Raw genomic sequence first — 55933 nt, forward strand, 5'->3', positions numbered from 1 at the left:
ACCTCGTGGGAGAGTAGGACACCGCCGGACTTCTTTCAGAAAATGGCCACCCATTGCGGGTGGCCATTTTCTGTTTAAGGCACGATGCTCGAGAGGGCGTCCAGGCCGGAAGCTCGTCGTCGACGCCCGGTCAGTATAGAAGGAGTCGAGATGAGCGACAGGAACGACCGCGACGACGAGGCCCCGCGCCGCCCGCGCGGTGACGGTGACCGTCGCTCCTCGGGCGACCGTGATTCCCGCGGGGGTTCCCGCTCGGGGGGCTCTGGCCGGAGTGCCGGCTCTGGGGACCGCTCCGAGCGCCGCCCCTACGGCGACCGCGGCCAGCGCGACGGCGGTGAGCGTCGTCCCTACGCCGACCGTCCCCAGCGCGACGGCGGTGAGCGTCGTCCCTACGCCGACCGTCCCCAGCGTGACGGTGAACGTCGTCAGTACGGTGACCGTCCGCAGCGTGACGGCGGTGAGCGTCGCTCGTACGGCGACCGTGGCCAGCGTGACGGACGCGAGCGTCGTTCGTTCGGTGACCGTCCGCAGCGTGACGGAGAGCGCCGCCCTTATGGCGAGCGCTCGCAGCGCGATGGAGCGCGCCGCCCCTATGGCGACCGCGGCCAGCGCGATGGCGGGGAGCGACGTCCCTACGGCGACCGCCCGCAGCGCGACGGGGAGCGTCGCCCTTACGGGGACCGTCCGCAGCGCGATGGTGGTGAGCGTCGTTCCTACGGTGACCGCGGCCAGCGTGATGGTGGGGAGCGTCGTTCCTACGGGGATCGTCCGCAGCGTGACGGTGGCGAGCGTCGTTCCTACGGTGACCGCGGTCAGCGTGATGGTGGGGAGCGTCGTTCCTATGGCGATCGTCCGCAGCGCCATGGTGGCGAGCGTCGTTCGTACGGCGACCGCGGACCGCGCCGTGGCGACGATGAACGCCGTGCCGCCCGCGCCGCCTACGGCGAGGGCGAGAGCGTCCGTCACGACGACCCGCAGATCCCCGAGGATGTGGCGGCGAACCAGCTCGACAAGGGCGCCCGCATCGAGCTCAAGACGCTCAGCAAGGACAACGCGGACTGGGTCGCCCGTCACCTGGTGATGGCCGGCCGCCTCCTCGACGACGACCCGGAGCTGGCGCACCGCCACGCCCTGTCGGCGGCCCGTCGTGCCGGGCGCATCGCCGTCGTGCGCGAGTCGGTCGCCATCACGGCCTACGCGACGGGCGACTTCGCTCTCGCTTTGCGCGAGCTGCGCACCTTCCGCCGTCTGAGCGGCAGCAACGACCAGATCGCCCTCATGGTCGACAGCGAGCGCGGCGTCGGACGCCCCGAGCGTGCTCTCGAGCTCGGACGCTCGATCGAGCGATCCGAGCTGCCCGTCGCCGTGCAGGTCGGTCTGGCGATCGCCATGTCGGGCGCCCGTCTCGACCTGGAGCAGCCGGAGCGCGCCCTGGACGAGCTCGAGATCCCTCAGCTGGTTCCCGACCGCGCCTTCACCTGGAGCCCCGCGCTGTTCGACGCCTACGCGACCGTTCTCGCCGAGCTCGGACGCGCCGACGAGGCCGAGGAGTGGTTCGCGCGGTCGCGTCACGCCACCGAGGCCCTCGAGGAGGCGTCGGCCGACGAGGACACCGTCGAGATCTTCGAAGAGGAGCTCGACGAGTCCGAGATCCCGGCTATCGAGGTCGATGCCGAGACTCACGCCGAGGTCGCCACTGACGAGACCGAGGCCGAGGACGAGGCCGCGACTGCCGACGCCGATGCCGCCGCGGTGACGCCCGCGGAGCCGGACGCCGGGGACGAGCCGGCCGCGGGGGAGAGCAAGTGAGCCGTCGCGCATCCACGCCCCTCGACGGCATCGAGCTGGTTCTCACCGATCTCGACGGCGTCGTCTACCAGGGACCGGGAGCGATCCCGCACGCGGTGGATGCGCTCAACGCGGCGCGCGCCGAGCGTCGCGTCGGCTACGTGACGAACAACGCCTCGCGCACCGCGGCGAGCGTCGCCGGGCACCTCGGCGACCTCGGCCTGGAGGTCGCCGAAGAGGACGTCGTCACGTCGCCGCAGGCCGCGATCGTGCTGCTGCAGCAGCACGCACCGGCCGGATCCACGATCCTCGTGGTCGGCGGCGAGGGACTCACCTCGGTCGTCGAGGCCGCCGGATTCACTGTGACGCGGTCGGCCGACGACGCGCCGGCGGCGGTCATCCAGGGCTTCGCGCCGGAGGTCGGCTGGCAGCAGCTCGCCGAGGCGGCGTTCGCGCTGCGCGCTCCCGAGGGGGAGGACGGCATCCCGTGGGTGGCGACGAACACCGACTGGACGATCCCCGTCGCGCGCGGCATCGCCCCGGGAAACGGCACGCTCGTCTCGGCCGTGCACACCGCTGTCGGACGCCTGCCGGTCGTGGCGGGCAAGCCCGAGAAGGCGATCTTCGATGCGGCGCTGCAGCGCTTCGCGGTGGCGGACGCGGCATCGGCGCTGTTCCTCGGCGACCGTCTCGACACCGACATCATCGGGGCGAACCGCGCCGGTCTGCGCTCGGCGATCGTGCTCACCGGCATCGACCGGGCGAAGCAGCTGCTGCCCGCCGACGCCGACTCGCGTCCGCACTTCATCCTGGGCGACCTGCGCGAGCTCGATCAGCCCTACCCCGAGCAGATCGTGAAGACCGGGCTCCGCGGGGTGCGCAAGCACCGCAGCGGCGATGCCGAGGTGGTCGTCGACGGCAGCCAGGTGCGGCTGTCGAAGCCGGGCAGCGCCGTCGACGTCGTGCGCGCCGGCACGGCCGCGGTGTGGGGCACGGGCACGCCGATCTACGCGCTCGACGTCGACCCGGCGCTGTACGCCTGAGTCGGCGCATCCCGCGGCTATATTCGGCATGATGAGCGACCCCGACCAGCACGAGAACGCCGCCGAGCCCGACGCGGGCGTCGTCGACTCGACGAACACGGCGGATGCCGACGGCACGCTCGCCGGCGAGGGCTCGGTCGACGACAGCGCCGACGACGCGGTCGATGACGGTCTCCTGTCGCGCTTGCGGGTCATCGAGGACCAGCCGCTCGGCGACCGCGCGGCGGCGCTGACCCAGATCCACGACGAGCTGCGGGCGCGGCTCGAGGCGAGCGACAGCCCGCGCGGCGCCTGATGGCCGACGGCGTCCGTCTCGACGCCGAGCTCGTGCGCCGCGGACTGGCGCGCTCGCGCGGCGTCGCCCAGACCGCGATCGCCGAGGGGCGCGTGCGGGTCGCAGGGCGTTCGGCGACGAAGCCCTCGGTGAAGGTGGATGCGGACATCCCGATCGAGGTCGACGGCGACGACGGCTACGTCAGCAGGGCGGCGCACAAGCTGATCGCCGCCCTCGACGGCTTCGCGGTCGACCCGCGCGGACGGCGGGCGCTCGACGTGGGCGCCTCGACCGGGGGCTTCACGCAGGTGCTGCTCGAGCGCGGCGCGGCGGCGGTGACGGCGCTCGACGTCGGGCACGGGCAGCTCGTCGACGAGCTAAGGGGCGACGCGCGCGTGACCGTGGTCGAGGGCGAGAACGCGCGCGACCTGACCGCCGAGCGTCTGGCCGAGCTGACCGGGGGAGCGCCCGCGCCCGACCTGATCGTCGGTGACCTCTCCTTCATCTCGCTCGCGCTCGTGCTGCCGGCGCTGACGGCGGTCGCGCATCCCGAGGCCGATCTGCTGCTGCTCGTGAAGCCGCAGTTCGAGGTCGGCCGCGGCCGCGTGCGCGGCGGCGAGGGGATCGTGCGGGAGCGCGGCGACCGGCATGCGGCCGTGCGTGCCGTGCTCGGCGCCGCGCGGGACCTCGGGCTGGGCGCTCGGGGAGTGCTCTCCTCCCCAATCGTGGGATCCACCGGGAATCAGGAGTACCTCGTGCACTGGACGGCGGGAGCCCCGGACGATCCGACAGAATGGGACGCGGCGATCGACCGGCTTCCCTGAGCCCGGCCGCGCCGACCGACGTCACCGCCGAAGCCGGAGGGAGCCCGGATGCCGGACCGCCACATCCTCGTCGTCGCCCACACGGGGCGCGAGGAGTCGCTCGACGCGGGCCTGCAGGTGTGCCGTCAGCTCATCGCCGCGGGCCTGACGCCCGTCGTCTCCGATGACGAGGAAGCCGATCTGCGCCGCGCCGACCCCGCCCTGGAGCAGCTCGCGCTGCTGGGGCGCGACGTCGCGATCCACGATCTCGAGCTCGTCATGGTGCTCGGCGGCGACGGCACGATCCTGCGCGCGGCCGAGATCGCGCGGGGCGGATCGGCGCCGCTGCTCGGCGTCAACCTCGGGCACGTCGGCTTCCTGGCCGAGGCCGAGCGCGAGGACCTGACCGAGACCGTGCGCCGCGCGCTCGCGCGGGACTACCGCGTCGAAGAGCGCATGACGGTGTCGGTGCGCGTCAAGAAGCACGACCAGGTGGTCTACGAGACCTGGGCCCTCAACGAGGTGTCGGTCGAGAAGGCGAGCCGCGAGCGCTCGCTCGAGGTCGCCGTCGAGGTCGACGGCCGCCCGCTCTCGACCTTCGGGTGCGACGGCGTCGTCATGTCGACGCCGACCGGCTCGACCGCCTACTCCTTCTCAGCCGGCGGGCCCGTCGTCTGGCCGAGCGTCGAGGCGCTGCTCATGGTGCCGCTGTCGGCGCACGCGCTCTTCGCCCGTCCGCTCGTGGTCGGTCCCGACTCCGCGCTCGCGGTGGAACTGCTCGAGCGCTCGGCCGGCGCGGGCGTGATCTGGGCCGACGGCCGCCGCACCTTCGATCTGCCGCCGGGCGCCCGCGTCGTCGTGCGGCGCTCCGATCAGCCGGTGCGACTCGCCCGCCTCTCCGACAGCGTGTTCACCGACCGGCTGGTGGGCAAGTTCGCCCTGCCGGTCACGGGATGGCGCGGCCCCGACTCCGAGGAGCCGAGCTCTGTCGACGGCCGTGGCCAGGACGGAGCGGCGCGGTGATCGAGGAGATCTCCATCCGCGATCTCGGTGTGATCCGCGAGGCGGTGCTGCCGCTCGGCCCCGGATTCACGGCGCTGACCGGCGAGACCGGCGCGGGCAAGACGATGGTCGTCACGGCACTGGGCCTGCTGCTCGGGTCGCGATCGGATGCCGGCAGCGTCCGCAGCGGAGCGGCGGCCGCGGTGGTCGAGGGGCGCTGGAGCGTCGACGATCCGAGCCCGGTCGCCGAGCGCGTGCGCGACGCCGGCGGCGACCTCGACGACAGCATCGACGGCCGCGGCGAGCTGCTGCTGAGCCGCTCGGTCTCGAGCGAGGGGCGCAGCCGCGCGACGGTCGGCGGACGCTCGGCGCCCGTGGGCGTGCTCGGCGAGCTGGGCGAGCGACTCGTCGTCGTGCACGGCCAGTCGGATCAGCTGCGGCTGACCTCGGCGACCGCGCAGCGCGAGGCGCTCGACCGCTACGCCGGCTCGGAGCTGGCGATCAAGCTGGGCGACTACCGCGACCGGTTCGAGCGCTGGCAGACGGCGCGCGCCGAGCTCGACGTGCTGACGACTGATCGCGACCGCCGTGCCCGCGAGGCGGAGGAGCTGCGCGCCGCGCTCGACGAGCTCGAGAAGCTGGCCCCGCAGCGCGGCGAGGATACCGAGCTGGGCGAGACCGCCGAGCGCCTCACGAACCGGGAGGATCTGCGTCTGGCGGCGGCGGAGGCGCAGGAGGCCGTGTCGTCGCAGCAGGTCGACGGCGGCATGGATGCGGTGGCCCTGGTCGAGACTGCGCGCCGCGCCCTCGAGCGCGGCGCCCACCACGACCCCGAGCTCGCCTCGATCGGCGAGGCGGCGGCCGAGCTGTCGTTCGGGCTGAGCGAGCTGTCGGCGCGACTGTCGACCTATCTCGCCTCGCTCGAGGGCGACTCGGCGCGGGAGCTGGAGGCGATCCAGGAGCGTCGCGCGGCGCTGGCTGCGGCGGCGCGACGGTTCGGGCCGACCGTCGACGACGTCGTCGACTTCGTCGAGAACGGCAGCACCCGGCTGCTCGAGCTCGACGGCGACGAGGACCGCATCGTCGAGCTGAGCCGCGACGTCGACGCCGGCCTCGCCGAGGTCGAGCAGCTGGCCGACGAGATCTCGCAGCTGCGTCGCGCCGCGGGCGAGCGGCTGGGCGCCGCGGTGAGTACGGAGCTCGCCGCGCTCGCGATGCCCGACGCGCAGCTGCACATCGAGGTCACCGCGCGCGAGCTGGGCACCTCGGGGCGCGACGCGGTCGCGATCCTGCTGCAGCCGCATCCCGGAACCGAGCCGCGGCCGGTGAGCAAGGGCGCCTCGGGCGGCGAGCTCTCGCGGGTCATGCTCGCGATCGAGGTCGTGCTGGCCGGCAGCGACCCGGTGCCGACCTTCGTCTTCGACGAGGTGGATGCGGGGGTCGGCGGCGCCTCGGCGATCGAGATCGGGCGGCGGCTCGCCCAGCTCTCTGCGTCGGCGCAGGTCATCGTCGTGACGCACCTGGCGCAGGTCGCGGCGTTCGCCACGAACCACCTGGCCGTGGTGAAGAGCACCGACGGCGCGATCACCGCGAGCGACGTGCGCGCGCTGAGCGGCGAGGAGCGGCTCTCGGAGATGGCGCGCCTGCTGAGCGGCCTCGCCGACTCCGACTCGGGGCTGGCCCACGCGCGCGAGCTGCTCGAGGTCGCGGGCCACGAGGGCTGAGCGCGGGCGCTGACCAGAACCGTCGACTGCGGCCGCTGATCGCGGCCGCGGATCGCGCTCGCTGACCGCGCTCGCGCGCGCGACCACGCGAACCCGAGCGCGTCGAGGCGGACGAGAACGCTCCCGGTGGGATACGCTGAGAACCCGTGGTGAACAACTCGGAGCGGCAGACGACCAAGCACATCTTCGTGACCGGAGGTGTCGTGTCCTCCCTCGGGAAGGGCCTCACCGCGGCCAGCCTGGGCAACCTGCTCACGGCGCGCGGTCTGCGCGTCGTCATGCAGAAGCTGGATCCCTATCTGAACGTGGATCCGGGCACCATGAACCCGTTCCAGCACGGCGAGGTCTTCGTGACCGACGACGGCGCCGAGACCGACCTCGACATCGGCCACTACGAGCGCTTCCTCGGCATCAACCTGTCGCAGGCGGCGAACGTCACCACGGGCCAGATCTACTCGAACGTCATCGCCAAGGAGCGCCGCGGCGAGTACCTCGGCGACACCGTGCAGGTCATCCCGCACATCACCGACGAGATCAAGCGCCGCATGCGCCTGCAGGCGGTCCCGCCGGAGGACGGCACCCCCGCCCCCGACGTGATCATCACCGAGATCGGCGGCACGGTCGGCGACATCGAGTCGCAGCCCTTCATCGAGGCCGCGCGCCAGATCCGCCACGAGCTGACCCGCCGCAACGTGTTCTTCGTGCACGTCTCGCTCGTGCCCTACATGGGCGCCTCGGGCGAGCAGAAGACCAAGCCGACTCAGCACTCGGTCGCGGCCCTGCGCTCGATCGGCATCCAGCCGGATGCGCTCGTGCTGCGCAGCGACCGCCCGGTCAGCGAGTCGAACAAGCGCAAGATCGCGCTCATGTGCGACGTCGAGGAGCAGGCCGTCGTCAACGCGATCGACGTGCCCTCGATCTACGACATCCCGACCATGCTGACGAATCAGGGCCTCGACGCCTACATCATCGAGCAGCTCGGTCTCGAGCAGGCGACCGAGGTCGACTGGAGCAACTGGTCGGGTGTGCTGAGCGCCGTGCACGACCCGAAGCACGAGGTCACGATCGCGCTCGTCGGCAAGTACATCGACCTTCCGGATGCGTACCTCTCGGTCACCGAGGCGCTGCGGGCCGGCGGCTTCGCGCACGAGGCGAAGGTCAGCATCCGCTGGGTCCCCTCCGACGAGTGCGAGACGCCGGAGGGCGCGGAGAAGCTGCTGGGCGACGTCGACGGCATCTGCGTTCCGGGCGGCTTCGGCGTGCGCGGCATCGAGGGCAAGCTCGGCGCGCTGCGCTTCGCCCGCGAGAACGGCATCCCGGTGCTCGGTCTCTGCCTCGGCCTGCAGTGCATGGTCATCGAGTACGCGCGCCACAAGGCCGAGCTGCCGGGCGCCTCGTCGAGCGAGTTCGACCCCGACACCGAGTTCCCGGTGATCGCGACGATGGCCGAGCAGGTCGACATCATCGCCGGCGGCGATCTGGGCGGCACGATGCGCCTGGGTCTCTACAACGCCGACCTGGCCGAGGGCTCGATCGTGTCGGAGCTCTACGGCGCGACGACCACCGCCGAGCGCCACCGCCACCGTTACGAGGTCAACAACGTCTACCGCGATCGCATCGCCGAGGCCGGCCTGGTCTTCTCGGGCATCTCGCCCGACCGCACGCTGGTCGAGTACGTCGAGCTGCCGCGCGACGTGCACCCGTTCTACGTCGGCACGCAGGCGCACCCCGAGCTGCGCTCGCGCCCCAACAGCCCGCACCCGCTGTTCCGCGGTCTGGTGGGCGCGGCGCTCGAGCGTCAGCGCGCCTCGCGCCTGTTCGAGGTGGCCGAGGACGACGCCGCGGCCGCCGAGTCGGTCGACGCGGTGGGCGCGGAGGCCTGATGTCGGGCGAGGTGGATGCGCTGCGCGCGCGCCTCGAGACGGGCGAGCTCGCCGACCTGAGCGACCCGGCCCGCATCCTCGAGGCCGAGACCGTGTTCTCCGGACACGTGTGGGGCGTGAAGCGCGAGCGCTTCGCCTTCGGCGGCGGCGAGCTCGTGCGCGAGTTCGTGGCGCACACCGGCGCGGTCGCCGTGCTCGCGCTCGACGACGACGACCGCGTGCTGCTGATCAACCAGTACCGGCACCCGATCCGCGAGCGCGAGTGGGAGCTGCCGGCGGGACTGCTCGACATCGAGGGCGAGGAGCCTCAGGCGGCCGCCGCACGCGAGCTGGCCGAGGAGGTCGACCTCGCGGCCGACGTCTGGGAGCCGCTCGCGCAGTTCCATACGACGCCCGGCGGCAGCGACGAGCTGCTGCGCATCTACCGGGCGACCGGTCTCACACAGCTCGACGCCTTCGATCGCGGCGAGGAGGAGGCGCAGATCGTGCGCCGCTGGGTCGCGCTCGATGAGGTCGTGGCGGCGGTGCTCGACGGGCGCCTGCGCAACTCGATCCTGCAGATCGCGGTGCTCACCGCCCATGCCCGCCGCGGCTGAGACCTCTTCCCCCAGCTCGGAGGGCGTCGTGACGGATGCCCCGGGCGGTGCGGACGCCCCGGGCGGCGCCGACGCTGTGCCCGAGACGGCCGCGCCGCCGCGTCGCCCGACCGCCCTCGAACGCCAGCTCGAGCGCTACCTGCGTCACCTGACGATCGAGCGGGGACGGTCGCCGCACACGGTCGCCGCGTACCGCCGCGACCTCGCACCCTTCCTGGCCGAGCTGGGGGAGGGGAGTGCGACCGAGCTGCTCACCGCATCCGCGATCTCGGCCCACAGCCTGCGGCTGCGCGAGCGGGTGCCGCAGCCGGCGGCGTCGTCGCTCGCGCGCATCCTGTCGTCGATCCGCGGCTTCGCCCGCTTCCTCGTCGACGAGGGGCTGCTCGACGACGATCCGGCGCGCGACGTGCCGGCGCCGAAGCTGCCGTCGAGGCTGCCGAAGGCGCTGAGCTACGACCAGGTCGAGCGGCTGCTCGCGGCGACCGAGGGCGAGGACCCGGTGCGGATGCGCGACCGCGCGCTGCTCGAGCTGCTCTACGCGACCGGGGCGCGCGTGAGCGAGGCGGTCGGCCTCGACCTCGACGACCTGCTCGGCGGTGATCCCGACGGCGGTGCGGCGGATGCGGTGCGCCTTTTCGGCAAGGGCGGCAAGCAGCGCCTGGTGCCGGTCGGGTCGATGGCGCGGGCGGCGATCGAGGCGTACCTCGTGCGCGCGCGTCCCGAGCTGGCGCGGCAGGGCGCCGCGACGCCGGCGCTGTTCCTCGGCGCGCGCGGGGCGCGGGTGTCGCGGCAGAGCGCGTGGCTGATCATCCGAGCGGCGGCGGAGCGTGCCGAGCTCGACGTCGATCTGTCGCCGCACTCGCTGCGGCACTCCTTCGCGACCCATCTGCTCGAGCGCGGCGCCGACGTGCGCGTCGTGCAGGAGCTGCTCGGCCACGCCAATGTGGCGACCACGCAGATCTACACGATGGTCACGGCCGACACCCTGCGCGAGGCCTATCTGGTCGCGCATCCGCGGGCCCGCTGAGGCGGGGAGACACCTGCTCTCACCTTCAACCAGAGGTCGAGGTGAGCCTGTCTGCGGGGGCGTTGCGGAGCCGGGAGCCGCGCATCCCCGCTCGTAGACTCGCGGTCATGGCAGCCAAGCGGAACGACGTCGCTGAGCTCCCCGGCCTGGACGTCTCCGGACCCGCGGAGTCGAAGCTCGGCCCCACCGGCCGACCCCTGCGCGAGTTCCCGGTGCCCGCGCCCCTCAACGGCCACGGCCCGGCGCGCATCATCGCCCTCTGCAATCAGAAGGGCGGCGTCGGCAAGACGACGACCACGATCAACCTCGGCGCGAGCCTCGCCGCCTACGGGCGCCGCGTGCTCGCGATCGACTTCGACCCTCAGGGTGCGCTGAGCGCCGGGCTCGGCATCAACACGCACGACCTGCCGACGATCTACGACCTGCTGCTCGGCTCGGAGAAGGACACCGCCTCGACGATCGTCGAGACCTCGACGCCGGGGCTCGACATCATCCCGGCGAACATCGACCTCTCGGCCGCCGAGGTGCACCTCGTCAACGAGGTCGCGCGCGAGATGATCCTCGCCCGCGTGCTGCGTCAGGTGAGCGACCGCTACGACGTCATCCTGATCGACTGCCAGCCCTCGCTCGGCCTGCTGACCGTCAACGCGCTCACCGCCGCGCACGGCGTGCTGATCCCGCTCGAGTGCGAGTTCTTCGCGCTGCGCGGCGTGGCCCTGCTGATCGAGACGATCGACAAGGTGCGCGACCGGCTCAACCCGGCGATCACGCTCGACGGAATCCTGCCCACGATGTTCGACCCGCGCACGCTGCACTCGCGCGAGGTGCTCGAGCGCGTCGTCGAGACCTTCGACGACCGCGTTCTGGAGTCGGTCATCGGCCGCACCGTGAAGTTCCCCGACGCCTCCGTCGCCGGCACGCCGATCACGACCTTCGCCCCCGAGCACGCCGCGGCCGAGGCCTACCGCCGGGTCGCCCGGGAGCTCGTCGCGCGTGGCGCCGTCGCCTGAGCCGGCGTCCGCACCGGCCGACCCCGCGGTCGAGGCCGAGGGCGCCGTCGCGGTCGTGGATGCGGAGCCCGCGGTGAGCGCGGAGGTCGCTGCCAACGGGCCTGTGCCGGCCGCAGAGCCCGGCTTCCGCCTCTCGCTCGACAACTTCGACGGTCCCTTCGACCTGCTGCTCTCGCTCATCACGCAGCACCAGCTCGACATCACCGAGGTGTCGCTGAGCGCGGTGACGAACGAGTTCATCGCCTACCTGCACGGCCTCGACACCGAGACCGAGCTCGATCAGGCGAGCGAGTTCATCGTGGTCGCGGCGACGCTGCTCGATCTCAAGGTCGCCGGGCTGCTGCCGCGCGGCGAGCTCGTCGACGCCGAGGACGTGGCGCTGCTCGAGGCGCGCGACCTGCTGTTCGCCCGCCTGCTGCAGTACCGCGCGTTCAAGGAGGTCGCGAGCTGGTTCGCCGGGCACCTGGATGCGGAGGCCGGCCGCCACGTGCGCTCGGTGCGCCTCGAGGAGAAGTACCGCCGGCAGACGCCCGAGCTGCGCTGGACCCTCAGCGTCGACGACTTCGCCGCACTGGCGACGCTCGCCTTCACGCCGCGCGAGGTGCCCACCGTCGGACTCGACCATCTGCACGCGCCGCTGATCAGCATCCGCGAGCAGGCCGCGCACGTCGTGACGCTGCTGCGTCGCCGCACGGGGGAGTCGCTGACCTTCCGCGAGCTGTGCGCCGGCGCCGACCAGAAGGGCGAGGTCGTCGCCCGCTTCCTCGCCGTGCTCGAGCTCTACCGCAACGCGGCGATCTCGTTCGAGCAGCTCGAGCCGCTCGGCGAGCTCACCGTGCGCTGGACTGCCGCGCACTGGACCGACGACAGCCTGGCAGACTTGGGAGCCGACTATGGATGACACGCAGCCGGCCCCCGCGCCCGTCGACGACGCTCCGGCGCAGACCGACCTCGAGGCCGAGACCGACCGCGAGACCGTCGATGCCGCCGACGCCGCGCCCGACGCCGCTGACGTCGCTGAGGCCGACGTCGCTGAGGCCGCGCCCGACGCCCCGCGTCGCCCGCCGGTCGCCGACCTCGACCGCGCGCTCGAGGCGATCCTCATGGTCGTCGACGAGCCGCAGTCGCTCGTCGCCCTGGCGAGTGCCGTGGATGCGCCGGTGAAGACCGTGCGCGAGGCGGTCGCGCGGCTCGTGGCCGACTACGACGGCGAGTCCGGCGGCGTGCGCCGCGGCTTCGAGCTGCGCGAGGTCGGTGGCGGCTGGCGCATCTACGTGCGCGCCGAGCACGACGCGATCGTGGGCGACTTCGTGCTCACCCAGAACCCGACGAAACTGTCGCAGGCGGCGCTCGAGACGCTCGCGGTGATCGCCTACCGCCAGCCCATCAGCCGCGGGGCCATCGCGTCGATCCGCGCCGTGAACGTCGACTCGGTCGTGCGCACCCTGCTCGGCCGGGGACTGATCGCCGAGGCGTTCACCGACACCGAGACCGGCGCCCTCCACTACAAGACCACCGACCTGCTGCTCGTGCAGCTCGGCATCAACTCGATCGAGGAGCTCCCGCTGATCTCGCCCCTGCTCGCCGACGGCGCCGACGGATTCGGAGACGCCCAATGAGCGGCCCGCAGTACGACGGCGGCGACCCGCACCGCCCCGAAGGCGAGCGCCTGCAGAAGGTGCTCGCCGCCGCCGGCGTCGCGTCGCGCCGCGTCAGCGAGCAGCTGATCGCCGACGGCCGCGTCGAGGTCAACGGCTCGATCGTCACCGAGCTCGGCACTCGCATCGACCCGCTGACCGACCACGTCAGCGTCGACGGCACCGCCATCCAGCTCGACCCGGGCAAGCGCTACGTCATGCTCAACAAGCCCACCGGCGTGGTCAGCACGATGCGCGACGAGAAGGGCCGCCCCGACCTGCGCGAGTTCACCGTCGACTACGACGAGCGCCTGTTCAACGTCGGCCGCCTCGACGGCGACACGAGCGGGCTGCTGCTGCTGACGAACGACGGCGACCTGGCCCACGTGCTCGCGCATCCCTCGTTCGGCGTCGAGAAGACCTACATCGCGACCGTGCGCGGCGAGGTGCTGCCGGCGACGCTGCGCACGCTCAAGAAGGGCATCGAGCTGGAGGACGGGCCGATCCGCGCCGACCGGGCCAAGCTCGTGGGCGAGCCGTCGCGCGGCGCGACCATGGTCGAGATCACGCTGCACTCGGGCCGCAACCGCATCGTGCGACGGATGCTCGACGCGGTCGGGCATCCCGTGACCGCCCTGGTGCGCCGCCAGTTCGGGCCCCTGCACCTCGGAACGCTCGGAGTGGGGCGCAGTCGCGACCTCACTACACTGGAGCTCGGCCGGCTGCTGACGATCTCGCGCGCCGGAGGCGCCGCCGGGACGGACCCGGATCAGGGGCGCGCACACCAGGAGAGCCCCCGCTCATGACCGATCGACGACTCGCCGAGAACGTGCGCGTCGTCGGCAGCGGACTCCTCGGCACCAGCATCGGGCTGGCGCTCTCGCAGCGCGGCGTCGACGTCGTGCTGGATGACGCCTCGCCCTCGGCGCGCCGTCTGGCGATCGACTACGGCGCGGGCCGCGCGCCGGCCCCGGGCGACGCACCCGGCCTGATCATCGTCGCGGTGCCGCCGGACGTCACGGCCCAGGTCGTGGCGGCCGAGCTCGCGGCCTACCCGGACGCCCTCGTGACCGACGTCGCGAGCGTCAAGCGCGCCCCGCTCGACGAGCTCGTCGCCGCCGGCGCCGACGTCAGCCGCTACATCGGCAGCCACCCGATGGCCGGCCGCGAGCGCGGGGGAGCGGTGTCGGCGCGCGCCGACCTCTTCGTCGGGCGCCCCTGGATCATCGCCGGGCACGACGGGATCAGCTACCGCCGCGCGGCCGCGCTCGAAGACCTCATCCTCGACCTCGGCGCGACGCCGATCGAGATGGATGTCGCCGCCCACGATGCCAGCGTCGCGCTCGTCTCGCACGCACCCCAGCTCGTCGCGTCGCTGCTCGCCACCCGACTGACCGGGGGCGCCGACGAGTCGCTCGCCCTCGCCGGGCAGGGCGTGCGCGACACGACCCGCATCGCCGCGAGCGATCCGGTGCTCTGGGGGCAGATCCTCTCCGCCAACGCCGACGCGATCGCCGAGGTTCTGCGTCCGCTGCGCGACGACCTGGATGCGGTGCTCGCCGCCCTGGCTGACATCGACGCGCCCGGCTCGCGCCGCGTGCTCGTCGAGACCGTCGCGAACGGGAACATCGGCGTCGGCCGCATCCCGGGCAAGCACGGCCACAGCGGCCGCTACACGAACCTGACCATCAAGGTCGACGACCGACCGGGCCAGATCGCCCGCCTGCTCACCGAGATCGGCGAGGAGGGCGTGAACATGGAGGACCTGCGCCTCGAGCATTCGCCCGAGGCCGAGGTCGGCTTCGCCGAGATCGCGGTGCTGCCCGAGGTCGCCGGCCGACTCGCCGACGCGCTCGTCGCGCGCGGCTGGACTCTCATGGAGGCCGAGAGATGACCACCCCCAGCCCCGTCGTCGTCGCCGTCGACGGCCCCGCCGGCAGCGGCAAGTCGAGCGTGAGCCGCGCCGCGGCGCGCGAGCTCGGCTACGACTTCCTCGACACCGGCGCCGCCTATCGCGCGCTCGCCTGGCGCGCGCTCGGGCTCGGCGTCGACCTCGACAGCGCGGATGCGGTGCGCACTGTGCTCGCCGACTTCGACTACCGCGTCGTGCCCACGCCGGGCGGCGCGCACGTCTCGGTCGGCGGCCACGACGTCACCGAGGCGATCCGCGAGCCGCGGGTCACGGCGGTCGTCAGCTTCGTCGCGCGCGTTCCCGAGGTGCGGTCGGCGCTCAACGACGTGTTCCGTCGGCTGATCCGCGAGACGCCCAGCCCGGGCATCGTCGTCGAGGGCCGCGACATCACGACCGTCGTCGCGCCCGACGCGCAGGTGCGCATCCTGCTCACCGCCGACGAGGAGGTGCGCATCGCCCGCCGCGCGGCCGAGCTCACTCCCGAGCAGGCGGCGACCGCCGGCCAGCTCGTCGAGCGCGACAAGGCCGACGCGAAGGTCGTCGACTTCCTCACCGCGGCCGACGGCGTGACGACCCTCGACTCCACTCATCTGAACTTCGCCGAGACGATCCAGGCCGTGGTCGATCTCGTGCACGACACGGTCGGCGACCCGACCGAGCAAGGGGGTGCGCTGTGAGCGCCCGCGACGACATCCCCGGCGGTCCCGCCGGCGCCGGCGACGAGCCGGAGTTCGACGACAGCCTGATCGGCGACGACGACCTGGCGACCCGCCTCGCCGACATCGACGACGAGGCCGCCGAGCAGCGTGCCGCCTCCCTGCGCGCCGGGCTCGCCGACTTCGACCTCGACGACGAGGACCTCGAGCTGCTCGAGGCCTCGGCCGAGGGCCCCGACGGCATCTACTACCTGCCCGCCCTGCCGGTGCTGGCGATCGTCGGCCGCCCGAACGTGGGCAAGTCGGCGCTCGTGAACCGCATCCTGGGTCGCCGCGAGGCCGTCGTCGAAGACGTGCCCGGCGTCACCCGCGACCGCGTCTCGTACAAGGCCGAGTGGCTCGGCCGGCGCTTCACCCTCGTCGACACCGGCGGCTGGGAGCCCGACGCGCAGGGCATCAACGCCTCGGTCGCCGCGCAGGCCGAGGTCGCGGTCGACCTGGCCGACGCCGTGCTGTTCGTCGTCGACGTCAACGTCGGCGCGACCGCCACCGACGAGCACGTCGTGCGGATGCTGCGTGCTGCTCACAAGCCGGTCATCCTGGTCGCCAATAAAGCCGACGACGCGATCCGCGACCCCGAGGCCGCCGTGCTCTGGGGTCTCGGGCTCGGCGAGCCGTGGCCGGTGTCGGCGCTGCACGGCCGCGGCGTCTACGACCTGCTCGACCACGTGATGACCGTGCTGCCCGAGGTCTCGGCCGTCGCGAAGGAGGAGATCGGCGGGCCCCGCCGCGTCGCCATCCTCGGCCGCCCGAACGTCGGCAAGAGCTCGCTGCTCAACAAGGCCGCGGGCGAGGAGCGCGTCGTCGTCAACGAGCTCGCCGGCACCACCCGTGACCCCGTCGACGAGCAGATCGAGCTCGGCGGAACGATCTGGCGCTTCGTCGACACCGCCGGCATCCGCAAGCGCGTGCATCTGCAACAGGGCGCCGACTTCTACGCCTCGCTGCGCACCTCGGCCGCGCTCGAGAAGGCCGAGGTCGCCATCGTCGTGCTCGACGTGACCGAGCCGATCTCGGTGCAGGATCTGCGCATCATCGACCTCGTGCTCGAGTCGGGTCGGGCGCTCGTGCTCGCCTACAACAAGTGGGACCTGCTCGACGACGACCGCCGCCGCTACCTCGAGCGCGAGATCGAGCAGGATCTGGCGCACGTCGCGTGGGCTCCGCGCGTCAACATCTCGGCCCGCACCGGGCGTCACCTCGAGAAGCTCGTGCCCGCGCTCAACGTCGCGCTCGAGTCGTGGGACACCCGCATCCCGACCGGCAAGTTCAACGCGCTGCTCGCCGAGCTCGCGGCCGAGCACCCGCACCCGGTGCGCAGCGGCAAGCAGCCGCGCATCCTGTTCGGCACGCAGGCCTCGACGCGTCCGCCGACGTTCGTGCTGTTCACGAGCGGGTTCCTCGACCCGGGCTACCGGCGCTTCATCACGCGTCGCCTGCGCGAGGTCTACGGCTTCGAGGGCACGCCGATCCAGGTCAACATGCGCGTGCGCGAGAAGCGCAAGCGCTCCTGAGCATCGCCGTCACGGAGCACGGAGCGTGATCACCGCGATGCTGCGGTTCGTGGATGCGGCGAGCCGCGCCCTGGCACCGGCCGAGCCGGTCTGGCGCCGGCTCGACCGCGTCGGCGGCGGACGGCTGGCGCCGTTGCGCATCCGCGCGGAGTTCGAGGGGGATGCGAAGCTGCGCCGCGGCTTCGCGGGCATCTTCTGGATCCTCACGGCCGAGGTCGTGATCGGAGCGGCGGCGCTCGTGGTCGCGATCGTGCTCGCGGCGGTCGGGGTGATGGAGCCGCCGGCGGTGTGGTTCCGCTCGATCGCGGTGCTCGCGATCACGGCGACCCTGCTCTACTTCGCCTGGCGCGCGTGGCTGGGCTGGTACTGGGCGTATTCGCGCCTGCGGCTGTTCAGCCGCATCTTCCCGATCGTGACGCTCGTGATCGCGGCGGTCCCGGGGCTGTATCCGCTGTGGATGGTGTTCGAGCAGATCCTGTTCAGCGTGCTGCTGGTGGGCGTCGGCGACATCCTGACGAGCGACCGATTCCGCGAGGCGTTCCCGAAGCCGGCGGCGGCGTCGCCCGCGCGGGGCTGAGCGCGGCCGCGATCTCGACGGGCTCGGCAAGGTCCGGCGTCCCGGAAGAGGGGCCGTGGCGTCCTCCGCACTCCACGGCCCCTCCGGGCTCCCGCTAGCGGGACGCTGCTGGGAACAGCGGCTCGGCCCCTGATCGGGAGACCTCGCCGCCGTGCAGCGCCCGCGCTGTGCGGGAAGTCGCCGTGGGGGTCCGTCCAGGCGGCACCTGCCCCGAGACGTGAGCGCTCACGCCTGCTATGGCGCCGGAGACGGCGACCCCCACGACGACGTGGGGAGGGACGCGGTGGAGCGTGCGTCCGCGGTTCATGAGACCTCGTCCTCGCGAGCGTAGGCCTCGTCGTCGCCGGCGTCGAGGGGACGGCTGCCGCGGGCGAGAACGGCGATGTCGTCGAGCGCGCGGCGCAGCGAGGTGCTCGAGGTCGACATCGTGTAGGGGAAGTAGACGACCTCGACGCCGACCGAGCCCATCTGCTGCTCGACGAGGCGTCCCTTGTCGGTGCCGCGCCAGTCGTCGCCCTTGAAGAAGACGTGGAAGCGCAGGTCGTGCCACATGTCGATCTTGCTGGGGGCGTCTTCGGCGACGGCCTCGTCGACGAAGCGGATGCTGCGCACGATCTCGAGGCGCTCGGCGAGCGGGATGACCGGGGTGATGCCCTTGGTGCGCAGCAGCTTCTCGTCGCTGACGACGCCGGCGATGAGGTGGTCGCAGTGCGCTTTCGCGTGCTTGAGGATGTTGAGGTGCCCGACGTGGAAGAGGTCGAACGCGCCCGCCGCGTAGCCGATGATCATCAGTAAGCTCCCGTTCCTCGGATGACGACCTTGACGGTGCGCCACATGATCAGCAGATCGCCGGTGATCGACCAGTTCTCGACGTAGTAGAGATCGAGCCGAACGCTCTCGTCCCAGTCGAGGTCGGATCGGCCGTTGACCTGCCACATGCCGGTGAGTCCGGGCTTGATGAACAGTCGGCGCTGCACGTGGCTCTCGTATCCCTCGACTTCGAGGGGGAGCGGCGGCCGCGGCCCGACCAGGCTCATGTGCCCGGCGAGGATGGTGAAGAGCTGAGGCAGCTCGTCGAGGGAGTACTTGCGCAGCACGCGCCCGACGCGGGTCACGCGCGGGTCGTGCTTCATCTTGAACAGCACGCCGTTGCCGTCGGAGTCGGACTGCAGGGCGGCGAGTCGGGCTTCCGCATCCACGACCATGGAGCGGAACTTGAGCATCGGGAAGGTCGTGCCGCCGCGGCCGACGCGCTCCTGCCGGAACAGCACCGGTCCGGGGCTGTCGAGGCGCACGGCCAGGGCGATGAGTCCGAGCAGCGGGGCGAGGGCGAGGATGCCGCCGCCGGCGAGCACGATGTCGAGTGCCCGCTTGAGCACGTGCCGGGCGCCGCGGAACTGCGGCAGCTCGACGTGCATGAGCGGGAGGCCCTCGACCGGGCTCATGTGGATGCGCGGACCGGCGACGTCTGTGAGGGCCGACGCGAGCACGAGCTCGGCGACGGTGCCCTCGAGATCCCAGCCGAGCTGGCGGATGTAGCGACGGTCCCCGGTGGGGATGCCGGCGACGATGACGGCATCCACACCGAGGCGTGCGGCGGCCTCGGCCACGTGGTCGAGGTCGGAGACGAGGGAGACGTGCTCGCCGCCGACCTCGAGCGCGCGGTTCTTCGCTCGGGGGATGGCGGCGCCGATGACGCGGTAGCCGGCGCCGCGGCGGCGGCCGATCTGGGTGATCACGTGCTCGGCCTCACGGCGCGGGCCGACGACGATCGCTGTGGAGAGGCAGCGGCCGGCGGTGCGCTGGATTCCGAGCCAGACGCGCCAGGCCCAGCGACCGATGAGCAGTGCGGCAGTGCCGCCGACGAAGACGCCGGCGGCGACGGGCAGCCCGTCGCCGCGGTCGAGCACGGCGAGCACGATCGCGTACGAGGCGAACGATCCGACGCTCGCGGTGATCACCCGGCGGTACTCGGCGATGCCGATGCCGATCGTGCGGGTGTCGCGGGTGTGCGCCAGGGAGAGCAACCCGAGCCAGCCGACGGCGACGAGGACGAGGAGGCTCCACTCCACGTACTGCGTCGCCGCCGGTCGGCCCGGCTCGGCGATGCGGCTCGCCCAAGAGCCGGCGATCACCGCCGAGGTCACGAGGAGCGTGTCCGTGAGCGAGATGCGTCGGCGCAGCCGACGGACCCAGTCAGGATCGCTCGCCAGCGGCGACGTCATCCGCGACGCGACGCTGGTCAGCAGGGGGGTGCCGGAGGCGATCCGGCTGACGGCCTGGTCGTGCGCGGTCACGAGCGCGCTCCCCAGGCAGGGGCACCCGGGCTGGTCACGCCGCGGCGCTGCGCGGGGTGACCGCCGGCCGGGGCGGCGTGACGCACGGAGGCGTCGCGGGTGCGGGTGGGCATCGGGATCCGATCCAGAAAGGTGGGGGCGACTTTCCAGAGCAGACGATTCGGGGCAGGCCCTGTCGTCGTGCTGGGCGGATCGGCGGATGCCGGAAGAGTGCTTCGGGTGGGGGTGTGCAGACCGTCGGGAATCTTCGAGCTCCTGCCGAGCCGTCATGGCGAGCAGGCCGTGCGATGGGGATCGCACGGGGTGTTCGAGAGATCGCGTCGGGGGGTTCTTGGGCGAGAACCGCGGAGCGTCCGATGCGGGTGGGGTATTCGGGTGTTCGGGGCTCGATCGACGAAGTCGGGGGAGATCGTTGATCGGTGGTAAGTAGATTGACCCCCTGTCGGGGGGTGTGTCAATAGTGCGGGACGCTCGACTCTTGTGCTCGTGCGGATTCCTCGGTTTGCCGTCGCGTGCTCGGCCCCGTCCCTCGCCCGGAAAACCGGGGGAGTCGCGCACGTGGACGGCGCGTTCATCGGAGATGATCGACGGGTGAATTCAGGGATGACCCGGAGCGCCGCCGACGGGCTCGACGCCGACGCGCCGTGCCCCTGCGGCGCCGGCGCCTACGGCACGTGCTGCGCGCCGGCCCACGCGGGCACCGCGCCGGCGCCGACGGCCGAGCGGCTCATGCGCTCGCGCTTCAGCGCCTTCGCTCTGGGCCTCGCCGACTACCTGCTGCGCAGCTGGCATCCGTCGACCCGGCCGGCGACCCTCGAACTCGACGCCGACACGGTATGGCGTCGCTTGCAGATCGTCGACACGGCGGCCGGCGCCGAGGCGGATGCCGCGGGCAAGGTCGAGTTCCGAGCCTCGTTCCGCGGCGCTGACGGCGCAGGGGTGATGCACGAGCGCTCGCGCTTCACCCGGGTCGACGGCCTCTGGGTCTACGTCGACGGCGACCAGCTCGGCTGATGCGCTCCGCCGCGTGCTCGGGCGAATGGATGCGCGGCTCTGCTCTGCGGTGTCGGATCCGCCGTGCGGAGTGGTCGTCGCGGGGTCGCGCGTCCGGTAGGCTTGCTCATCGTGCCGGAGCGATCCGCGCACGAATGCCACGGGCTGTGGCGCAGCTTGGTAGCGCACCTGACTGGGGGTCAGGGGGTCGCAGGTTCAAATCCTGTCAGCCCGACGGCGAGGCCCGGATTCTCTCGAGAGTCCGGGCCTTCTTCATGCCCGACTCTTCCCGCGCAGCGCCATCGCGGTCCATCGAGACTTCGAGCTGGCACGGTCTGACGTCAGATGGAATGCATGGCAGGCAGCGCAGGGATGCACGCCGCACTCTGCGCGTCCAGCGCGCATCAGAGCTAGCAGGACACGACCTGCCTGGTCGATCGTCGAGTAAGGGGTCTTCGAGCAGTTCACGGGCGCCTCGGGGTCGTTGGGATGAACGACCCGCTTCGCACTGATGCGCGACCGGTGTCAGAACGCGCGTCGTGATCGACCGCGCCCGCGGGCTCCGTGAGATGAGATCCGCTGACATCCTCATCTGTGTTCTCGTCGGGAGCAAGCGCGGCGGGCGGGGCGCATCCATGTCGGCGGGGGTGCTTAGCGTGAAGGCGTGGCGGAGCCGGTGGATCAGTGGTGGGAGCGACGGCGGTTCTCCCGCGGTGTCGACGTGCCCTATCCGGTCGGCACGTATCGCGCGGCGTGGGCGTCGTATCCGGTGCTCGTGCGGTGGTTCCATCCCGATCTGAACCGGGGGTTCACGCTGTCGCAGATCCCGCCGGCGGCGGAGGTGCTGCTGCAGTGGGAGTGCGACGCCGGGCACCGCTTCGTCGCGACGCCCGAGGAGCAACGCAGCCGGCCCGGGCGCGAGCGACGGCGGTCGTCGTGGTGTCCCGAATGCCGAGAGCTCGCTCTGCGGCGCCCTATGCCGGCGCGGGCTCGACTCGCCTCCGAACGGGATGCGGCGGGCGGCGCCAGCGCGGGACCCGCGGCGCGTGGTGGTCCTCTCGAGGCAAGCACGCCCGGTGGTGGCATCAGCGTCGGCAGCGACGGCGCCACCGGAATCACGCGCCCGAAGCGCGCGGCGAAGCCGGCGCGGCCGCTGTGCGCGAAGACGCCCGCGCTCGCCGCGGGGGAGGCCTTCGTCAGCGTGTGCGCTCCCCGGCGGGCGTCGGCCGTCGAAGGGGAGCTGCACCAGCGGCTCGGCGAGCTGCTCGCGATCGACCTGGGCGCCAACGCGGTCAAGCTCTCGCGCCCGTTCTTCGACCACCTCGAGGCCTGGCCCGACGTGCTGCTGACCGAGCTGCGCGTCGCGATCGAATACGACAGCACCGGGCGGCACGGGCTCGAGCACGTCGGCCGGCGCGAAGCCGTCGACCGGCGCAAGGACCGCGCGCTGCGGGCCGCCGGATGGGAGGTCGTGCGCATCCGCACCGGACGGCTGCCCGCGCTCGGCCCGCATGACCTCGCGACGACCGGACTGACGAAGAGCCTGTGGCCACGCCTGCTCGACGAGCTGCGCGAGATCCGCGGGGCGCTGTTCGTCGACGCTTACCTGCGATGACGGCGCGGGCGCGGCACCGGGCGCTCACCCGCGCGGCCTCACCCGCGCGGCGCTCACCCGCGCAGCGCGATCGCCTCGCTGCGCCACCGCGAGTACAGCTCCCACGGGTCGCTGACGCCCGCGGTCACGGCGACGAGATGCGCATCCAGCTCGGGGGAGCGCGCGAACCACTCGGTTCGTCCGAACCGCGTCGCCGCGAACTGCTCGTGGCGGGCGCGCTCGCGGTGCCGGTCGCCGCGCTCGATGCCGATCAGCTCGTCGTGCCAGAGCTGGCGCATCCGCTGACCGAGTCGGCTGCTCGTGCCGATCTTGATGCGGTCGGCGACACGCAGGTAGTAGACGACGTCGACGCGGGCGTCGACCGCCTCGTCGTCGGGGAACTCGCCGTGCCGCCACTCGCAGACCGCGCAGAGCCAGCCCGAGGGATAGCGCACGCCGAGGCGCGAACCGCAGGCGCGGCAGGGCGACGGCAGCACGTCGTCGACGCCCGCGGTCGCCACGTCGCCGACGATCGCGAGGTGCGGCGCGCAGAGCGGCACCGGGCCGGCGGCGGCGATCTCGTCGGCCGCCGCGTCGCATCCGGGAGCGCAGCAGGTGGGCATGAGCGTGAGGGTAGAGGCGTCCGCCGACACGGCGGTGTGCGGCCATGATGCGGAGCGGAGCGGCGCGGCACAGCGGTGACCGCCGGGCACGCGTGCGCCGCGCATCCACTCGTGGCGGGATGCGCGGGAAGCTCGGCAGGAACGGGACGACGCGGTGTCGGCGCCCCTGGCTAGCCTGACGACGTCGGGCGCGTCCACTGCGGCCGACCGCGAGACGAGACCCATCCAGGAGGCGCGATGACGCGGCGCGGCGTGATCCTCTTCCTCGCGCTCGGGGTCGCGTGGGGCATCCCGTATCTGCTCATCAAGGTCGCCGTCGGCGAGCTCGAGCCGGCCATGGTGGTGCTCGGGCGCACGACGATCGGCGCGCTGATCCTGCTGCCGATCGCCCTGTGGCGACGCCAGGTGCTCGTGGTGCTGAGGCGGTGGAAGCCGCTGATCGCGTACACGATCGTCGAGATCGTCATCCCGTGGACCTTCCTCAGCAGTGCCGAGACCCGCCTGCCGAGCTCCACCTCGGGCCTGCTGCTCGCGGCCGTGCCGATCGTCGGCGTGATCGTGGCGATCCTCATGGGCCGGCCCGAGCGACTCGGCCTCGGCAACGTGCTCGGGATGCTGCTCGGCACCATCGGCGTCGCCGCGCTGGTCGGACTCGACGTCGCCGGCTCCGACCTCGTGGGCGTGGCCGAGATGGCGGTGGTCGCGGTCGGCTACGCCGTCGGCCCGGCGATCCTGGCGCGGTGGATGTCCGACCTACCGGGTCTGGGCGTCGTGACCGTGTCGCTGGCGCTCGCCGCGGTGATCGCCGTGCCGATCGTGCTGCTCGCCGGAGCGCTGCCGACCTCGGTTCCGTCGGCGCCCGTGATCGGGTCGATCGTCGGGCTGGGCCTGATCTGCAGCGCGGTCGCGTTCCTGCTGATGTTCGCCCTCATCGGCGAGGTCGGGCCGGTGCGGGCGACGACCATCACCTACCTCAATCCCGCGGTTGCGATCGCGGCGGGCGCCCTCGTGCTGCACGAGCGCATCACGGTGTGGACGATCGTCGGCTTCGTGCTGGTGCTCGCCGGATCGTTCCTCGTCACACGGCGGCGGGCGGCCGTGCCGCCCGAACCGGAGGCGGTGCCCGCGGTGAAGTGACGCGCCCGGCGGCTCGTCTCAGCGGCGAGCGATGCTGCGGAGAGCGCGGTGACGTGACGCGCGAGGTCGGCCCGCCGCCCGAGTGAGGTGCCCCTTACCTAGGATGGCCGGGTGACCTCCCCGCCGCCCCTCGACGTGCGCGGGCTGCGCATCCGTCACGAGGATCGGCCGCGCTGGACGCCGGACGGCCGCTCGGGCTGCAGATCGCGTTCTTCGCGATCAACATCGTGAGCTGCGTGGCCGCGACGGCGCTGGGCATCGCGATCGCCGGCGGGCTGCGCCGGGCCGGCGTCGCCCGCCCGGCGGCGCGCCGCCCCGCCCGACCGCAGGGGGCGACGGGCGAGGCGAGCGCGGCGGACGGGGCAGCCGCGCCCGGCGCGACGGGCGCCTCAGCTCAGTAGTCGATGCGGCCGGCCCGGTTGTGGAACTCGCCGGTCGGTCCGTCGGCGCCGAGCGTCGCCAGGCGCACCGTCGCATCCGTGCCCTCGGTCACCGTCTGGTGCCCGCCGTGCCGGTTGAAGTCGGTCGCCGTGTAGCCCGGGTCGGAGACGTTGACCCGGAACCCGGGCAGGTTCTTCGCGTACTGCACCGTCAGTGCAATCACGGCGGCCTTGGATGCGGCGTAGGGGATCGCCGGAACCGGGAACTCGTCGGTGCCCTCGGTCGTGAGGAAGCGCGGCCAGCCGACGCCCGAGGCGACGTTGACGATCACCGGATGCGCGGAGCGGCGCAGCAGCGGCAGCGCGGCCTGGGTGACGCGCACGATGCCGACGACGTTCGTGTCGAGCACCGACGCCATGGCGTCGGCGTCGAGGTCGTCGGCGGTGAACGAGGTGCCGAGGATGCCGGCGTTGTTGACGAGCACGTCGAGCTCGGGCAGCGACGCGAGGGCCGCATCCACGCTCGACTGGTCGGCGACGTCGAGCTGCACGGGGATCGCGCCGAGAGCGGCGACGGCGTCGCCCGAGGCGAGGTCGCGCATGCCGGCGTAGACGGTGTGGCCGGCCTCGATCAGGCGGCGGGCGGTCTCGAGTCCGAGGGAGCGGTTCGCTCCGGTGATGAGTGTCGTGGTCATGGCTCGAGCCTGCGCCCGACCAGCCGCGACGACCAGGCACCGTTCGACAGGGGGAACAGCAGTACCACCCAGTCACCCTCCGCGAACGGCCCGGGCGGGGCACCATGGAGGCATGGACGAGTTCGCGCAGGTGCTGCGCGCCTGGCGCGACCGGGTGCGACCCGAGGAGGTCGGCTTGCCCGCCGGCGGAGACCGCCGCACGCCCGGGCTGCGGCGTGAGGAGCTGGCCCAGCTCGCCGGCGTGAGCGTCGACTACGTCGTGCGGCTCGAGCAAGGGCGCGCTACCAACCCCTCGGCGCAGCTGCTCGCGGCGCTCGCCCGCGCGCTGCGGCTCGATGGCGGCGAGCGCGACCACCTCTACCGCGTCGCCGGGGTCGCCCTGCCGTCGGCGGGTACGGTTCCCCTGCACATCACCCCGGGCGTGCAGCGGATGCTCGATCGCTGCGCCGACACCCCGGTCGCCGTCTACTCGGCCACCTGGGATCTGCTGCGCTGGAACGAGCTCTGGGCGGCGCTGCACGGCGACCCGTCGACGCGCACCGGCATCGAGCGCAACGTCGCGTGGCGCACCTTCGTCGAGCACGACGACCACGTGACGCATTCGCCGGAGGACGCCGAGGCGTTCCAGGCGGACATCGTCGGCGACGTGCGCGCGGCCCGCGGCCGGTACCCCGACGATCCCGGGCTCAAGCGGCTCATCGCGCGCCTGCTCGAGGCCTCGCCCGAGTTCGCCCGCCGCTGGAGCACGGCGCACGTCGCCGAGCACCGCGTCAGCCGCAAGACCGTGCACGGGTCGGTCGTCGGCGACGTCACGGTCGACTGCGACGTGCTGACGGCGCCCGGAGGAGACCTGCGGCTCGTTCTCTACTCGGCCGCGCCCGGGTCGGACGACGCCGAGAAGCTGCGGCTGCTGCGGGTGGCCGGCACGCAGCGGCTCGCGCCCGAGCGGGCGGACGCCGGCGCGACCGCCTGATCCTGCGGCTGGCCCGACATGCCCGGACTGCTCTGGTGCCGGGAGTCGCTCCCGACGACACTGGGCGCATGACGACGACGCGCCACATCGAGGTCGTGCGCATCCTGCCCGACGACATCGACCGGGTGTGGGCCGCGCTCAGCACGAGCGACGGGATGCGCGGGTGGTGGTGGCGGCACTGGAACGGCGTGCGCATCCGCTTCGAGGCCGGAGTCGATGCGGACTACGCGATCGCAGCACCCGAGCAGGGCATCGAGCTCACCGGGCGGTTCACGCGGGTCGCGCATCCGGAGCACCTCGACTTCACCTGGTGCTGGCGGGATGCCGACGGCGCCGAGCCCGAGGAGCAGGTCGAGATCACGCTCGCGGCGCACGGCGGCGACGACGGCGACGGGGTCGAGCGCACCGAGCTGCGCGTGCGGCACGGCGGGCCGTGGAGCGACGACGAGCCCGGCGCCCGCAACCGCCAGGGCTGGGAGTTCACGCTCGACCAGCTCGTCGCGATGCTCGAGGGGCGCTGACGCGCTGACCTGCTGACGCCGGGCCACCGCGCCGGGCGCCGCGCATCCCTGCCGACGCCGCGACCCGGGAACGACGAAGGCCGGGCCCGACGATCATCGTCGGTGCCCGGCCTCCGCCGGTGATCAGGAGAAGATCAGAGGGCGCGGATGTTCGCGGCCTGCAGACCCTTCTGGCCCTGCTCGACGTCGAATTCGACCTTCTGTCCCTCATCGAGGTTGCGGTACCCGTTTCCGGAGATCGCGCTGAAGTGGGCGAAGACGTCGGCGGAGCCGTCGTCGGGGGCGATGAAGCCGAAGCCCTTCTCGGAGTTGAACCATTTGACGGTGCCGGTGGCCATGTCGTTCCTTGTGCTGTAGTGATGCTGCGACGAAAGCGACGCGGCGTGGTGGTCCCTGAGTCTAGGCGACTGAGGGCGTTGGAGCGTAGCCCTCAGTCAATCACGACAGCATCACGATGCTGAAGTCGTCTCATCAGGGCTCGTGGAGTCGGACTGCAGCACGAGGCGGTAGCCCATGCCGGCCTCGGTGAGCAGGTGTCGGGGCGCGGCCGGCTGCGCCTCGAGCTTCTTGCGCAGCTGCGCGATGTAGAGCCGCAGGTAGCCGGTGTCGGCGACGTGCTGCGATCCCCAGATCTCGGTCAGCAGGGTCTGGCGGGTGACGAGGCGCCCGGCGTTGCGGATCAGCAGCTCGAGCATCTGCCACTCCGTCGGGGTCAGGCGCACGGCGCTCGCCGCGGAGCCCTCGCCGCGCACGACCGTGCGCGCCGCAAGATCGACCGTCACGTCGCCGAAGCGGATGACCGGTTCGGCATCCGGCGCCGCCGTGCGGCGGGTCAGGGCCCGGATGCGGGCCATCAGCTCCTCGATCGCGAACGGCTTCGTGACGTAGTCGTCGGCGCCCGCGTCGAGCGCATCCACCTTGTCGGCCGCGACCGTGCGACCCGAGACCACGAGGATCGGCGCGGTCGTCCAGCCGCGCAGCGCCGTGATGACCTCGATGCCGTCGAGGTGCGGCATCCCGAGGTCGAGCATGTAGAGATCAGGGTGCTGCTCGATGGCCGCGGCGATCGCCGCCTTGCCGTCTCCGGCGGTGATGACGTCGTAGCCCTGTGCGCCCAGCGTGATGCGCAGGGCGCGGAGGATCTGGGGGTCGTCGTCGGCGATGAGGATCTTCATGCCGTCTCCTCGGTGCTGTCGGGATGCGCGGCCGGGTCGCGGAGCGCGGGCAGGCTCACGACCATGGTCAGGCCGCCGCCGGGGGTGTCTTCGGGGGTCAGGGTGCCGCGCATCCCCTCGACGAAGCCGCGCGACAGGGCCAGCCCGAGGCCGAGCCCGACGGAGTTGTCGGTGTCGCCGAGGCGCTGGAACGGCACGAACACGTCGCCGCGCTTCTCGGGTGGGATGCCCGGACCGCGGTCGATCACACGCAGCTCCACCTGATCGCCGAAGGAGCTCGTGGTGACCGTCACCGGCACGTCGTCCGGGCTGTGCCGCAGGGCGTTCGCCACCAGGTTGACCACGACGCGCTGCAGCAGCACGGGGTCGGCGGCGACCGGCGGCACGTCGGCGGCGAGGTCGAGCGCCACGTGATCGGGGCCGGTGCCGAGCTCGTCGAGGGCGGGCAGGATGACGTCGATCGCGTCGACCGGCTGCGTCGCGACCGCCAGGGCGCCGGCCTGCAGCCGGCTCACGTCGAGCAGGTCGGTGATGAGCCCGGCGAGGGTGCCGAGGCTCTCGTCGGCGGTCTCGAGCAGCTCGGCGCGATCGGCCGGGCTGAGTGCCGCACCGGCCGTGCGGAGTCCGCCGACGGCGGCGGTCGCGGCCGCGAGCGGGCGGCGCAGGTCGTGACTGAGCGCCGAGAGCAGGGCGCTGCGCACCTTGTCGGTCGCGGCGAGCGGCTCGACCTCGCTCGCGGTCTCGGCCAGGTCGCTGTGCTCGAGCGCGGCGTCGAGCTGCGCCGTGATGACGGCCAGCAGGCGCTGCTCCGAGGCGGCGAGGTCGGCGCCGTTCAGCTCGAGCGTCGCGCGCTCGCCGACCGCGACGCGGGTGAGCGGCGCATCCGGATCGCGCTCGCCCGACTCGGCGAGCACGGTCTCGCCGTCGAGCAGGCGCACGCGCGCCAGCCCGAAGGCCTCGCGCGTGCGTTCGACGAGCGCATCCACGGCCCCGGCGCCGCGCAGCACGCTGCCGGCGACGGTGGCCAGCAGCTCGGCCTCGCTGGCCCCCCGGCGCGCGGCGCGGGTCTGCCGGGCCGCGCGGTCGACGACGAAGCTGACCAGGATCGCGATCACGACGTAGAGCACGATCGCGAGCAGGTGCAGCGGCTCGGCGATCGTCACGGTGTAGAGCGGCTCGACGAAGAGGAAGTCGAGCGTGAGCCCCGAGAGCACGGCGGCGAACAGAGCGGGCCAGATGCCGCCGACGAGCGCGACCACGACGACCAGCAGCTGGTAGCTGAGCACGTCGCTCGTGATCGAGTCCTCGGTGCGCAGGGAGACGAGCGCCCAGCTCAGCAGCGGACCGCCGATCAGCGCGATCGCGAAGCCGGCCGCGCGTCGCCGCAGGCTCAGCGCACCGCCGAGCCGCGGCAGCCGCAGCTTGCCGCCGGCCGAGGCGTGACTGACGATGTGCACGTCGATGTCGCCCGATTCGCGGATGACCGTCGAGCCGATGCCCGGGCCGGTCAGCGCCGCCGTCAGGCGCGAGCGGCGGCTGACGCCGATCACGAGCTGGGTCGCGTTGGCTCCGCGGGCGAAGTCGACGAGCGAACGCGGGATGTCGTCGCCGACGACCTGGTGGTAGCTGCCGCCGAGCTTCTCGACGAGCGCCCGCTGCTGCGCCAGGTTCTGCGGATCGCCCTGCAGCAGGCCGTCCTGGCTGGTGACGTGCACGGCCAGCAGCTCGCCGCCGGAGGAGCGCGCGGCGATGCGGGCGCCGCGGCGCAGCAGCGTCTCGCCTTCGGGACCGCCGGTCAGGGCGACGACGACGCGCTCGCGCGCCTCCCAGGTCGAGCGGATGCCGTGCTCGGTGCGGTAGTTCTTCAGCGCCGTGTCGACCTCGTCAGCCAGCCACAGCAGGGCCAGCTCGCGCAGCGCCGTCAGGTTGCCGAGCCGGAAGTAGTTCGACAGGGCCGCATCCACCCGCTCGGCGGGGTAGATGCGTCCGCCGGCGAGACGGTCGCGCAGCGCCTGCGGGTCGAGGTCGATGACCTCGATCTGGTCGGCCGAGCGCAGCACCCGGTCGGGGATCGTCTCGCGCTGCGGCACGCCGGTGATCTGCTGCACCACGTCGCCGAGCGACTCGATGTGCTGGATGTTGACGGTCGTGATGACGTCGATGCCGGCATCCAGCAGGGTCGCGACGTCCTGCCAGCGCTTCTCGTTCGTCGAGCCGGGCGCGTTCGTGTGCGCGAGCTCGTCGACGAGGGCGATGCCGGGGCGGCGCTTCAGCACCGCCGGGAGGTCCATCTCGTCGAGGTCGACGCCGCGGTGGGCGACCTGACGCCGCGGCAGCGTCTCGAGACCCTCGATGAGCGCCGCGGTGGCGCTGCGCCCGTGGGTCTCGACGATCGCGACCACGACGTCGGCGCCCTCGTCGCGAAGACGCCGACCCTCTTCGAGCATCGTGAAGGTCTTGCCGACGCCGGGGGCGGCGCCGAGAAGCACCCGAAGCCGCCCCCTGCCCATGCTCAGCCCTTCAGACGATCGAGCGCCAGGTTCAGCTCGAGCACGTCGACCGTGGACTCGCCCAGGTACCCGAAGTCGGGGCCCTGCGTGTGCTGCTGGACCAGCTGCTTCACCTTATCCGCGCTGACCCCGCGGGCTTCGGCGACGCGGTCGATCTGGATCGCCGCGTACTCGGGGCTGATGTGCGGGTCGAGACCCGAGCTCGACGCGGTGACGGCGTCGGCCGGCACCTCGTCTTCGCTGACGCCGTTGAACTTCGCGATCGCGGCCTTGCGCTCCGTGATCGCGGCGATCAGGTCCCTGTTCTCGGGCCCCCAGTTGGAGCCCGACGACGCACCGCCGTCATAGCCGTCGCCGGCCGCCGACGGGCGGCTCTGGAAGTACTCGGGCAGCGGGTCGCCGTCCTCGTCCGTGAACGACTGGCCGATCAGCGACGAGCCGACGACATCGCCGTCGGCGTCGCGCACGAGCGAGCCGTTCGACTGCGACGGCATCAGCAGCTGGCCGATGCCGGTGATGAGCAGCGTGTAGCCGATGCCCAGCACCACGGTGAACATGAGCAGCGCGCGCACCGCGACCCCGAGGGTGCGGCTGGTGCTGCGGAGGGAGGTGTTCATTGTCTTCTCCTGGAAGCTTCTTCTCGTCGGATTCCGGAGCCGCGGCTCAGAATCCGGGGATCAGGCGCACGACGAGGTCGATGAGCCAGATGCCGATGAAGGGGACCACGATGCCGCCGAGACCGAAGACCAGCAGGTTGCGGCCGAGGATCTGGGAGGCGCCCACGGGGCGGTACTTCACGCCGCGCAGCGACAGCGGCACGAGGGCCACGATCACGAGCGCGTTGAAGATGATGGCCGACAGCACGGCCGAGGCCGGGCTGTGCAGGCCCATGATGTTCAGCACCGCGAGCTGGGGGAACACGCCGGCGAAGATCGCGGGGATGATCGCGAAGTACTTCGCGATGTCGTTGGCGATCGAGAACGTCGTGAGTGCTCCGCGGGTGATGAGCAGCTGCTTGCCGATCGCGACGATGTCGATGAGCTTCGTCGGGTCGGAGTCGAGGTCGACCATGTTGCCGGCCTCCTTCGCGGCCGACGTGCCCGTGTTCATCGCCACGCCGACATCCGCCTGCGCGAGCGCGGGGGCGTCGTTGGTGCCGTCTCCGGTCATCGCGACGAGGTTGCCGCCCTCCTGCTCCGTGCGGATGTAGGCGAGCTTCTGCTCGGGGGTGGCCTCGGCGAGGAAGTCGTCGACGCCGGCCTCCTTCGCGATCGCCGCCGCGGTCAGCGGGTTGTCGCCCGTGATCATGACGGTGCGGATGCCCATGGCGCGCAGCTCGGCGAAGCGCTCGACGAGCCCCTCCTTGACGACGTCCTTGAGGTGCACGACGCCGAGCACGCGGCCGGCGCCCGACGCGTCCTTCACGGCGACGACGAGCGGGGTGCCGCCCGACTGCGCGATGCGCTCGGTCTGCTGCTCCATCTCCGCCTCCTCGGAGGAGGAGATGCGGCGGCCGCCTTCGCTGAGCCACGCGGCGACGGCCGAGCCGGCGCCCTTGCGGATCTGCGTTCCGTCGGGGAGGTCGAGGCCGCTCATGCGGGTCTGCGCCGTGAACGGCACGAACTCGCCCGGAGTGGTCTGGTCGAACGACTCGCCGCGCTCCTTCGCCAGGTCGACGATCGAGGTGCCCTCGGGCGTCGGGTCGGCGAGCGACGACAGCGCCGCGGAGCGCACCAGCTCGGCGCGCTCGACGCCGATCATCTCGATGAACTCCGAGGCGCGGCGGTCGCCGTGGGTGATCGTGCCGGTCTTGTCGAGCAGCAGGGTCGTGACGTCGCCGGCGGCCTCGACCGCGCGGCCCGACATGGCCAGCACATTGCGCTGCACCAGGCGGTCCATGCCGGCGATGCCGATCGCGCTGAGCAGCGCGCCGATCGTCGTCGGGATGAGGCAGACCAGCAGGGCCACGAGCACCGTGATGCTCGCGGGCTCCGCCGCGTAGCTCGCGATCGGGTTCAGCGTCAGCGCGACCGCGACGAAGACGATCGAGAGGGCGGCGAGCAGGATGTTCAGCGCGATCTCATTGGGCGTCTTCTGGCGGGCGGCGCCCTCGACGAGCGCGATCATGCGGTCGACGAAGGTCTCGCCCGGCTTGGAGGTGATGCGCACCACGATGCGGTCGGAGAGCACGCGAGTGCCGCCCGTGACGGCCGAGCGGTCGCCGCCCGACTCGCGCACCACGGGGGCCGACTCGCCGGTGACCGCCGACTCGTCGACGCTCGCGATGCCCCAGATGATGTCGCCGTCGCCGGGGATGAGCTCACCGGCGGTGACGACCACGACATCCCCGAGCTTCAGGTCGGCCGACGACACCTCCACGGTGGCGGCGCCCTGAGCCGCGGCGTCGTCGGCCTCGCGGTAGTCGGTCACCCGGTGGGCGGAGGTCGAGGTGCGGGTCTTGCGCAGCGTCTCGGCCTGGGCCTTGCCGCGACCCTCGGCGATCGACTCGGCGAGGTTCGCGAACAGCACGGTCAGCCAGAGCCACACCGCGATCACGATCGTGAACGAGGCGGGCACGGCCGAGCCGCCCGAGGTGGCGGGGCCGCCCAGGAAGGGCTCGGCGATCGCCAGCACGGTGGTCAGCGCGGCGCCGACCCAGACGAGGAACATGACGGGGTTGCGCCACTGCGCCTTCGGCGTCAGCTTGCGGAACGCTCCGGGGAGCGCCGCACGCACCTGCGCCCAGCTGATCCCGCGCCGTGCGGGAGGACGAGCGCCGGTCGGCGTCGTCGGGGGCTCGGTCATCGGGGGAGAGGTGAGGGTGGACATCGTCACATCAGTCCTTCTGCGAGGGGTCCGAGCGTGAGCACGGGGAAGAAGACGAGGGCCGTCACCAGCACGGCGGTGCCGATGATCAGTCCGATGAAGAGCGGGCGGTGCGTGGGCAGCGTGCCGGCGGTGACCGGCACCTTGTCCTGCGCCGCCAGCGAGCCGGCGAGCGCGATCGTGAGGGCGATCGGCAGGAAACGGCCGAGCAGCATCGCGACGCCGAGCGCGGCGTTGAGCCACGGGGTGTTCGCGGTGAGTCCGGCGAACGCCGATCCGTTGTTGTTCGACGCGGAGGCGAAGGCGTAGACCACCTCGGAGAGGCCGTGCAGGCCCGGGTTCCAGATCGAGGTCTTCTCCATGTCGTCGCGCACGCCCGGGATGGCGAAGCTGAGCGCGACGCCGCCGAGCAGCAGGATCGGCATGACGAGGATGTAGAGGCTGGCGAGCTTGATCTCGCGCGGCCCGATCTTCTTGCCGAGGTACTCGGGGGTGCGGCCGACCAGGAGGCCCGCGATGAACACCGCGATGACGGCGATGATGAGCATGCCGTAGAGGCCCGCTCCGACACCGCCGGGCGCGATCTCGCCGAGCATCATGTTGATCATCGGCATCATGCCGCCGAGGGCGGTGTAGGAGTCGTGCATCGAGTTGACCGACCCGGTGGAGGTCAGCGTCGTCGCGGTGGCGTAGAGGATCGACTGCACGAGGCCGAAGCGCTGCTCCTTGCCCTCCATCGGAGATCCCGCCAGTTCGGGCGCCGTGCCGCGTCCGGCGAACTCGGCGGCGCCGAGCGCGACGAAGGAGATGAGCGCGAGCACGCCCATGGCGGCGAGGATCGCGTAGCCCTGGCGGTTGTCGCCGACGATCCTGCCGAAGGTGCGCGGCAGGCTGAACGGGATCATCAGCAGCAGCACGACCTGCAGGATGCTGGTCCAGGCGGTCGGGTTCTCGAAGGGGTGCGAGGCGTTGGCGTTGAAGAAGCCGCCGCCGTTCGTGCCGATCTCCTTGATGGCCTCCTGCGAGGCGACCGGTCCGCCGGGCAGCACCTGCGATCCGCCCGCGATCGTGTCGACCGTGGTGAAGCCGGCGAAGTTCTGGATCACGCCGCCCGCGAGCAGGATGATCGCCGCGACGATCGACAGCGGCAGCAGGATGCGGAAGGTGGCGCGGGTCAGGTCGACCCAGAAGTTTCCGATCGTGCCGCTGCGGCGGTAGGCGAAGCCGCGCACCAGGGCGACGGCGACGGCGATGCCGGTCGCGGCCGAGACGAAGTTCTGAACGGCCAGGCCGGCGAACTGCGTCGTGTAGCTCATGGTCAGCTCGGGCGAGTAGCCCTGCCAGTTCGTGTTGGTCACGAAGGAGATCGCCGTGTTGAAGGCGAGTCCCTCGGGCACCGGCGGCAGTCCCAGCGAATAGGGCAGGAACTGCTGCGTGCGCTGGATCAGGTAGAGGAAGACCACGCCGACGAAGCTGAAGATCAGGACCGAGCGCAGGTAGGCCTGCCAGGTCTGCTCCGAGCGGGGGTCGACACCGATCAGGCGGTAGAGACCGCGCTCGACTGCGACGTCGCGCGCGGTGGTGAACACCCAGGCCATGTAGTCGCCGAGCGGGCGGTACAGCACGGCGAGGATGACGACGACGGTCGCGAGGCTCGCGACGAGCAGGCCCCACTCCATCAGAATCGCTCCGGCTTCACGAGGGCCACGACGAGATAGACCAGGGCGCCCAGGCCGAGGACGGCGGCGACGATCTCGAAGACGATCACAGCTTCTCGACCGCCTTCCCGATCATCCCGACGAACAGGAAGAGGACGATCACGCCGGCGAGGCAGGCGATGTCGAGCACAGCAGCTCCATTCGCAAGTACACGACGGTCCCGGGGAGAGACCGTGCGCCCCGCTCGGGGCGCTGATGAGCGATACAACTCCGCCCGTGAACGCCCCTGACGCGTCCTCACGGAACCCATACGGTTCCCTGACGGATGCGAACGGTTCGCTCACGGGGAGTCGGCGCGCGGACATGCGGCTCGGCTAGCGTCGGCCGCATGAGCGACATCCAGAGCACGGCGGCCGAGCTGCGCCGCCTGTACGAGTCCGACACCATCCTCCGCGTCGTCAACGTCTGGGACGCCGTCTCGACGAAGGTCGTCGCCGACGTGCCCGGCACCACCGCGATCGCGACCGCCGGCCACTCGATCGCCGCGAGCCTCGGCTACGAGGACGGCGGGATGCCGCTCGACGTCGCGCTGACGGCGATCGAGCCGATCGTCGCCGCGACCTCGCTGCCGGTCACCGCCGACCTCGACGACGGCTACACCGAGCCGGGCGAGACGACCCGTCGCGCGATCGGCATCGGCGTGGTCGGCGCGAACGTCGAGGACCGCCTGAAGCCCTTCGACGAGTCGGTCGCCCGCGTGCGGGCGATCATCCAGGCGGCCCAGGCCGAGGGCGTCGACTTCCAGCTCAACGCCCGCACGGATGCGATCGCCCGGGGCGGCGACCGGGCGAAGGCCGACAGCATCGCGGACGCGATCGCGCGCGGCAGGGCCTTCCTCGCCGAGGGCGCGACGGCCGTCTTCGTGCCGGGCGCCGTGACCCGCGACGACGTCGAGCAGCTCGTCGCCGGCCTCGGCCGCGGCAAGCTCAGCGTGATCGGCCTCCCGGGCGCCCTGCCCGCGGCCGAGTACGAGGCGCTCGGCGTCGCCCGCATCTCCTACGGCCCGCTCGTGCAGCGCGTCGCTCTGCGCGCCGTGCGCGACCTCGCGGCCGACCTCTACAGCTCGGGCGTCATCCCGACCGACACGCCCGCGCTCAACTGAGCCGGCATCCCGCAGCAGTCCCGCGCGCCGGCGCCGCCTCGGCTCAGTCGAGGTGGCGCAGGTAGCGCTGGGGCGCATCCAGGAAGCCCCGCCAGGTGCGCACCAGTTCGAGGTCGTCGTAGTCGGCTCGTCGCATGCCCCACTCGCCGACCTCGAGGATGTCGGCATCCGGGAAGGCGGCCAGCACCGGCGAGTGGGTCGACAGCACGACCTGCGATCCCTCGGCGACGAGGTCGCGCAGAAGACCCAGCAGGGCGAGGCAGCTCGAGAGCGACAGCGCCGACTCGGGTTCGTCGAGCAGCCACAGGCCCTGGATGCGCGACCTCTCGGTCACGAGGTCGAGGAACGACTCCCCGTGACTGCGTCGGTGCAGATCCGAGGCGAACCCGACGTCCTCCAGATAGCTGAAGAAGCCGTGCATGGTCTCGGCCCGCAGGAAGAACCCCTTGCGCGACGCGCCGGCGTCGCGGGTGAGCTGGAGGTGCTCGCCCAGCTCGGACTCGGTGCGCCGCGTCGTGCTCTGAGCGCCGGTCGACCCGCCTTCGGCGTTGAGTCCGAACGCGATCGCGAGCGCCTCCACGAGCGTCGACTTGCCGACGCCGTTCTCGCCGACGATCACGGTGACCGGGCCCAGGTCGAGGCCCTCGTCGAGCACCTGGCGCACGACGGGGAGCGTGGCTGGCCAGACATCCGGGGGCAGCGGGGCGAGTGGATGCTCGTCCACGCGCCGGATCGGCAGACCGCGCGTCATCGCGTCTCCGACGCTCCGGTCAGCGGGGCACGGCGCCGTAGCCGGCGCGGGGCATCGGCTGGCCGGCCCAGGCCAGGCGGTTCAGGTCGTAGACCTCCTGCTGGCGGGCGAGCAGGAACATCCACACGAACGGCAGGAAGATGCCGAGCACCAGGAAGCCGACGTCCTTGCCGAAGGCGATCCCGGTGCGGTGCATGCCGATCGCCTGGAAGACCAGCACGACGTAGGAGCCGAACGGCACCAGGGAGAGCAGCGCGAGCGCGCCGCTGTGTCCGCCGACCTCGAGGAAGGTCCATTGGTTGAGGATCGGGATCCACGCCTTCCACGGCTCGACGCCCACCTTGCGGAAGAAGCCCATCATCGCGATCGCCGTGACGATCCACAGCGCGACGATGATCAGCAGCATGAGGCCGTAGACGATGGCGAACCCGGCGATGAACGCCTGCCAGAACTCGTCGCTGTAGGGGGATCCGCTCACGCGCCCAGACTACGAGGTGCGCTCGCGTTCTCGGCGGACGCGAGCGCTCGGCGAGCCTGAGCGCTCGGCGAGAGCCGCGCATCCCCGTCGCCGACCGTCCTAGCGTCGGGACATGCGCATCGGATCACTCATCCTCCGCCTCGTCGTCGGCGGCGTCTTCGTCGGTCACGGACTGCAGAAGCTCACGGGAGCCTTCGACGGCCCCGGACTCGATGGCGTCGAGTCGATGATGGAGAAGACGGGGATGACGCCCGCGGCCCGCAACGCGCGGGCGGTCGCGCTGACCGAGACGGCGGGCGGTGCGGCGATCGCGCTGGGCGTCGCGACGCCGGTTGCAGCCGGCGGCCTCATCTCGACCATGCTCGTCGCGATCGACAAGGTGCACTGGCGCAACGGCTTCTGGAACACGAAGGGCGGCTGGGAGTTCAACGCCGTGCTCATCGCGGCGCTCGCCGCGATCGTCGCCGACGGGCCCGGGCGCGTGTCGGCGGACGCGGCGTTCGGCCGCCGTCGCTGGGGACCGCTCGGCGCGCTCGCCGCGGCGGGCATCGGCGTCGCCGGGGCGGTCGGCGCGGTGCAGCTGGCGAAGCGGGCCGCAGCGGAGGCCGAGGGCGACCACGGCGCCTTCAGCACCGCTTCCGACGACGCCGGTTCGGGCCGCGAGCCCGCGCTCTAGGCTGACCGCATGAGCCCGACGCTGACCATCACCGGAGACGACGCGGCCGACGAGCTGCTGTCGTCCGACCCGCTCGCGCTGCTGATCGGGATGCTGCTCGACCAGCAGATCGCGATGGAGACGGCGTTCACCGGGCCGGCGAAGATCCGCGACCGCGTCGGCGCGCTCGACGCCGCGCAGCTGGCCCACTACGACGCCGACGAGCTCGTTGCGATCTTCAAGCAGACCCCGTCGGTGCATCGGTTCCCCGGGTCGATGGCCGGCCGGGTTCAGGCGCTGTGCGCCACACTCGAGGACGACTGGGATGGCGACGCCGCCGCACTCTGGACCCGCGGCGAGCCCGACGGCGTCGAGGTGCTGAAGCGGCTCAAGGCCCTGCCCGGCTTCGGCGAGCAGAAGGCGAAGATCTTCCTGGCGCTGCTCGGCAAGCAGTACGGCGTGGATGCGGCGGGCTGGCGCGATGCCTCGGCGCCGTACGGTGAGGAGGGCTCGACCCGCTCGGTCGCCGACATCCACGATCGCGACTCGCTGCTGAAGGTGCGCGAGTTCAAGAAGGCCGCGAAGGCGGCGGCGAAGGCGAAGGGCTGAGCGTCGCCGACGGCCCGGGCCCGGCGCGTCCCGCCCCGAAGCTGAGCCGGGCCGACCTCGGCGCGTTCCGGAGCGCGACGGTCGCACCGCTGCTCGAGCCGGGGCTGCGGCTGCTGTTCGTCGGCATCAACCCCTCGCTGTGGACGGCCGCGACGCGCACGCACTTCGCGCATCCCGGCAACCGCTTCTATCCGGCGCTCGTCGAGGCGGGCATCCTGCCCTGGCTGCCGCAGTTCGGCGCGGGGCTCGACCAGCGCGAGCGGCGCATGATCGCGGATGCCGGGGTCGGCATCGCGAACCTCGTCGACCGGGCCACGGCGCGGGCCGACGAGCTCGACCGCGAGGAGCTGCGTGCGGGAGCCGCGCGGCTGGAGTCGATCGTCGCCGAGCACCGGCCGCACGTCGTCGCCGTGGCCGGGGTCACGGCCTACCGTCAGGGCTTCGGCCGCCCCCAGGCGGTCGCCGGCGAGCAGCCCGAGAGCCTCGGGGATGCGCGGCTCTGGGTCGTTCCGAACCCGAGCGGGCTCAACGCGCACGACACGGTCGCCACGCTTGCGCGGGCCTACGCCGAGCCGGCGCGGGCGGCGGGACTGCTGGGCTAGCGTGACCGCATGCCTCAGCTGCTGAGAATCGACTCCTCCGCCGACGTCGCCGGATCCGTCTCGCGAGCGCTCACCGACGCCTTCGTCGCCGCCTGGACGGGCCGTGGCGACGACCACACGGTCGTCGTGCGCGACCTGCACCGCGACCCCCTGCCGCACCTTCCCGATCCGGCGCTGCACTGGGCGCCGCGTCTGCGCGTCGAGGGCGCGACCCCGCCCGCCGCCGCGGTCGCCCTGCAGGACGAGCTCATCGCCGAGCTCTCCGCCGCCGACGCCGTCGTGATCGGCGCGCCGATGTACAACTACTCGCTGCCCTCGAGCCTCAAAGCCTGGGTCGACTACATCCACGTGCCGGGCGTGACCGCGACCTTCGACGACCAGCCGAGCCGACCCGTCGAGGGGCGCCCGGTCGTGCTCGTGTCGAGCCGCGGGGCGAGCTACGACCCCGGTACGCCGACCGCCGAGTGGGACCACACGATCGCCCCGCTGCAGCTCGTGCTCGGCGAGTCGCTCGGGATGGGCGTGCACGTCGTCACGAGCGCGCTCACGCTCGCCGACTCGGTGCCGGCGCTCGCCGAGTTCCGCGAGCGCGCGCACGCCGAGCGCGCCGCGGCCGAGGAGCAGCTGCGCGAGCTGGCGCTGAGCTTCTAGCCCGGGTGCCCGCGTCCGGGCCGGTCGTCATGCGGGGTGCGAGCGGAGCGCATCGGCGATCAGCTCGCCGATCAGCACGGCCGTGTTCGCCGGCCCGCGTCGCGGCGCGGTCGGCAGGATCGACGTGTCGGCGACCGTGAGTCCGTCGACGCCGCGCACGGCGCCCGTACCGTGGACCACGGCCCGCGGATCGTCGTCGCGGCCCATCGGCACCGTGCCGCACAGGTGCAGCGCGGTGCCGAGATGGTCGTCGATCCAGGCGTCGAGGGCGGCACCGTCGCGGCGGATGCGCGCGTCGGTGCCGAGCACGCGCGCAACGACCGCGGCGAGGGCGGGGGAGTCGAGCACCCCGTGCACGGCCCGCACGCCGTCGCGCGGCCGGCGGCGATCGTCCGCGTCGGCGAGGTAGACGTACTCGAGCCGCGGCGGCGAGAGCGGATCGGCATCGCGCACCCGCACCCGCACCCGCAGCCGTCCGCGTCGCCGCGGCGTGTGGTCGGCGAGCAGCACGGGCAGCGGCTCGAGCTCGGCGCCGCCTCGCCGTCCGTCGAGCAGCGCGTGCATCGGCACGAGCGATGCGATCGCCTCGGTCGTGCTGTCGTCGGGCCCGGGATGCGCGGCCTCCGGCGTCCCGTCGGCCGCGAGATCCACCGACCTCGCCATCCACACGCTCGACGGCGCGGGCAGGGCGCGCCGCGGCAGCCACTCGAGCACGACCTGCGGGTGTTCGGAGAGCGCGGCGCCGACGCCCGGCGCATCCACCTCGGCGCTCACGCCGAGCTCCCGCAGCTCGTCGGCCGCGCCGATGCCCGAGCGCAGCAGGATCGCGGGGGAGGCGACGCTTCCCGCCGCGAGCACGACGTGGTCGGTCTCGATGATCTCGGGCGCGGAGCCCGTCTCGGCCGGCTGGCCGGGCGGTGTCGGCGGCGCGACGAGGCCAGCATCGACCCCGTGCACTTCGGCGTCGCGCGGCGCCTCGACGACCTCGCCTACGTCGCCGGCGTCTGGTGGTCGGCGCTGCGCGGGCGCTCGCTCGCGGCGCTGAAGCCCGACCTGCGGGGCGACGCGGGGCGCTGACCGCGGGCGTCGTCGACCCGCTCGCGCACCCGCGTGGGATGATCGGCGCAGGCGATCGAAGGGGAGCGCGCATGAGCGATCAGGGCACGACGGCGATCGCGGGGGCGGCGCCCGACGGATCCGTCGACACGGTGAGAATCGACGCCGCCATCGCCGACCTCGAGCGCGGCGAGCTCGCCTGGGCCGCACGCTCGCTGGCCGAACGAGCCGAGCTGATGCGCGACGTGCGCGCCGCCGTCGCCGAGGCGGCCGAGGACTGGGCGCTGACCGCGGCACGCATGAAGGGCATCCCAGGCGGCTCGCCGCTCGAGGGCGAGGAGTGGCTCTCGGGCCCCTACGGACTGCTCACCGCGACCGCGCTGCTGGCGGAGTCGCTCGACCGGCTCGCCGCCGGCCGCAGCCCGCTCGACGGCGAGCGGCTCGGCATGGCGCTCGGCGGTCGCGTGACCGTGCGCGCCCTGCCGCGCACGCGGGAGGAGGAGCTGCTGCTCAACGGCTTCTCGGCCGAGGTGTGGCTGCAGCCGGGTATCGGCGAGGGCCAGGCGCGCGCCCGCGCCGGGCTCGGCCAGCGGCATCCCGACCGCACCGGCGGCGTCGGGCTCGTGCTCGGCGCCGGCAACATCACCGCGATCCCCGCCCTCGACGTGCTCTCCGAGCTCGTGCACGGCAACCGGGTCGTGCTGCTGAAGCCCAACCCCGTCATGTCGGCCATGACCCCCGTCTTCGCACGGGCTCTCGCCCCGCTGATCGGGGTGGATGCGCTCCGCATCGTCGAGGGCGCGGCCGACGTCGGCGCCTACCTCACGCGGCATCCCCGGCTCGCGCACGTGCACATCACCGGCAGCGCGGCCAGCCACGACGCGATCGTGTTCGGCACCGGCGAGGAGGGGCGCACGCGCAAGGCGGCGCACGACCCGAAGCTGCGCATCCCGATCTCGAGCGAGCTCGGCGGCGTCTCGCCGATCGTCGTCGTTCCGGGGCGCTGGAGCGCGGCGGACCTGCGCTACCAGGCCGAGCACGTCGCCACGATGCGTCTGCACAACGCCGGAGCGAACTGCATCGCCGGGCAGCTCGTGCTGATCTCGCACGACTGGCCGCAGCGCGAGCGCTTCCTCACCGAGCTGCGCCGGGCGATCGACCGGGCCCCCGCGCGACCGGACTGGTATCCGGGCGCGGCCGACCGGGCGCAGGCGGCCGTGGGCGCGCATCCCCGCGCCCTGCGCTGCGGACCCGACGGCACCCGGGTGCTGCTCGAGCTCGGCGAGGCCGGGGTCGGAGCGCCCGTCGAGACGACCGAGTACTTCGCTCCCGTGCTGGGCGTCGTCGACCTGCCGGGCGACGCGGCGACGTTCCTCGAGAACGCGGTCGAGCACGTCACCCGCGCGGTCGCCGGCACCCTCGGCATCAACGTGATCGTCGACCCCGCCACCGAGCGCCGTCTCGGCCGCGCCTTCGACGAGGCGATCGCGCGCCTGCGCTACGGCACGATCGCGATCAACGCCTGGACCGGCGTCGCCTTCCAGACCGCCGCCGCGCCCTGGGGCGCCTACCCCGGCAACCGCCTCGCCGACGTCGGCAGCGGCATCGGCACGGTGCACAACGCGCTGCTCATCGACGGCGTCGAGAAGACCGTCCTGCGCGGCCCGTTCCGGCCGTTCCCGCGCTCGGTCGCCGGGGGAGAGGCGGCGCTGTTCCCGACCCCGCCGTGGTTCGTCAGCGCGCGCAGCGCCGCCGTCACCGGGCGTCGGCTCGTGGAGTACTGGATCGCGCCGTCGGCGCGGCGCATGGCGGCGGTGTTCGCGGCGGCGTTCCGGGCCTGAGGCGCGGGGCCAGCGTCAGCGCGTCCCCGCCCGCGCCCGCGCCACGGCACCTGCGGCCCGCACCAGACTCAGGTGCGAGAACGCCTGCGGGGTGTTGCCGCGGTGCGCGCCGGTCGTCGCGTCGACCTCCTCGGCCAGCATCCCGACGTCGTTCGCGAAGCCGATGAGGCGATCCAGCAGCGCCGACGCCTCATCGTGCCGCCCCTGCAGGGCATAGACCTGCACGAGCCAGAACGAGCACGCCAGGAACGGGCTCTCGGCGCCCTCGAGACCGTCGACGCCCGAGGTCGTGCGGTAGCGCAGCACGAGCCCGTCGGGCATGAGCTGGCGCTCGATCAGCTCGACCGTGGAGCGCATGCGCGGATCGTCGGCCGCGACGAAGCCGACCTGGGGCAGCACCAGCAGCGCCGCATCCACCTCGCTCGTGGCGTAGTGCTGACGGAACGCCCCCGTCGCCGGGTCGACACCGCGGCTCTCGATCTCGGCGCGCAGCGCGTCGCGGCTGCGCTCCCAGCGCTCGACCGGACCCTCGAGCCCGGCCTCGTGCACCGCGCGGATCGCCGCGTCGAAGGCGGCCCAGAGCATGACGCGCGAGTGCACGAAGAACTGCGGGTCGCCGCGGATCTCCCAGATGCCGTTGTCGGGCTCGTCCAGGTGCTGCTCGACCCAGCCCAGCAGCGCCTGCTGCAGCGACCACGAGAAGCGGTCCTCCTTCACGCCGGCGCGCCGCGTCTGCTCGAGCGCGAGGATGACCTCGCCCACGACATCCGCCTGGAACTGCTCCGACGCGGCGTTGCCCACCCGCACCGGCGCCGCGCCCTCGTAGCCCGGCAGCGTCGGCACCTCCCACTCGGGCAGACGGCGCTCGCCCGCGAGGCCGTACATGATCTGCAGGTCGTTCGGATCGCCGGCCACCGCCCGCAGCAGCCAGTCGCGCCAGTGATGCGCCACGTCGCGGAAGCCGCGGGCCACGAGCGCCTGCAGCGTCAGCGCGGCGTCGCGCAGCCAGACGTAGCGGTAGTCCCAGTTGCGCGCGCCGCCCGGCTGCTCGGGCAGGCTCGTCGTCGCGGCCGCGACGATGCCACCCGTGTCGGCGTGGGTCAGCGCGCGCAGCAGCAGCAGCGAGCGGCGCACCGCGTCCGGGTGCACCGTGCCGCAGTCGGCGCCGGCGATCCAGTCGCGCGACTCGACCAGGGTCGCGTCGATCGCGGCGTCGACGTCCAGGGGATGCGGCGGCCGGCGGTGCGCCGGGAACCAGGTCAGCACCGTGTCGACCGTCTCGCCCTCGCCCACCTCGAACTCGGCGGCGTGCGCGTGATCGACCGGCTCGAACGCGGGGCCGCGCACGACGAGCGCGTCGGGACCGGCCGTCGCGACCAGCGCGGGGGCGGCGTCGTCGCCGATCTGCCGCATCCACGGCAGCGCGGCCGCGTAGTCGAAGCGGATGCGCAGCTCCTGCCGCACGCGCACCCGGCCGCGTACGCCCCGCACGCGGCGGATCACGTCGACGCGGTCGTGGTCGGAGTGCGGAGTGCCTGCGTCGCCGTGGCCGTGGCCGTGGCCGTCGCCGTGCTCGCTACCGCGTCGCGTCGGCATCAGGTCGATCACCTCGATCTCGCCGCCGTCGACGACCCAGCGGGTGAGCAGGGCGACCGAGTCGTCGAGGTAGCGACGCTCGGTGCAGCGCGGCGGCGGGGCGATGTCGGGGGCGTCGGCGTCGGGGGCGTCTCCGTCGCCGTCGCCGTCCGCGACGACGGGAGCGAGCATCCACCGACCTTGGCTCTCGTCGCCCAGCAGCGCGCCGAAGACCGAAGCCGAGTCGAAGCGCGGAACGCACAGCCAGTCGATTCCGCCGTCGGAGCCCACCAGGGCGGCCGTGCGGCCGTCGCCGATGAGCGCGTACTCCTCGATGGGCAGGGGCATGGGCTCATCCTGGCGCGGCGGCCGGGTGCGGTGCGGGATGCGCGCGCCGGTGCTCAGCAGACGCCCGGCCTGCGCACCGGCCGCTCCCCAGCGCCAGCCGGGTGCGCGGGCGTAGTCTGCGGCCATGAGCGAGCTGCGCGACATCCCCCTGACGACCATCGACGGGGGCACCGCCACCCTCGCCGACTACGCCGACAAGACGGTGCTGGTCGTCAACGTCGCCTCCAAGTGCGGCCTGACGCCGCAGTACGAGAAGCTCGAGCAGCTGCAGAAGCAGTACGAAGACCAGGGCTTCACGGTGCTGGGGTTCCCCTGCAACCAGTTCATGGGGCAGGAGCCGGGCAGCGCCGAGCAGATCCAGGAGTTCTGCTCCACGACCTACGGCGTCACCTTCCCGCTGTTCGAGAAGACCAAGGTCAACGGCCGCTCTCGTCACCCGCTGTACGCCGAGCTGGTCAAGACGGCCGACGCCGACGGCAAGGCCGGCAAGGTCAAGTGGAACTTCGAGAAGTTCGTGATCGCGCCCGACGACACCGTGCACCGCTTCCGCCCGTCGACGCAGCCCGACGACCCGGCCGTGATCGCGGCGATCGAGGCCGGTCTCGCGGGCTGAGCCGACTCGGTGAGCCTGGCGGGGCGAGCCTGTCGCGCTGGGCCTGTCCATCTGAGCTGGTCGGGTGAGCCCGTCGCGCTGAGTCTCCACGGTCAGGACACCCGCACGAGCGGTGAGCCGCGCAGGTGCGGCGCGAGACCGAGGTCGATCAGCCGCACCTCGCCCGCGAGCGACGCACCCGGCTGCCGCAGCAGCCCGGCCTTCATCGCGCCGAACGTCACCGTGATGGTCGCCGGCAGCAGCACGCCGTCGTCGGGAGCGGCCCCGTCGTCGACGCCGATCCCGCTCGGCACGTCCACCGCGACGACCCGCAGCCGCTGAGCGTCGCGCTCCGTCACGCGGGGCAGCAGCGCGCTCGCGACGTCGTGCGCGGCCCCGCGCAGCCCGGCGGCGGGCGCGCCGATGCCGAGCATCGCATCCAGCAGCAGCGCATCGGGCCCGACGGAGTCGACCCAGTCGCGTGGATGCGCGGCCGCCGCCCGATCGAATTCGGCCCCCGCCTCGACGGCCGCCGTCAGCCCGGCGTCGTGCAACCGGGACCCCGTCGGCACGATCGTCACCGCGACGCCGTCGCGGGCCAGCTCGGCGGCGGCGAACAGTCCGTCGCCGCCGTTGTTGCCGGAGCCCGCGAGCAGCACGACCCGGCCCCCGGGCTCGGAGAGCTGCTCGCGCACGACCGCCGCGAGCGCGGCCGCGGCACGCCGCATGAGCGGCTCGCCGGCGTCGAGCAGCGGGCGCTCGGCCGCACGGATCTGCTCGGCGCTCCAGCCGTCGCGGATGTCGGCGACGGTCGTCATTCGTCGCTCGATTTCATGCATCGCGTGATGTCATTCATTGCGCGACGTCACGGCGCACGGCCCTGCAGCCGGTCGAGCTCGCGCCGATCACGCTTGGTCGGTCGTCCGGCGCCGCGCTCGCGCACGCCGATCACGACGCGCTCCTCCTTGGGCGGCGGCGGGGGAGTGCGGTCGGTGTAGCACTCGGCGGCCTGCGGGGCGCCGACGCGCTTGACGATGAGCTTCTCGACCGTCACGAGCTTCTCGCCGCCCGGCGTCAGCACGCGCACGTGGTCGCCCACGACGACGCTCTGCGAGGGCTTGGCGCGCTCGCCGTTCACCCGCACGTGCCCGGCCTTGCACGCCGAGCTCGCCGCCGAGCGGGTCTTCATGAGCCGCACCGCGCACACCCAGGCGTCGATGCGCACGCCCGCGCTCATGCGCCGCCTCGCGGCTCGACCGGTCGGCGCTTCACCGGACGATCCTCGTCGGGCAGAGCGCGCCGAGCCGGCACGACCTCGCCCTCGCGCTGCACCCGGACGACCAGTTCGCGCCACGCCCCGGTGAGCGGCTCGGTCAGCTGGGCGCGATGCGCGTCCGTCCCGGTGCGGGCCTCGATCTGCCACGACATCCGGTCGGCGCCGCGCGCAGCGGCCGCGGAGTCGGCGGCAGAGGTCTCAGAGGTCGACGTGTCGGCGCCCGACGTGCCGGTGCTTGACGCGTCGGCGCCCGACGTCTCTTCGCCCGACCACGGGCACGCGTCGATCCGCAGGATCCAATCGGCGCGACCGTCGTCATCCACGTCGATGCGCCACTCGCGACGGATGCCGGCCACGCCGCCCGTGCGCGCGACGCTCACCGAGACCGGAGCAGCGGCGGCATCTGCGGCGGCCTCCGCGATGTCCACGGCGTCCGCTCCGGACGTGCCTGCGGCACCCGATCCGTCCGCGGCTTCCGACCCGTCGGCGCCAGGCTCATCGACCTGCTCGGCCCTGCGCTCCGTCATCGATCGCGACTCCCACTCCCGCCCATCCGGCGCGCACGGCGTCGATCTCGGGCGATGACTCACCGTACCTCGCGCCGGCCGCGTGCACCGTGGCGGCGGCGAAGCGCGCGAAGTCGGCATCCGTCGGCACACGGTCGCGGGCGCCGTCGCCCGTGAGCGTGTCGTACCAGATGCGCCCCGCCCGCTCCCAGGCGTCGCCGCCAAGAGCCTCGGCGACCAGGTAGAACGCCCGATTCGGGATGCCGGAGTTGATGTGCACGCCGCCGTTGTCGTCGCTCGTCTCGACGTAGTCGTCCATGTGCGCCGGCTGCGGGTCGGCACCCAGCACATCGTCGTCGTAGGCGGTGCCCGGCGCTTTCATCGACCGGAGGGCCGACCCCTCGACCTCGGGCGTGAACAGCCCCTCGCCGATCAGCCAGGTCGCCTCGGCGGCGCTCTGCCCCTTCGCGTGCTGCTCGACGAGGGCGCCGAAGACGTCGGAGATCGACTCGTTGAGCGCGCCCGCCTGCCCCTGGTAGACGAGCCCGAGCGTGTGCTCGGTCACGCCGTGGGCGAGCTCGTGCCCGATGACCGAGAGCGACGCCGTGAACCGCCCGAAGACCTCGCCGTCGCCGTCGCCGAAGACCATGCGCTCGCCGTTCCAGAAGGCGTTGTCGTAGTGCTCGCCGTAGTGCACGCTCGCGTCGAGCGGCAGGCCCGCGCCGTCGATCGAGTTGCGCCCGTAGACCTGCGAGAGCAGTTCGAAGGTCGCGCCGAGCCCGTCATAGGCCTCGTCGACCGCGGTGTCGCCGCTCGAGTCGTCGCCTTCGCGCCGCACGACCTCGCCCGGCAGGGTCTCCGACCCCTTCGCGTCGGCGATCGTGCGATCGGGCTGATCGGTGAGCTCGGCGACGAGATCGTCGCCGTCGACGCTGAACGTGATCGCCGCGCGGCGTCGCACCTCGTGATCGGTGAGCACGAGCGTGCGCCGCGCCGCGCGCGGGGCGACGGCGAGACGCTCGCTCTCGGCTTCGGCGATGCGGGAGAGCAGGAATGGGGGGACGATTCCGGGGGCCATGACCTCACGGTAGGCGGCACCTCCGACGTCGTCACGGGGCCGCGGCGTGTCGATCGCGAGACCTCGCGTGACGCGCATCCGGTGCCCCGACGACCGCACGCCCTAGGCTGACGCCATGACGCGCGCCACCCACGACCCCTCGGCGCGGCGCCCGCGCGGCCCCGAGGACGTCTGGGTCGACGGCCCCGATGGCCGCTTCTGGGGCTCCTTCGGCGCGGCGGGGCTGCTCGTCGCGCACGACGATGCCGTGCTGCTGCAGCTGCGCGCGGAGTGGAGCCACTTCGGCGGCACCTGGGGCATCCCGGGTGGCGCCCGCAAGTCGGGCGAGACCGCCGAGCAGGCCGCGCTGCGGGAGGCCGACGAGGAGGCCGGAGTGCCGCCGGAGTCGGTGCGCGTGCTCGACGAGCTGGTCTTCGACCTCGGCTACTGGTCGTACACGACGGTGCTGGCCCGGGTCGGCGAGCGCTTCACGCCGATCGTCGGCGACGCCGAGAGCCTGCGGCTCGACTGGGTCGACATCGCCGCGGTGGATGCGCTGCCGCTGCACCCCTCCTTCGCCGCGAGCTGGCCGGAGCTGCGTCGCCGTCTGGGCTGAGGTCCGCGCGATCGCCTCAGGCGGGCTGAGCCGTCAGCTCCGCCTCGGCGGCGAGCGAGGCCTTCCACGCCACGAGGCGGCGCACAGTGTCGTCGCTGTCGTCGGCGAGCTTGACCATGACGTCGTCGGGCACGAAGTAGTTCACGGCGACCCAGCCGCGCACGGTCGCCGACTCGTCGTCGGCGAGGGACCGCAGCACGTCGCAGGGCGTGGTCTCGTTGCGGGCCAGCACGGCCCGCACGCTCTCGTCGGGGTCTGCCGCGAGCTTGTCGATCACGTCGGCGGGCGTGTGATAGCTCGACGCGACGCTCTCGCGGATCTTGCCCACGGGGCTCTCGGCGAGGATGCGCAGTCGGCGGATCTTGCTCTCGGTGACCGGGGGAGCGGGGTGCTCGGCGGCGATCTCCTCGGCGCTCTTCATGGTCGGCGCCATGCGGGCGAGCTGGGCGCGCTGAGCCGGGGTGTTGAAGCGGATGCACGACATGCGGGCCACCCTACGCGCGGGGCGGGACGTGCCGCCGGAGCCGAGCGGGCGTGCCTCCGCTCACCCGGCGAGTCGCCGCAGGCGCTGATGCTTGCGCACCATCGACGCCCCCGTGTGCAGCAGGTTGACGGCGAACAGCAGTCCGTAGCCGACCAGGAAGGCCGGCGTCCACGCCCAGAGCGCGAACACCCAGCACAGCGCGCCCATGTCCGTCGGCAGCAGGGCGATCGACCGCAGCGTTCCGCCACCGCGCGGGATGCCGGCATCCGAGCCGAGTCCGCGCGCCAGCTGCTCGGCCAGGATCTGGCTCATGAACTGGCCCACCGAGACCACGGTGTAGGCGATCGGCAGCCAGAGCCAGGCGGTGCCGATCTCGGCGTGCCGCCACAGCGCCACGAGCACGGCCAGGTGGATCGCCGGCGTGCGGATCGCATCCACGACGTGATCGAGCCACTCGCCGGCCGGCCCGCCGGTGCGCGAGAGGCGCGCCAGCTGACCGTCCGCGGAGTCGAAGACGTAGCCGAGCGCGAGCAGCAGGGCCGCGGTCAGCCCGCTCCACACCGTGACGGGCGCCGTGATGAGCACGACGAGTCCGGCGGCCGAGAGGCCCGCTGACGTGAAGGTCACCGCGTCGGCGCTCGCGCCGATCGCATAGCCGGCCGCGGCGACGACGCGCGCCGCCCGGCGGTTGACCCACCGCGTGTAGGCGGGGATGCCGCCGCCGGGCTTCTGCGCCGACTCGAGCGCGGCGAGCGCGCTCGCGATGCTGCGATCGGGCAGGCCCCCGACGATCGTGATCGGCGCGGTCACTTCACCGTCACTCCGAGGTCGAAGCTGACGCTGGGCGAGCTGCGGTAGTTGGAGACGACCTGCACCGCGATCACATTCCGGCCGCTGACGACCAGGTTCGCCGGCACGTCGAACGTCACCGGGTTCGCGACCGCGGTGGCGGTCGACGGGGCGCTGTTCGCGTAGGTGGTATGGGTGATCGTGCCCGGGATCAGGTTCGACCGGCCGATCTCGGTGCCGTTGAGGAACACGATGATCCCGTCATCGGCGCGCGTCGTCACGGTCAGGCCGTTGGGAACGGTCGAACCCGCGGCCAGGTCGAATCCGCCGCGGAAGTAGACCGAGCTCGGCTTCGGCGTCGCCGTGGTCGTGACCTGGGTCGTGATCGGCCCGGTGCCCCAGCCGAGCGGCGCCGCTCCGGTCGCCCAGGCTCCGGCGTCGAAGGCGCTCGAGCGCCAGTCGCTCGGCGGAGCGTCGACGGGGAAGGAGTACGACCAGCCCGATCCGGGGGCCACCAGCGCGGTGCCCGCGGCGACCGGGGTGCCCGGCGTGCCCGGGTCGGTCGGGGTGCCCGGGTCGGTCGGCGTGCCCGGATCGGGATCGGGCACGTCGACCGGCGTCGTGCCGGTGTTCGCGACGGCGGTCAGCTCGAAGCTGCTGTTCGGCGTCGACCGGAAGTTCGAATGCACCTCGGCCGCGATCACGTTGGCTCCGCTCGTGAAGGCGCTCGCGGGCACCGTGACCGTGATCGGGTTCGCCGCGGCGGTCGAGGTCGACACCGCCGCGTTCGCGTAGGTGTTCACCGTCACGGCGCCGGCGTCGATGTTGCGCCGCAGCACCTCCGTGCCGTTCACGTAGACGACGATGCCGTCGTCGGCGCGCGTGGTCAGCGTCACCGAGCTGAAGCCGCCCGTCGTGACGTCGATCGACTTGCGGTAGTAGGTCGTGAGCGGCTTCGGCGTGACCGTCGTGGTCACGGTCGTCGCGTTCGTCGTCGCGCCCCAGCCGAGCGGTGCGGCGCCGCTGCTCCACCCCGCGGCGCTGCCGGCGGCGGTGTTCCATCCGCTCGGGGGCGCCTCGCCGTCGAACTTGTACGACCACGTCGACCCGGCGGTGATCAGGTTCGGATTCGTCCCCGGATCGGTCGGGGGCGCCGTCGTGCCGACCTTCGTCGCCGGCGTGCTCGCCGAGATGTTGCCCGTCGCGTCGGCGGCGCGCACGAAGTACTTCGTCGCGGCCGGGGCGTCGGGCAGCGTGATGGTCGTGGCCGTCGTCGTGGCGACGACCCGGTCGTTGCGCAGCACCTGATAGGTCACGGCGCCCGAGGCGTCCGTCGATCCGGCCCAGGTCAGCGAGACCTGGCTGCCCGTCTGGGTGACGCCCAGGCTCGTGGGTGTGGTGGGCGCGGTGCTGTCGCGCAGTGGATAGCGGATGAACCCGCCGGACCACTGCCGTGTGGTGGGTGCCTTCTCGGAGTAGCTGTAATCACCGCCCGCCCAGAGGGTGCCCGTGGAGTCCACGAACAGTCCCCAGCCGCCGGCTCCGTAGAGCGTGCTCAGCTGCGGGCTGAAATCGTCGAGGTAGCGACCGGTGGTCGCATCCCAGGCTCCGACGGAGTTCACCTTCTCGGCCTTGTACCAGCTCGTCCCGATGTTCGACCAGGTCTTGCTCCCCAAGTACTGGGTCTCGAAGCAGTGGCAGCTGCCGTACACGACCTTCCCGTCGGTGGCGATCGACTGGAAGTCGCCGCCCTTGTTGCCGACGGTGGTCGAGACGAGAGAGAAGTCCGACCGCTGGTAGCTGAACAGCGAGTGCTCCGAGCCGCCGAGCCAGATGTAGTCGCCGACCTCCTTCACCGCCTGCTGGTAGTTCACCGAGCTCGAGTAGGTCGGAGTCCACGGGATCGCCGTCGCTCCGGTCGTCGAGAGAGCAGCCGCCTTCTCGGTGCCCGAGGTCTTCGACATCGAGAAGAAGCCGGCGAAGTAGACGCGATCTCCCAGCGACGATGCGTCGAGCGCCATGACCCGTCCGTTGAACTCCGGGTTCCAGCTGCCGTCAGGCGTGCCGTTCGCGACCGAGAACCGGGCGCCGCTCTTGGTGTAGACCTCGTTGCTCTGGCTGCCGCCCGTCGAGTGGGTGAAGATGCCGCCGACGTACAGCCAGCCATCCTGGACGTCGAGTGCTCGCACGAAGGCGTTGTTGTTCTGGCGGTCGATCACGCGGCCCGACCACGCGGTCGATGTCGCGCCGGAGGTCGGGTCGAGCACCACGAGTCCGGTGCGCGCTTCGCCGTTCACCTGGGTGAAGTAGCCGCCGGCCGCGATCCGCCCATCGGGCAGGGCCGCGAGAGCCTTGACCTGGTTGTTGAACACAGGCCGGAACACCGTCTTGAGCTCGCCGGTCGCGCGATCGAACGCCGCAAGGTAGGGCTGGGCGACAGCGCTGCCGCCGCTCGACGTCTTCTGCACGCTCGTGAAGTTGCCGCCCACGTACACGACGCCGTTCGATTCGATCATGGCGCTGACCTGCACGCTGCCCTCGATCGACTGCGGGCCGGCGCCGAGTCCGGCGACGCCCCAGTTGGTGGGCAGCGCGTAGCTGGACGCGACCGCAGTGACCGTCGACGCCGTCGTGCCGGAGTCGGGGATGGTCGTGAAGAGGGAGGTGCTGGTGACGCGAGGGCGGATGAAGACCTGAGTGAAGCCCTTCGCGTATCCCGATCCCGAATCCTTCGACCACAGCCAGCTGCTCGCGGCGTTGGAGCCGTTGACGCTCGAGCCGAAGCCGAATCCGTCGGTCCAGCCCTGCGACGACCCGGTCGAGGTGTCGATGCGGTTGAGGCCGCTTCCCGAGCCGAATCCGATGGTCTGACCGCCCGTCCCGCTGGTCGAGCCGATGCGCCAGGTGGCGACACGCTGCTGGTTGTTGTACATCCAGGTCCAGTCGTCGCGCGGAGAGCTGAACGTGAAGCGCGCCTCTTGGAAGCTCGTGCCCTCCACGTTGGTCGCCCGCCGCAGGCGGATCCCCTCGCTCAGCGCGCTGACCTTGCCGCCGCCCAGCAGCGCCTCGATCGTCCGCGAGGAGAGCTGGCGGGCGTCGAACGCCGCGGTGCCGGTGACGGGATCGCGCACCTGCGCCGTCGTGCCGCGACCCTCGTCGGTCGTCGACCAGGTCTCGCGACCCCGGCCCACCATGAGCCAGCCGCCGCCGTCGGTGGTCTGGTCGCAGTAGAACTGATCGGGCGCGCCGAGCTGCGGGGTGTACAGCCAGTACACGCCGTCGGGCGCCGAGGCGTTGCGCTGCTTGATCTCGTAGCACGAGGCCGCCGCGGTGAGCGCCGACAGACCGTCGGGGGTCGGCAGCGGCGCCTCGGCCGCCGCCGGGAGCGGACTCAGCACGCCGGCGGCGAGGACGCCCGCGATGACGGTGACGAGGCCGAGGCGCAGAGGACGCCGGGCGCGGGAAGTGGGGTTCGACATGTCGGGTCCGCTCAGCACTGGGGGTTGTCGGGGTAGGTGCGGTCGGCGAGCAGCCACTGGCTGCCGGAGGCCACGAGGGTGTAGTCGGTCAGCGCGCGCGGCGTGACTGTCGGGTCGCTCGGCAGAGGGCTGCCGGCGGAGTCGAGGGTGGTGACGCCGGTCGTGTCGATGCACGCCCGCACGACGAGACGCGGCGGGCTCGCGGCCGGGTCGCTCGACACCACGCTGGCCGAGACGACGGTCGGCGAGCCGGTGCGGGTCCAGCCGAAGGCCGCCAGCTCCTGCTGGTCGTTCGCGATCTCCTCGAGGAGCGCGCCGGTGGCGACCGCGTCGACCCGATCGGTGCCGGTCGTCGGGTCGGCGGCGGCCTTCTCCCCGGCGGCGAAGAAGCCGTCGAGCACCGCGCTGAGATCGGCGGCGGTGGCGGGCGCGCTCGCCGCTGCCGAGGGGGAAGCCGAGGCGGAGGGCGACGGCGAGCCGGAGCCACTCCCGGCGCCCGTGCGGTGCCCCGGCGCCGGAGCAGACGGCGCGAGCACGGCGACCCCGGCGACGGCGATGCCGAGCGCGGCCACGCCGGCGACGACGGACAGGATCACGGTGCGCACACGACGCGGTCGGCGTCGACCGTCCGCGTGCGACTGGGTAGCGTCGATCGGGTCGATCGGGTCGATCGGGTCGATCGGGTCTGCGGACATGGGGGCTCCATGCCTCGCCGACAGGCGCCGTCGCCAGGGCGGGCGACGGAGGTGCGGGATGTCGGGGGAGGCTTCCTGCGGTTCGGGGCGATGCAGTATGCGACGGGGCGGAGTGGAGCCTCTCCGGCACCCGGGATGTGGGGGTGCGGGGATGCTAGCACGCGAGATCTGCTCGTGAAAAGGACTTCGGCGCCGCAGTCCGGGCCCTCCCTGAGACTCGGCGCGTCGAGGTCGCGGACGACCCGCGGCCGCCCCTCGTCGAGGCGAACCGGACACGTCAGCCGCGGCGGCGGAAGGCGGCGACCAGCTCGTCGAGCTGATGCCGCCGACCCGCGAGCCTCGCCCACACGAGCAGCCCGATCGCGCTGATCGCGACAGCGGCCGCGAGTGCTCCGGGCGTCGCACCGAGCAGCCAGCGCAGTGCCACCGCCGGGATGCCGACCAGCACCAGCGGCACCAGCAGCGCACCGAGCACGTGAGCCAGCCCGGGCCGGATGCCGAGGAGCAGACGCACCTCCACCGTCGCGAGCAGAGCATCCAGGAGCATGGACCCGGCCCAGGCGATCGCGGCGCCCGTCACGCCCAGCAGCGGGATCAGGATGAGATTCGCGACGATGTTGAGAGCCAGCACCGCCGCCTTGTTGCCCGCAGCCCAGCCGCTGCGACCGCTCATGAGCAGGAGCGAGTGCACGTTGCCGGCGAGGAAGGTCACGATCGCCCCGCCGCACAGGATCGCGAGCGCGATGGCGCCGTCGCGGAAGCTGTCGCCGAACCAGCCCAGCACGAGCGGCGCGAAGACGCCGAGCAGCAGGTAGATCGGAGCGCTGAAGAGCACCAGCCACGATGCCGCCGTGCGGTACAGGGCCTCTGTCTCGGCGAGCCGGCCGGCGTGCAGGAGCGCGCTGAAACGCGGTGAGACCACGACGCGCACCGCCGTGTCGATGATCAGCCCGGCGGCGATCAGCCGGCTGGCGGCCCCGTAGTCGCCGGCCGCGGCGGAACCGGCCAGCGCGCCGACCAGGATGACGCTGAGCCAGAGCAGGCCCTGCTCGAGCACGGCCGAGAGCGTGCGCGGCAGCGCGTAGCCGAGTGTGCGGCGCACCAGCGCTCCGTCGGCGAGCCAGGGCCCGCGCACGCCGGCCGCCGCGCCGGTGCGGCGCGCTCGCGCGATCAGCACGGCCACCGCGGCGAGCGCGAGCGGCGCGAGGGCGGCCGACCACGCCAGCCCGAGCGCGAGGGGTGTCGCGAGCGCCAGCGCCGCGACGACGAGCAGAGCCACCCGGGCCAGCGGGAGCGCGACGCTGCCGAGCACCACGTAGCCCCTCAGCTCGCCGAGCCCGCGCAGCGCCGCGAGCGCGGTCAGCGCCAGACAGCCGGCCGGGACGAACGCGGCGGTCGCTCGCAGCAGCTCGGTGTCGATGCCGATGCCCAGCCCGGGCAGCACCAGGGCGATCGCCAGCGCGGCGATCGCGCCGCCGAGCAGGGCCACGCCCAGCTGCAGGGTGAGCGCGCCCCGGATGCGCTGCGGTTCGTCGACAAGCCGGGGCATGAGCCAGACGCCGACCGAATCCATGCCGAGCCGGCCGAAGCTCATGGCGATCGTCAGCACGCCCATCAGCTGCAGCACCTGACCGGCGCCGGCGTCGCCGAGCGCGCGGGTGACCACCACCGTGGCGACGAACCCGAGTGCCGCACTGACCGCCGAGCCGACGAAGCTCAGTCCGCCGCCTCGCGCGAGCCGGCGCCGATCCGCCGATCCGTCGTCTGCCGTCGCCGTGTGGGCGGCGGTCATGAGCCGGCGCGGCGTCGAGTCGCGAGCTGCC

At 72.6% G+C, this 55933-nt stretch carries 57 protein-coding genes and 1 tRNA gene (1 of these 58 cut by a window edge); 32 read left to right on the top strand and 26 right to left on the bottom strand.

The window, feature by feature from the left end; all coding sequences use genetic code 11:
- The coding region (locus tag FJ658_RS16035; protein WP_181408314.1) for a hypothetical protein at positions 1-966 on the bottom strand (966 nt) is incomplete at its 3' end.
- Positions 967-990: 24 nt separating this feature from the next.
- Between FJ658_RS16035 and FJ658_RS03665 the strand changes: the two genes are divergently transcribed.
- From FJ658_RS03665 to FJ658_RS03745, 17 genes are all read left to right on the top strand, one after another.
- Complete coding sequence (locus tag FJ658_RS03665; RefSeq protein ID WP_181408315.1) at positions 991-1809, top strand: hypothetical protein; 819 nt, start codon at positions 991-993, stop codon at positions 1807-1809.
- Positions 1806-2831 carry an HAD-IIA family hydrolase gene (locus FJ658_RS03670; RefSeq protein ID WP_141144025.1) on the top strand — a complete coding sequence of 342 codons (1026 nt, stop codon included), beginning with the start codon at positions 1806-1808 and terminating at the stop codon, positions 2829-2831. Before FJ658_RS03665 ends, FJ658_RS03670 begins: the two co-directional genes overlap by 4 nt.
- 31 nt (positions 2832-2862) lie before the next feature.
- Positions 2863-3126, top strand: a complete 264-nt coding sequence (locus FJ658_RS03675) for a hypothetical protein (RefSeq protein WP_141144026.1) — start codon at positions 2863-2865, stop codon at positions 3124-3126.
- The gene (locus tag FJ658_RS03680; RefSeq protein ID WP_141144027.1) at positions 3126-3929 is read left to right on the top strand and encodes a TlyA family RNA methyltransferase; all 804 of its coding nucleotides are present in this window, start codon (positions 3126-3128) and stop codon (positions 3927-3929) included. The genes FJ658_RS03675 and FJ658_RS03680 overlap by 1 nt, the downstream gene beginning before the upstream one ends.
- A 48-nt stretch (positions 3930-3977) precedes the next feature.
- Positions 3978-4931, top strand: a complete 954-nt coding sequence (locus FJ658_RS03685) for an NAD kinase (RefSeq protein ID WP_141144028.1) — start codon at positions 3978-3980, stop codon at positions 4929-4931.
- Positions 4928-6634, top strand: a complete 1707-nt coding sequence (gene recN, locus FJ658_RS03690; protein WP_141144029.1) for a DNA repair protein RecN — start codon at positions 4928-4930, stop codon at positions 6632-6634. Before FJ658_RS03685 ends, recN begins: the two co-directional genes overlap by 4 nt.
- Before the next feature lie 146 nt (positions 6635-6780).
- The gene (locus tag FJ658_RS03695) at positions 6781-8517 is read left to right on the top strand and encodes a CTP synthase (protein WP_141144030.1); all 1737 of its coding nucleotides are present in this window, start codon (positions 6781-6783) and stop codon (positions 8515-8517) included.
- A complete protein-coding gene (locus FJ658_RS03700) occupies positions 8517-9113 on the top strand; it encodes an NUDIX domain-containing protein (RefSeq protein ID WP_141144031.1) in 597 nt (198 codons plus the stop codon). Before FJ658_RS03695 ends, FJ658_RS03700 begins: the two co-directional genes overlap by 1 nt.
- 28 nt (positions 9114-9141) lie before the next feature.
- Complete coding sequence (locus FJ658_RS03705) at positions 9142-10140, top strand: site-specific tyrosine recombinase XerD (protein ID WP_370454754.1); 999 nt, start codon at positions 9142-9144, stop codon at positions 10138-10140.
- A 107-nt stretch (positions 10141-10247) separates the two neighbouring features.
- Positions 10248-11150, top strand: a complete 903-nt coding sequence (locus tag FJ658_RS03710) for a ParA family protein (protein ID WP_141144033.1) — start codon at positions 10248-10250, stop codon at positions 11148-11150.
- Positions 11134-12051: a ScpA family protein gene (locus FJ658_RS03715; protein WP_141144034.1), complete on the top strand. Its 918-nt coding sequence runs from the start codon at positions 11134-11136 to the stop codon at positions 12049-12051. The genes FJ658_RS03710 and FJ658_RS03715 overlap by 17 nt, the downstream gene beginning before the upstream one ends.
- Positions 12044-12769, top strand: a complete 726-nt coding sequence (locus tag FJ658_RS03720; RefSeq protein ID WP_141144035.1) for an SMC-Scp complex subunit ScpB — start codon at positions 12044-12046, stop codon at positions 12767-12769. Before FJ658_RS03715 ends, FJ658_RS03720 begins: the two co-directional genes overlap by 8 nt.
- Complete coding sequence (locus FJ658_RS03725; RefSeq protein ID WP_141144036.1) at positions 12766-13593, top strand: pseudouridine synthase; 828 nt, start codon at positions 12766-12768, stop codon at positions 13591-13593. The genes FJ658_RS03720 and FJ658_RS03725 overlap by 4 nt, the downstream gene beginning before the upstream one ends.
- Entirely contained in the window at positions 13590-14681 is a 1092-nt protein-coding gene (locus tag FJ658_RS03730; protein WP_141144037.1) for a prephenate dehydrogenase, read from the top strand. Before FJ658_RS03725 ends, FJ658_RS03730 begins: the two co-directional genes overlap by 4 nt.
- Complete coding sequence (gene cmk / locus FJ658_RS03735) at positions 14678-15376, top strand: (d)CMP kinase (protein WP_141144038.1); 699 nt, start codon at positions 14678-14680, stop codon at positions 15374-15376. The genes FJ658_RS03730 and cmk overlap by 4 nt, the downstream gene beginning before the upstream one ends.
- A 65-nt stretch (positions 15377-15441) precedes the next feature.
- Positions 15442-16929, top strand: coding sequence for a ribosome biogenesis GTPase Der (gene der / locus FJ658_RS03740; RefSeq protein ID WP_141144126.1), 1488 nt, complete (start codon positions 15442-15444; stop codon positions 16927-16929).
- A 25-nt stretch (positions 16930-16954) separates the two neighbouring features.
- On the top strand, positions 16955-17506 hold the full coding sequence (locus tag FJ658_RS03745) for a hypothetical protein (protein WP_255447541.1): 552 nt from the start codon (positions 16955-16957) through the stop codon (positions 17504-17506).
- Positions 17507-17809: 303 nt separating this feature from the next.
- Here FJ658_RS03745 and FJ658_RS03750 read toward each other — a convergent pair whose 3' ends face one another.
- Together FJ658_RS03750 and FJ658_RS03755 are read right to left on the bottom strand one after the other, a co-directional pair.
- Positions 17810-18295 carry an adenylyltransferase/cytidyltransferase family protein gene (locus tag FJ658_RS03750; protein WP_141144039.1) on the bottom strand — a complete coding sequence of 162 codons (486 nt, stop codon included), beginning with the start codon at positions 18293-18295 and terminating at the stop codon, positions 17810-17812.
- Positions 18295-19803: a sugar transferase gene (locus FJ658_RS03755; RefSeq protein WP_255447542.1), complete on the bottom strand. Its 1509-nt coding sequence runs from the start codon at positions 19801-19803 to the stop codon at positions 18295-18297. The genes FJ658_RS03750 and FJ658_RS03755 overlap by 1 nt, the downstream gene beginning before the upstream one ends.
- Before the next feature lie 603 nt (positions 19804-20406).
- Between FJ658_RS03755 and FJ658_RS03760 the strand changes: the two genes are divergently transcribed.
- From FJ658_RS03760 to FJ658_RS03770, 3 genes are all read left to right on the top strand, one after another.
- Positions 20407-20817 carry a YchJ family protein gene (locus FJ658_RS03760; RefSeq protein WP_141144040.1) on the top strand — a complete coding sequence of 137 codons (411 nt, stop codon included), beginning with the start codon at positions 20407-20409 and terminating at the stop codon, positions 20815-20817.
- 140 nt (positions 20818-20957) lie between these two features.
- Positions 20958-21031: transfer RNA gene (locus FJ658_RS03765), tRNA-Pro, on the top strand.
- Between the two features lie 429 nt (positions 21032-21460).
- Positions 21461-22411, top strand: a complete 951-nt coding sequence (locus tag FJ658_RS03770; protein ID WP_141144041.1) for a hypothetical protein — start codon at positions 21461-21463, stop codon at positions 22409-22411.
- A gap of 53 nt (positions 22412-22464) precedes the next feature.
- Here the strand turns inward: FJ658_RS03770 and FJ658_RS03775 are convergent, their stop codons facing one another.
- The gene (locus tag FJ658_RS03775) at positions 22465-23013 is read right to left on the bottom strand and encodes a GIY-YIG nuclease family protein (protein ID WP_141144042.1); all 549 of its coding nucleotides are present in this window, start codon (positions 23011-23013) and stop codon (positions 22465-22467) included.
- A gap of 237 nt (positions 23014-23250) precedes the next feature.
- Here FJ658_RS03775 and FJ658_RS03780 point away from each other — a divergent pair, with 237 nt between their 5' ends.
- Complete coding sequence (locus tag FJ658_RS03780; RefSeq protein WP_141144043.1) at positions 23251-24150, top strand: DMT family transporter; 900 nt, start codon at positions 23251-23253, stop codon at positions 24148-24150.
- Positions 24151-24544: 394 nt separating this feature from the next.
- Here the strand turns inward: FJ658_RS03780 and FJ658_RS03785 are convergent, their stop codons facing one another.
- Entirely contained in the window at positions 24545-25225 is a 681-nt protein-coding gene (locus FJ658_RS03785; RefSeq protein ID WP_141144044.1) for an SDR family NAD(P)-dependent oxidoreductase, read from the bottom strand.
- 112 nt (positions 25226-25337) lie between these two features.
- Here FJ658_RS03785 and FJ658_RS03790 point away from each other — a divergent pair, with 112 nt between their 5' ends.
- Both FJ658_RS03790 and FJ658_RS03795 read left to right on the top strand, forming a co-directional pair.
- Positions 25338-26198 carry a helix-turn-helix domain-containing protein gene (locus tag FJ658_RS03790; protein WP_141144045.1) on the top strand — a complete coding sequence of 287 codons (861 nt, stop codon included), beginning with the start codon at positions 25338-25340 and terminating at the stop codon, positions 26196-26198.
- Positions 26199-26266: 68 nt separating this feature from the next.
- Complete coding sequence (locus FJ658_RS03795; RefSeq protein ID WP_141144046.1) at positions 26267-26719, top strand: SRPBCC domain-containing protein; 453 nt, start codon at positions 26267-26269, stop codon at positions 26717-26719.
- 134 nt (positions 26720-26853) lie between these two features.
- Here FJ658_RS03795 and FJ658_RS03800 read toward each other — a convergent pair whose 3' ends face one another.
- The 7 genes from FJ658_RS03800 to kdpF form a co-directional block, all read right to left on the bottom strand.
- A complete protein-coding gene (locus tag FJ658_RS03800; RefSeq protein WP_141144047.1) occupies positions 26854-27057 on the bottom strand; it encodes a cold-shock protein in 204 nt (67 codons plus the stop codon).
- Positions 27058-27168: 111 nt separating this feature from the next.
- Positions 27169-27894: a response regulator gene (locus FJ658_RS03805; protein ID WP_141144048.1), complete on the bottom strand. Its 726-nt coding sequence runs from the start codon at positions 27892-27894 to the stop codon at positions 27169-27171.
- Positions 27891-30404 carry an ATP-binding protein gene (locus tag FJ658_RS03810; RefSeq protein WP_141144049.1) on the bottom strand — a complete coding sequence of 838 codons (2514 nt, stop codon included), beginning with the start codon at positions 30402-30404 and terminating at the stop codon, positions 27891-27893. Before FJ658_RS03810 ends, FJ658_RS03805 begins: the two co-directional genes overlap by 4 nt.
- 2 nt (positions 30405-30406) lie before the next feature.
- Positions 30407-31021 carry a K(+)-transporting ATPase subunit C gene (gene kdpC, locus FJ658_RS03815; protein WP_141144050.1) on the bottom strand — a complete coding sequence of 205 codons (615 nt, stop codon included), beginning with the start codon at positions 31019-31021 and terminating at the stop codon, positions 30407-30409.
- A gap of 46 nt (positions 31022-31067) precedes the next feature.
- Entirely contained in the window at positions 31068-33233 is a 2166-nt protein-coding gene (gene kdpB, locus FJ658_RS03820) for a potassium-transporting ATPase subunit KdpB (protein ID WP_141144051.1), read from the bottom strand.
- Between the two features lie 2 nt (positions 33234-33235).
- A complete protein-coding gene (gene kdpA / locus FJ658_RS03825) occupies positions 33236-34909 on the bottom strand; it encodes a potassium-transporting ATPase subunit KdpA (protein ID WP_141144052.1) in 1674 nt (557 codons plus the stop codon).
- Positions 34909-34998 (bottom strand): K(+)-transporting ATPase subunit F, encoded by a 90-nt coding sequence (kdpF, locus tag FJ658_RS03830; protein ID WP_141144053.1) that lies wholly within the window; start codon positions 34996-34998, stop codon positions 34909-34911. The genes kdpA and kdpF overlap by 1 nt, the downstream gene beginning before the upstream one ends.
- Positions 34999-35276: 278 nt before the next feature.
- Between kdpF and FJ658_RS03835 the strand changes: the two genes are divergently transcribed.
- A complete protein-coding gene (locus tag FJ658_RS03835; protein ID WP_141144054.1) occupies positions 35277-36050 on the top strand; it encodes an isocitrate lyase/phosphoenolpyruvate mutase family protein in 774 nt (257 codons plus the stop codon).
- A 43-nt stretch (positions 36051-36093) separates the two neighbouring features.
- Here the strand turns inward: FJ658_RS03835 and FJ658_RS03840 are convergent, their stop codons facing one another.
- Both FJ658_RS03840 and FJ658_RS03845 read right to left on the bottom strand, forming a co-directional pair.
- Complete coding sequence (locus FJ658_RS03840; protein WP_141144055.1) at positions 36094-36801, bottom strand: AAA family ATPase; 708 nt, start codon at positions 36799-36801, stop codon at positions 36094-36096.
- 19 nt (positions 36802-36820) lie between these two features.
- Complete coding sequence (locus FJ658_RS03845; protein WP_141144056.1) at positions 36821-37279, bottom strand: DUF5684 domain-containing protein; 459 nt, start codon at positions 37277-37279, stop codon at positions 36821-36823.
- A gap of 112 nt (positions 37280-37391) precedes the next feature.
- On the opposite strand from FJ658_RS03845, the gene FJ658_RS03850 reads away from it, so the two are divergent.
- From FJ658_RS03850 to FJ658_RS03865, 4 genes are all read left to right on the top strand, one after another.
- A complete protein-coding gene (locus FJ658_RS03850) occupies positions 37392-37955 on the top strand; it encodes a DoxX family protein (RefSeq protein ID WP_141144057.1) in 564 nt (187 codons plus the stop codon).
- A 9-nt stretch (positions 37956-37964) separates the two neighbouring features.
- A complete protein-coding gene (locus FJ658_RS03855) occupies positions 37965-38543 on the top strand; it encodes an HhH-GPD-type base excision DNA repair protein (RefSeq protein WP_141144058.1) in 579 nt (192 codons plus the stop codon).
- 104 nt (positions 38544-38647) lie between these two features.
- Positions 38648-39145, top strand: a complete 498-nt coding sequence (locus FJ658_RS03860; protein WP_370454757.1) for a mismatch-specific DNA-glycosylase — start codon at positions 38648-38650, stop codon at positions 39143-39145.
- A gap of 9 nt (positions 39146-39154) precedes the next feature.
- A complete protein-coding gene (locus FJ658_RS03865; protein ID WP_141144060.1) occupies positions 39155-39796 on the top strand; it encodes an FMN-dependent NADH-azoreductase in 642 nt (213 codons plus the stop codon).
- 27 nt (positions 39797-39823) lie between these two features.
- Here FJ658_RS03865 and FJ658_RS03870 read toward each other — a convergent pair whose 3' ends face one another.
- The gene (locus FJ658_RS03870) at positions 39824-40753 is read right to left on the bottom strand and encodes a GMC oxidoreductase (protein ID WP_141144061.1); all 930 of its coding nucleotides are present in this window, start codon (positions 40751-40753) and stop codon (positions 39824-39826) included.
- On the opposite strand from FJ658_RS03870, the gene FJ658_RS16785 reads away from it, so the two are divergent.
- Both FJ658_RS16785 and FJ658_RS03880 read left to right on the top strand, forming a co-directional pair.
- Positions 40748-40873: a hypothetical protein gene (locus FJ658_RS16785; RefSeq protein ID WP_255447544.1), complete on the top strand. Its 126-nt coding sequence runs from the start codon at positions 40748-40750 to the stop codon at positions 40871-40873. The genes FJ658_RS03870 and FJ658_RS16785 overlap by 6 nt on opposite strands.
- 71 nt (positions 40874-40944) lie before the next feature.
- Positions 40945-42693: an aldehyde dehydrogenase family protein gene (locus tag FJ658_RS03880; protein ID WP_141144063.1), complete on the top strand. Its 1749-nt coding sequence runs from the start codon at positions 40945-40947 to the stop codon at positions 42691-42693.
- A 15-nt stretch (positions 42694-42708) separates the two neighbouring features.
- Here FJ658_RS03880 and FJ658_RS03885 read toward each other — a convergent pair whose 3' ends face one another.
- On the bottom strand, positions 42709-44616 hold the full coding sequence (locus FJ658_RS03885; protein ID WP_141144129.1) for a glycoside hydrolase family 15 protein: 1908 nt from the start codon (positions 44614-44616) through the stop codon (positions 42709-42711).
- 124 nt (positions 44617-44740) lie between these two features.
- On the opposite strand from FJ658_RS03885, the gene FJ658_RS03890 reads away from it, so the two are divergent.
- A complete protein-coding gene (locus FJ658_RS03890; RefSeq protein WP_141144064.1) occupies positions 44741-45229 on the top strand; it encodes a glutathione peroxidase in 489 nt (162 codons plus the stop codon).
- A gap of 92 nt (positions 45230-45321) precedes the next feature.
- On the opposite strand, the gene FJ658_RS03895 is transcribed toward FJ658_RS03890, so the two are convergent.
- The 4 genes from FJ658_RS03895 to FJ658_RS03910 form a co-directional block, all read right to left on the bottom strand.
- A complete protein-coding gene (locus FJ658_RS03895; protein WP_141144065.1) occupies positions 45322-46026 on the bottom strand; it encodes an NAD(P)H-hydrate epimerase in 705 nt (234 codons plus the stop codon).
- Between the two features lie 47 nt (positions 46027-46073).
- The gene (locus FJ658_RS03900) at positions 46074-46445 is read right to left on the bottom strand and encodes an RNA-binding S4 domain-containing protein (RefSeq protein ID WP_141144066.1); all 372 of its coding nucleotides are present in this window, start codon (positions 46443-46445) and stop codon (positions 46074-46076) included.
- A complete protein-coding gene (locus FJ658_RS03905) occupies positions 46442-46912 on the bottom strand; it encodes a hypothetical protein (RefSeq protein WP_141144067.1) in 471 nt (156 codons plus the stop codon). Before FJ658_RS03905 ends, FJ658_RS03900 begins: the two co-directional genes overlap by 4 nt.
- A 67-nt stretch (positions 46913-46979) precedes the next feature.
- On the bottom strand, positions 46980-48068 hold the full coding sequence (locus tag FJ658_RS03910) for a M4 family metallopeptidase (RefSeq protein WP_141144068.1): 1089 nt from the start codon (positions 48066-48068) through the stop codon (positions 46980-46982).
- A gap of 115 nt (positions 48069-48183) precedes the next feature.
- Here FJ658_RS03910 and FJ658_RS03915 point away from each other — a divergent pair, with 115 nt between their 5' ends.
- Entirely contained in the window at positions 48184-48663 is a 480-nt protein-coding gene (locus FJ658_RS03915; protein ID WP_141144069.1) for an NUDIX domain-containing protein, read from the top strand.
- A gap of 16 nt (positions 48664-48679) precedes the next feature.
- On the opposite strand, the gene FJ658_RS03920 is transcribed toward FJ658_RS03915, so the two are convergent.
- From FJ658_RS03920 to FJ658_RS03945, 6 genes are all read right to left on the bottom strand, one after another.
- Positions 48680-49147, bottom strand: a complete 468-nt coding sequence (locus tag FJ658_RS03920; protein WP_141144070.1) for a hypothetical protein — start codon at positions 49145-49147, stop codon at positions 48680-48682.
- Between the two features lie 60 nt (positions 49148-49207).
- Positions 49208-49957, bottom strand: a complete 750-nt coding sequence (locus tag FJ658_RS03925; RefSeq protein ID WP_255447545.1) for a CDP-alcohol phosphatidyltransferase family protein — start codon at positions 49955-49957, stop codon at positions 49208-49210.
- The gene (locus FJ658_RS03930) at positions 49954-53415 is read right to left on the bottom strand and encodes a fibrinogen-like YCDxxxxGGGW domain-containing protein (protein WP_141144071.1); all 3462 of its coding nucleotides are present in this window, start codon (positions 53413-53415) and stop codon (positions 49954-49956) included. Before FJ658_RS03930 ends, FJ658_RS03925 begins: the two co-directional genes overlap by 4 nt.
- An 11-nt stretch (positions 53416-53426) precedes the next feature.
- Positions 53427-54110 carry a hypothetical protein gene (locus FJ658_RS03935; protein WP_141144072.1) on the bottom strand — a complete coding sequence of 228 codons (684 nt, stop codon included), beginning with the start codon at positions 54108-54110 and terminating at the stop codon, positions 53427-53429.
- Positions 54111-54387: 277 nt separating this feature from the next.
- Positions 54388-55902: a lipopolysaccharide biosynthesis protein gene (locus FJ658_RS03940; protein ID WP_181408317.1), complete on the bottom strand. Its 1515-nt coding sequence runs from the start codon at positions 55900-55902 to the stop codon at positions 54388-54390.
- Positions 55899-55933, bottom strand: partial view of a WecB/TagA/CpsF family glycosyltransferase gene (locus FJ658_RS03945; RefSeq protein ID WP_141144074.1) — the 3' end only. Its footprint extends 724 nt past the window's final position; only the last 35 of its 759 coding nucleotides appear in the window; its start codon lies beyond the right edge, outside the window — the gene reads right to left on this strand; its stop codon occupies positions 55899-55901. The genes FJ658_RS03940 and FJ658_RS03945 overlap by 4 nt, the downstream gene beginning before the upstream one ends.

The sequence above is a fragment of the Schumannella sp. 10F1B-5-1 genome (assembly GCF_006517535.1).
Lineage (GTDB): Bacteria > Actinomycetota > Actinomycetes > Actinomycetales > Microbacteriaceae > Schumannella.

Excerpts from the sequence above, each read along its gene's own strand:
- FJ658_RS03785 (WP_141144044.1), bottom strand. The coding sequence starts at position 25,225 with ATGACCACGACACTCATCACCGGAGCGAACCGCTCCCTCGGACTCGAG.
- FJ658_RS03850 (WP_141144057.1), top strand. The coding sequence starts at position 37,392 with ATGCGCATCGGATCACTCATCCTCCGCCTCGTCGTCGGCGGCGTCTTC.
- FJ658_RS03805 (WP_141144048.1), bottom strand. The coding sequence starts at position 27,894 with ATGAAGATCCTCATCGCCGACGACGACCCCCAGATCCTCCGCGCCCTG.
- FJ658_RS03750 (WP_141144039.1), bottom strand. The coding sequence starts at position 18,295 with ATGATCATCGGCTACGCGGCGGGCGCGTTCGACCTCTTCCACGTCGGG.
- FJ658_RS03795 (WP_141144046.1), top strand. The coding sequence starts at position 26,267 with ATGACGACGACGCGCCACATCGAGGTCGTGCGCATCCTGCCCGACGAC.
- FJ658_RS03840 (WP_141144055.1), bottom strand. The coding sequence starts at position 36,801 with ATGACGCGCGGTCTGCCGATCCGGCGCGTGGACGAGCATCCACTCGCC.
- kdpC (WP_141144050.1), bottom strand. The coding sequence starts at position 31,021 with ATGAACACCTCCCTCCGCAGCACCAGCCGCACCCTCGGGGTCGCGGTG.
- FJ658_RS03920 (WP_141144070.1), bottom strand. The coding sequence starts at position 49,147 with ATGTCGTGCATCCGCTTCAACACCCCGGCTCAGCGCGCCCAGCTCGCC.
- FJ658_RS03685 (WP_141144028.1), top strand. The coding sequence starts at position 3,978 with ATGCCGGACCGCCACATCCTCGTCGTCGCCCACACGGGGCGCGAGGAG.
- FJ658_RS03780 (WP_141144043.1), top strand. The coding sequence starts at position 23,251 with ATGACGCGGCGCGGCGTGATCCTCTTCCTCGCGCTCGGGGTCGCGTGG.
- kdpB (WP_141144051.1), bottom strand. The coding sequence starts at position 33,233 with ATGTCCACCCTCACCTCTCCCCCGATGACCGAGCCCCCGACGACGCCG.
- FJ658_RS03700 (WP_141144031.1), top strand. The coding sequence starts at position 8,517 with ATGTCGGGCGAGGTGGATGCGCTGCGCGCGCGCCTCGAGACGGGCGAG.
- FJ658_RS03910 (WP_141144068.1), bottom strand. The coding sequence starts at position 48,068 with ATGGCCCCCGGAATCGTCCCCCCATTCCTGCTCTCCCGCATCGCCGAA.
- FJ658_RS03720 (WP_141144035.1), top strand. The coding sequence starts at position 12,044 with ATGGATGACACGCAGCCGGCCCCCGCGCCCGTCGACGACGCTCCGGCG.
- FJ658_RS03790 (WP_141144045.1), top strand. The coding sequence starts at position 25,338 with ATGGACGAGTTCGCGCAGGTGCTGCGCGCCTGGCGCGACCGGGTGCGA.
- FJ658_RS03855 (WP_141144058.1), top strand. The coding sequence starts at position 37,965 with ATGAGCCCGACGCTGACCATCACCGGAGACGACGCGGCCGACGAGCTG.
- FJ658_RS03675 (WP_141144026.1), top strand. The coding sequence starts at position 2,863 with ATGAGCGACCCCGACCAGCACGAGAACGCCGCCGAGCCCGACGCGGGC.
- FJ658_RS03915 (WP_141144069.1), top strand. The coding sequence starts at position 48,184 with ATGACGCGCGCCACCCACGACCCCTCGGCGCGGCGCCCGCGCGGCCCC.
- FJ658_RS03895 (WP_141144065.1), bottom strand. The coding sequence starts at position 46,026 with ATGACGACCGTCGCCGACATCCGCGACGGCTGGAGCGCCGAGCAGATC.
- FJ658_RS03900 (WP_141144066.1), bottom strand. The coding sequence starts at position 46,445 with ATGAGCGCGGGCGTGCGCATCGACGCCTGGGTGTGCGCGGTGCGGCTC.
- FJ658_RS03775 (WP_141144042.1), bottom strand. The coding sequence starts at position 23,013 with ATGCCCACCTGCTGCGCTCCCGGATGCGACGCGGCGGCCGACGAGATC.
- kdpA (WP_141144052.1), bottom strand. The coding sequence starts at position 34,909 with ATGGAGTGGGGCCTGCTCGTCGCGAGCCTCGCGACCGTCGTCGTCATC.
- FJ658_RS03680 (WP_141144027.1), top strand. The coding sequence starts at position 3,126 with ATGGCCGACGGCGTCCGTCTCGACGCCGAGCTCGTGCGCCGCGGACTG.
- FJ658_RS03835 (WP_141144054.1), top strand. The coding sequence starts at position 35,277 with ATGAGCGACATCCAGAGCACGGCGGCCGAGCTGCGCCGCCTGTACGAG.
- FJ658_RS03800 (WP_141144047.1), bottom strand. The coding sequence starts at position 27,057 with ATGGCCACCGGCACCGTCAAATGGTTCAACTCCGAGAAGGGCTTCGGC.
- FJ658_RS03890 (WP_141144064.1), top strand. The coding sequence starts at position 44,741 with ATGAGCGAGCTGCGCGACATCCCCCTGACGACCATCGACGGGGGCACC.
- FJ658_RS03880 (WP_141144063.1), top strand. The coding sequence starts at position 40,945 with ATGAGCGATCAGGGCACGACGGCGATCGCGGGGGCGGCGCCCGACGGA.
- FJ658_RS03725 (WP_141144036.1), top strand. The coding sequence starts at position 12,766 with ATGAGCGGCCCGCAGTACGACGGCGGCGACCCGCACCGCCCCGAAGGC.
- FJ658_RS03935 (WP_141144072.1), bottom strand. The coding sequence starts at position 54,110 with ATGTCCGCAGACCCGATCGACCCGATCGACCCGATCGACCCGATCGAC.
- FJ658_RS03710 (WP_141144033.1), top strand. The coding sequence starts at position 10,248 with ATGGCAGCCAAGCGGAACGACGTCGCTGAGCTCCCCGGCCTGGACGTC.
- FJ658_RS03865 (WP_141144060.1), top strand. The coding sequence starts at position 39,155 with ATGCCTCAGCTGCTGAGAATCGACTCCTCCGCCGACGTCGCCGGATCC.
- FJ658_RS03730 (WP_141144037.1), top strand. The coding sequence starts at position 13,590 with ATGACCGATCGACGACTCGCCGAGAACGTGCGCGTCGTCGGCAGCGGA.
- FJ658_RS03810 (WP_141144049.1), bottom strand. The coding sequence starts at position 30,404 with ATGGGCAGGGGGCGGCTTCGGGTGCTTCTCGGCGCCGCCCCCGGCGTC.
- FJ658_RS03930 (WP_141144071.1), bottom strand. The coding sequence starts at position 53,415 with ATGTCGAACCCCACTTCCCGCGCCCGGCGTCCTCTGCGCCTCGGCCTC.
- FJ658_RS03885 (WP_141144129.1), bottom strand. The coding sequence starts at position 44,616 with ATGCCCCTGCCCATCGAGGAGTACGCGCTCATCGGCGACGGCCGCACG.
- FJ658_RS03760 (WP_141144040.1), top strand. The coding sequence starts at position 20,407 with ATGACCCGGAGCGCCGCCGACGGGCTCGACGCCGACGCGCCGTGCCCC.
- cmk (WP_141144038.1), top strand. The coding sequence starts at position 14,678 with ATGACCACCCCCAGCCCCGTCGTCGTCGCCGTCGACGGCCCCGCCGGC.
- FJ658_RS03940 (WP_181408317.1), bottom strand. The coding sequence starts at position 55,902 with ATGACCGCCGCCCACACGGCGACGGCAGACGACGGATCGGCGGATCGG.